Source organism: Massilia psychrophila (assembly GCF_002760665.1).
Classification (GTDB): Bacteria; Pseudomonadota; Gammaproteobacteria; order Burkholderiales; family Burkholderiaceae_D; genus JAFCUW01.
This window is the reverse complement of the sequence record NZ_PDOB01000029.1, coordinates 1-56,376: the sequence shown is the minus strand read 5'-3', so window position 1 is coordinate 56,376 and position 56,376 is coordinate 1. Positions and strand designations below refer to the sequence as shown.

General features: G+C 62.7%; 48 protein-coding genes, 2 tRNA genes and 3 pseudogenes. 31 read left to right on the top strand and 22 right to left on the bottom strand.

Going from position 1 to position 56,376, the window contains the following annotated elements:
* The 4 genes from CR103_RS22810 to CR103_RS16370 all read left to right on the top strand — a co-directional run.
* Positions 1–340: hypothetical protein (locus CR103_RS22810; protein WP_180279430.1), on the top strand; the 340-nt coding region annotated here is incomplete at its 5' end.
* 427 nt (positions 341–767) lie between these two features.
* Positions 768–2,300 (top strand): BCCT family transporter, encoded by a 1,533-nt coding sequence (locus CR103_RS16380; protein ID WP_099917017.1) that lies wholly within the window; start codon positions 768–770, stop codon positions 2,298–2,300.
* A 12-nt stretch (positions 2,301–2,312) separates the two neighbouring features.
* Entirely contained in the window at positions 2,313–3,056 is a 744-nt protein-coding gene (locus CR103_RS16375) for a MarC family protein (protein WP_099917016.1), read from the top strand.
* Complete coding sequence (locus CR103_RS16370; RefSeq protein ID WP_099917015.1) at positions 3,049–4,104, top strand: porin; 1,056 nt, start codon at positions 3,049–3,051, stop codon at positions 4,102–4,104. Before CR103_RS16375 ends, CR103_RS16370 begins: the two co-directional genes overlap by 8 nt.
* Here the strand turns inward: CR103_RS16370 and CR103_RS22805 are convergent.
* On the bottom strand, positions 4,036–4,743 hold the full coding sequence (locus CR103_RS22805; protein WP_218968494.1) for a hypothetical protein: 708 nt from the start codon (positions 4,741–4,743) through the stop codon (positions 4,036–4,038). The genes CR103_RS16370 and CR103_RS22805 overlap by 69 nt on opposite strands.
* Before the next feature lie 107 nt (positions 4,744–4,850).
* Here CR103_RS22805 and CR103_RS16360 point away from each other — a divergent pair.
* Positions 4,851–5,126, top strand: a pseudogene (locus CR103_RS16360) (transposase); the annotation flags it as partial.
* On the opposite strand, the pseudogene CR103_RS16355 reads toward CR103_RS16360, so the two are convergent.
* Positions 5,113–5,643 (bottom strand): annotated as a pseudogene (locus CR103_RS16355) (transposase); the annotation flags it as partial. The pseudogenes CR103_RS16360 and CR103_RS16355 overlap by 14 nt on opposite strands.
* Positions 5,644–5,736: 93 nt before the next feature.
* Between CR103_RS16355 and CR103_RS16350 the strand changes: the two are divergent.
* From CR103_RS16350 to CR103_RS16345, 3 genes are all read left to right on the top strand, one after another.
* On the top strand, positions 5,737–6,573 hold the full coding sequence (locus CR103_RS16350) for a hypothetical protein (protein ID WP_229443254.1): 837 nt from the start codon (positions 5,737–5,739) through the stop codon (positions 6,571–6,573).
* Positions 6,497–6,946 carry a transposase gene (locus tag CR103_RS23535; RefSeq protein WP_229443252.1) on the top strand — a complete coding sequence of 150 codons (450 nt, stop codon included), beginning with the start codon at positions 6,497–6,499 and terminating at the stop codon, positions 6,944–6,946. Before CR103_RS16350 ends, CR103_RS23535 begins: the two co-directional genes overlap by 77 nt.
* A 156-nt stretch (positions 6,947–7,102) precedes the next feature.
* Positions 7,103–9,571 carry a penicillin-binding protein 1A gene (locus CR103_RS16345; RefSeq protein WP_180279428.1) on the top strand — a complete coding sequence of 823 codons (2,469 nt, stop codon included), beginning with the start codon at positions 7,103–7,105 and terminating at the stop codon, positions 9,569–9,571.
* A 20-nt stretch (positions 9,572–9,591) separates the two neighbouring features.
* On the opposite strand, the gene CR103_RS16340 is transcribed toward CR103_RS16345, so the two are convergent.
* Positions 9,592–11,820 (bottom strand): heparinase II/III domain-containing protein, encoded by a 2,229-nt coding sequence (locus tag CR103_RS16340; protein ID WP_099917012.1) that lies wholly within the window; start codon positions 11,818–11,820, stop codon positions 9,592–9,594.
* 392 nt (positions 11,821–12,212) lie between these two features.
* Here CR103_RS16340 and CR103_RS16335 point away from each other — a divergent pair, with 392 nt between their 5' ends.
* The 5 genes from CR103_RS16335 to CR103_RS16315 all read left to right on the top strand — a co-directional run bounded on the left by CR103_RS16335 (position 12,213) and on the right by CR103_RS16315 (position 20,160).
* Positions 12,213–12,587: a hypothetical protein gene (locus tag CR103_RS16335; RefSeq protein ID WP_099917011.1), complete on the top strand. Its 375-nt coding sequence runs from the start codon at positions 12,213–12,215 to the stop codon at positions 12,585–12,587.
* Between the two features lie 400 nt (positions 12,588–12,987).
* Positions 12,988–13,818 carry a hypothetical protein gene (locus tag CR103_RS16330; protein ID WP_143752650.1) on the top strand — a complete coding sequence of 277 codons (831 nt, stop codon included), beginning with the start codon at positions 12,988–12,990 and terminating at the stop codon, positions 13,816–13,818.
* Positions 13,819–13,950: 132 nt separating this feature from the next.
* A complete protein-coding gene (locus CR103_RS16325) occupies positions 13,951–15,372 on the top strand; it encodes a tyrosinase family protein (RefSeq protein WP_180279427.1) in 1,422 nt (473 codons plus the stop codon).
* Positions 15,373–15,510: 138 nt separating this feature from the next.
* On the top strand, positions 15,511–18,192 hold the full coding sequence (locus CR103_RS16320; RefSeq protein WP_099917008.1) for a bifunctional acetate--CoA ligase family protein/GNAT family N-acetyltransferase: 2,682 nt from the start codon (positions 15,511–15,513) through the stop codon (positions 18,190–18,192).
* Positions 18,193–18,309: 117 nt separating this feature from the next.
* Positions 18,310–20,160, top strand: a complete 1,851-nt coding sequence (locus CR103_RS16315; RefSeq protein WP_229443243.1) for a DUF885 domain-containing protein — start codon at positions 18,310–18,312, stop codon at positions 20,158–20,160.
* Positions 20,161–20,216: 56 nt separating this feature from the next.
* Here CR103_RS16315 and CR103_RS16310 read toward each other — a convergent pair whose 3' ends face one another.
* The 7 genes from CR103_RS16310 to CR103_RS16285 form a co-directional block, all read right to left on the bottom strand.
* Entirely contained in the window at positions 20,217–20,909 is a 693-nt protein-coding gene (locus CR103_RS16310; RefSeq protein WP_099917007.1) for an IS6 family transposase, read from the bottom strand.
* A 221-nt stretch (positions 20,910–21,130) separates the two neighbouring features.
* Positions 21,131–22,381 (bottom strand): RNA helicase RhlE1, encoded by a 1,251-nt coding sequence (gene rhlE1, locus CR103_RS16305; RefSeq protein WP_099917006.1) that lies wholly within the window; start codon positions 22,379–22,381, stop codon positions 21,131–21,133.
* 81 nt (positions 22,382–22,462) lie between these two features.
* On the bottom strand, positions 22,463–22,600 hold the full coding sequence (locus CR103_RS22800) for a hypothetical protein (RefSeq protein ID WP_180279426.1): 138 nt from the start codon (positions 22,598–22,600) through the stop codon (positions 22,463–22,465).
* 84 nt (positions 22,601–22,684) lie between these two features.
* Positions 22,685–25,381 carry an MSCRAMM family protein gene (locus CR103_RS16300; RefSeq protein WP_099917005.1) on the bottom strand — a complete coding sequence of 899 codons (2,697 nt, stop codon included), beginning with the start codon at positions 25,379–25,381 and terminating at the stop codon, positions 22,685–22,687.
* Between the two features lie 102 nt (positions 25,382–25,483).
* On the bottom strand, positions 25,484–26,332 hold the full coding sequence (locus CR103_RS16295; protein ID WP_099917004.1) for a fimbrial biogenesis chaperone: 849 nt from the start codon (positions 26,330–26,332) through the stop codon (positions 25,484–25,486).
* Positions 26,333–26,368: 36 nt separating this feature from the next.
* A complete protein-coding gene (locus CR103_RS16290; RefSeq protein ID WP_099917003.1) occupies positions 26,369–26,866 on the bottom strand; it encodes a DUF4402 domain-containing protein in 498 nt (165 codons plus the stop codon).
* 73 nt (positions 26,867–26,939) lie between these two features.
* On the bottom strand, positions 26,940–27,497 hold the full coding sequence (locus CR103_RS16285) for a DUF4402 domain-containing protein (RefSeq protein WP_180279425.1): 558 nt from the start codon (positions 27,495–27,497) through the stop codon (positions 26,940–26,942).
* Positions 27,498–27,939: 442 nt separating this feature from the next.
* Between CR103_RS16285 and CR103_RS16280 the strand changes: the two genes are divergently transcribed.
* Both CR103_RS16280 and CR103_RS16275 read left to right on the top strand, forming a co-directional pair.
* Positions 27,940–28,437, top strand: a complete 498-nt coding sequence (locus CR103_RS16280) for a hypothetical protein (protein WP_099917001.1) — start codon at positions 27,940–27,942, stop codon at positions 28,435–28,437.
* A 271-nt stretch (positions 28,438–28,708) separates the two neighbouring features.
* Positions 28,709–30,007 (top strand): NAD(P)/FAD-dependent oxidoreductase, encoded by a 1,299-nt coding sequence (locus tag CR103_RS16275; RefSeq protein ID WP_099917000.1) that lies wholly within the window; start codon positions 28,709–28,711, stop codon positions 30,005–30,007.
* Here CR103_RS16275 and CR103_RS16270 read toward each other — a convergent pair.
* Together CR103_RS16270 and CR103_RS16265 are read right to left on the bottom strand one after the other, a co-directional pair.
* Complete coding sequence (locus CR103_RS16270; RefSeq protein ID WP_099916999.1) at positions 29,994–30,752, bottom strand: sensor histidine kinase; 759 nt, start codon at positions 30,750–30,752, stop codon at positions 29,994–29,996. The two genes, CR103_RS16275 and CR103_RS16270, sit on opposite strands and share 14 nt — an antisense overlap.
* 27 nt (positions 30,753–30,779) lie before the next feature.
* Entirely contained in the window at positions 30,780–30,971 is a 192-nt protein-coding gene (locus tag CR103_RS16265; protein WP_099916998.1) for a hypothetical protein, read from the bottom strand.
* A gap of 335 nt (positions 30,972–31,306) precedes the next feature.
* Between CR103_RS16265 and CR103_RS16260 the strand changes: the two genes are divergently transcribed.
* A complete protein-coding gene (locus CR103_RS16260; protein ID WP_099916997.1) occupies positions 31,307–31,726 on the top strand; it encodes a hypothetical protein in 420 nt (139 codons plus the stop codon).
* Between the two features lie 70 nt (positions 31,727–31,796).
* On the opposite strand, the gene CR103_RS16255 is transcribed toward CR103_RS16260, so the two are convergent.
* The 3 genes from CR103_RS16255 to CR103_RS16245 all read right to left on the bottom strand — a co-directional run bounded on the left by CR103_RS16255 (position 31,797) and on the right by CR103_RS16245 (position 36,871).
* Positions 31,797–32,774, bottom strand: coding sequence for a GGDEF domain-containing response regulator (locus tag CR103_RS16255; RefSeq protein WP_099916996.1), 978 nt, complete (start codon positions 32,772–32,774; stop codon positions 31,797–31,799).
* Positions 32,775–32,968: 194 nt separating this feature from the next.
* Complete coding sequence (locus CR103_RS16250) at positions 32,969–35,869, bottom strand: ATP-binding protein (RefSeq protein WP_099916995.1); 2,901 nt, start codon at positions 35,867–35,869, stop codon at positions 32,969–32,971.
* Between the two features lie 171 nt (positions 35,870–36,040).
* Positions 36,041–36,871: a response regulator gene (locus tag CR103_RS16245; protein ID WP_099916994.1), complete on the bottom strand. Its 831-nt coding sequence runs from the start codon at positions 36,869–36,871 to the stop codon at positions 36,041–36,043.
* A 200-nt stretch (positions 36,872–37,071) separates the two neighbouring features.
* Here CR103_RS16245 and CR103_RS23530 point away from each other — a divergent pair.
* From CR103_RS23530 to CR103_RS16240, 4 genes and pseudogenes are all read left to right on the top strand, one after another.
* Positions 37,072–37,239: pseudogene (locus tag CR103_RS23530) on the top strand (ISNCY family transposase); the annotation flags it as partial.
* A 152-nt stretch (positions 37,240–37,391) separates the two neighbouring features.
* The gene (locus tag CR103_RS22795; RefSeq protein WP_180279424.1) at positions 37,392–37,556 is read left to right on the top strand and encodes a hypothetical protein; all 165 of its coding nucleotides are present in this window, start codon (positions 37,392–37,394) and stop codon (positions 37,554–37,556) included.
* Positions 37,546–37,842, top strand: a complete 297-nt coding sequence (locus CR103_RS22790; protein ID WP_180279423.1) for a hypothetical protein — start codon at positions 37,546–37,548, stop codon at positions 37,840–37,842. Before CR103_RS22795 ends, CR103_RS22790 begins: the two co-directional genes overlap by 11 nt.
* The gene (locus tag CR103_RS16240; RefSeq protein WP_180279422.1) at positions 37,839–39,737 is read left to right on the top strand and encodes a sensor histidine kinase, YfiR-like protein-associated; all 1,899 of its coding nucleotides are present in this window, start codon (positions 37,839–37,841) and stop codon (positions 39,735–39,737) included. The genes CR103_RS22790 and CR103_RS16240 overlap by 4 nt, the downstream gene beginning before the upstream one ends.
* A gap of 133 nt (positions 39,738–39,870) precedes the next feature.
* Here the strand turns inward: CR103_RS16240 and CR103_RS16235 are convergent, their stop codons facing one another.
* Together CR103_RS16235 and CR103_RS16230 are read right to left on the bottom strand one after the other, a co-directional pair.
* Positions 39,871–40,413, bottom strand: coding sequence for an FxDxF family PEP-CTERM protein (locus CR103_RS16235; RefSeq protein WP_099916992.1), 543 nt, complete (start codon positions 40,411–40,413; stop codon positions 39,871–39,873).
* A 532-nt stretch (positions 40,414–40,945) separates the two neighbouring features.
* Positions 40,946–41,022: transfer RNA gene (locus CR103_RS16230), tRNA-Arg, on the bottom strand.
* Between the two features lie 99 nt (positions 41,023–41,121).
* Here CR103_RS16230 and CR103_RS16225 point away from each other — a divergent pair.
* From CR103_RS16225 to CR103_RS16215, 3 genes are all read left to right on the top strand, one after another.
* Positions 41,122–41,784, top strand: coding sequence for a hypothetical protein (locus CR103_RS16225; RefSeq protein WP_143752648.1), 663 nt, complete (start codon positions 41,122–41,124; stop codon positions 41,782–41,784).
* Positions 41,785–41,908: 124 nt separating this feature from the next.
* Positions 41,909–42,364 (top strand): MerR family transcriptional regulator, encoded by a 456-nt coding sequence (locus tag CR103_RS16220; protein ID WP_099916990.1) that lies wholly within the window; start codon positions 41,909–41,911, stop codon positions 42,362–42,364.
* A 3-nt stretch (positions 42,365–42,367) separates the two neighbouring features.
* Positions 42,368–42,583, top strand: a complete 216-nt coding sequence (locus tag CR103_RS16215; RefSeq protein ID WP_099916989.1) for a hypothetical protein — start codon at positions 42,368–42,370, stop codon at positions 42,581–42,583.
* Here CR103_RS16215 and CR103_RS16210 read toward each other — a convergent pair.
* A tRNA-Arg gene (locus tag CR103_RS16210) sits at positions 42,562–42,638 on the bottom strand. The two genes, CR103_RS16215 and CR103_RS16210, sit on opposite strands and share 22 nt — an antisense overlap.
* 270 nt (positions 42,639–42,908) lie before the next feature.
* On the opposite strand from CR103_RS16210, the gene CR103_RS16205 reads away from it, so the two are divergent.
* On the top strand, positions 42,909–44,054 hold the full coding sequence (locus CR103_RS16205; protein WP_099916988.1) for an alpha-hydroxy acid oxidase: 1,146 nt from the start codon (positions 42,909–42,911) through the stop codon (positions 44,052–44,054).
* A 49-nt stretch (positions 44,055–44,103) separates the two neighbouring features.
* Here CR103_RS16205 and CR103_RS16200 read toward each other — a convergent pair whose 3' ends face one another.
* Together CR103_RS16200 and CR103_RS16195 are read right to left on the bottom strand one after the other, a co-directional pair.
* A complete protein-coding gene (locus CR103_RS16200) occupies positions 44,104–45,063 on the bottom strand; it encodes a D-2-hydroxyacid dehydrogenase (protein ID WP_099916987.1) in 960 nt (319 codons plus the stop codon).
* 1 nt (position 45,064) lies between these two features.
* Complete coding sequence (locus CR103_RS16195; protein ID WP_099916986.1) at positions 45,065–46,009, bottom strand: LysR family transcriptional regulator; 945 nt, start codon at positions 46,007–46,009, stop codon at positions 45,065–45,067.
* A gap of 4 nt (positions 46,010–46,013) precedes the next feature.
* On the opposite strand from CR103_RS16195, the gene CR103_RS22170 reads away from it, so the two are divergent.
* Positions 46,014–46,358, top strand: a complete 345-nt coding sequence (locus CR103_RS22170; RefSeq protein WP_143752647.1) for a hypothetical protein — start codon at positions 46,014–46,016, stop codon at positions 46,356–46,358.
* On the top strand, positions 46,355–47,200 hold the full coding sequence (locus tag CR103_RS16185) for an alpha/beta hydrolase (RefSeq protein WP_099916984.1): 846 nt from the start codon (positions 46,355–46,357) through the stop codon (positions 47,198–47,200). Before CR103_RS22170 ends, CR103_RS16185 begins: the two co-directional genes overlap by 4 nt.
* A gap of 186 nt (positions 47,201–47,386) precedes the next feature.
* On the opposite strand, the gene CR103_RS22785 is transcribed toward CR103_RS16185, so the two are convergent.
* Positions 47,387–47,764 carry a hypothetical protein gene (locus tag CR103_RS22785; protein WP_180279421.1) on the bottom strand — a complete coding sequence of 126 codons (378 nt, stop codon included), beginning with the start codon at positions 47,762–47,764 and terminating at the stop codon, positions 47,387–47,389.
* Positions 47,765–48,064: 300 nt separating this feature from the next.
* Between CR103_RS22785 and ligD the strand changes: the two genes are divergently transcribed.
* The 4 genes from ligD (at position 48,065) to CR103_RS16160 (ending at position 53,391) form a co-directional block, all read left to right on the top strand.
* Positions 48,065–50,608, top strand: coding sequence for a DNA ligase D (ligD, locus tag CR103_RS16175; protein WP_099916982.1), 2,544 nt, complete (start codon positions 48,065–48,067; stop codon positions 50,606–50,608).
* A gap of 127 nt (positions 50,609–50,735) precedes the next feature.
* Positions 50,736–52,406, top strand: coding sequence for an L-lactate permease (locus tag CR103_RS16170; protein WP_180279431.1), 1,671 nt, complete (start codon positions 50,736–50,738; stop codon positions 52,404–52,406).
* A 121-nt stretch (positions 52,407–52,527) separates the two neighbouring features.
* Positions 52,528–52,890, top strand: coding sequence for a contractile injection system protein, VgrG/Pvc8 family (locus tag CR103_RS16165; protein WP_229443240.1), 363 nt, complete (start codon positions 52,528–52,530; stop codon positions 52,888–52,890).
* A 42-nt stretch (positions 52,891–52,932) separates the two neighbouring features.
* Complete coding sequence (locus tag CR103_RS16160) at positions 52,933–53,391, top strand: hypothetical protein (protein ID WP_180279420.1); 459 nt, start codon at positions 52,933–52,935, stop codon at positions 53,389–53,391.
* A gap of 69 nt (positions 53,392–53,460) precedes the next feature.
* Here the strand turns inward: CR103_RS16160 and CR103_RS16155 are convergent, their stop codons facing one another.
* Positions 53,461–54,762, bottom strand: a complete 1,302-nt coding sequence (locus CR103_RS16155) for a dicarboxylate/amino acid:cation symporter (protein ID WP_099916979.1) — start codon at positions 54,760–54,762, stop codon at positions 53,461–53,463.
* A gap of 294 nt (positions 54,763–55,056) precedes the next feature.
* Between CR103_RS16155 and CR103_RS16150 the strand changes: the two genes are divergently transcribed.
* Positions 55,057–56,376 (top strand): serine/threonine-protein kinase (locus CR103_RS16150; protein WP_180279419.1); only part of this gene is annotated, 1,320 nt, incomplete at its 3' end.

Here is a 56,376-nt window from a genome sequence, read left to right as displayed (position 1 = left end):
CCTCGCGACGCAACAGCGCACCGACGGCGCCCGGGTTGCTGCAGGCATCGGCTTCGCGCACGATGCGCCGCTTGTAGCTGGCCGTGAACTTACGGCGGCGCGCGACGGCGACAACCTCGGCACTCTCGCGTTCATCATTTTGTTTTACCGCTGGCGACATCTGGTTTTCCATGTGATAGCAACTTCCTTAATTAGCATGATGAAGTTGTCTCACAGTAGTTTGACACAGGGGGACCTCGAAGCGTTCCATGTAGCGGTGTTCCACACGAGCCACGAAGTGCTCGATGCATTCAACGTAGTCTTCCAGGTCGGACAGGCGCGTTTCCACCGCCAGTCTTGATGATGGCAGCAGCTTCGGCAGCTGGCTGGCCTGAGTACGGGGCCGTTGGCTGACCGCGCCCGGTCCGTTTAGGCCGCCGGGCCCGGCATTCAATAAGGTGCTGGAATCGCTGGCTGCATGAGTCTGAGTGTTTAACGATTGTAAAAGTTGTCGGCTGCGCAAAAGACCGGCTACTTCTTTTTTTCCGCCAATCGGACGGACTCAGCAGTGCGCTCCCTATGCTAAGGCTTCATGTACACTGTGCCTCCGTCAAGGTCTGCATTCACCCAGAAGCAGTGTTATCGTTCACGACGACCCGCATAGTCCACCTCTGTGCATGAACGGACCCGGAGGAAGTGTCTTCCCCAGACCGGACAAAGCAGACTCAGCGGGAGAATGTCCAGCGACGCAGGGCCTGTCTCAACGCCCATTTTCAAGGAGTTTAACAATGCAGCTGATCATCTCTTCGGGCGTCATTCTTGTCGTCGTAGTCTGGGGTATTTTTGCCCCAACCTCGCTTGCGGCAATATTTGACCGCTTGTTAGCATTAATTACGACTAATTTCGGCTGGCTGTATCTGTGGACGGTGCTTGGACTCGTTATCGTCGCAGCAGTGCTTGCCTTCAGCCGGTACGGCAATCTTAAGCTGGGATTGGAAGATGACGAACCGGAATTTTCACTGCTTAGCTGGTTCGCTATGCTGTTTGCTGCCGGCATGGGTATCGGGCTGGTCTTTTGGGGCGTGGCCGAGCCCATCTCGCATTTTGTCACGCCGCCACCCGGCATCGCCGCACGCACATCAGAAGCGGCCAACGCTGCAATGCGCTACAGCTTTTTTCATTGGGGCCTGCATCCTTGGGCAGTATACAGCGTCGTTGCACTGGCAATTGCTTTCTTCTCCTTTCGAAAAGGAAAGCCTGCGCTGATTAGTTCTGCAACCGAGTCACTGCCGTGGAGATGGGCACCCAAACTGTCAGTGCCCGTGAATGTGCTGGCCATTATCGCGACCGCATTTGGTGTAGCTGCCTCGTTGGGAATCGGTGCGCTGCAGATCAACAGCGGCCTGAACGCGGTGTTCGGCTTGCCGGTCAGCGTCTCATCGCAACTTGCCATTATCGGAGTGACAACAGCACTATTCATTGGTTCAGCAGTCAGCGGCGTAACGCGGGGCATTAAGATTCTCTCCAATATAAATCTTGGTTTGGCTTTTCTTTTAATGGTTACGATCTTCATCGTCGGCCCCACCATCACGATCATCGACACCTTCACCACTACTTTAGGCGCTTACGTAAGCGAATTCGTGCGCATGAGCCTGCGCACGACTCCCTTCCGGGAAAGCGACTGGGTGGGTGAGTGGACTGTATTTTACTGGGCATGGTGGATAACTTGGTCTCCCTTTGTGGGCCTGTTCATCGCCCGCGTTTCTCGTGGCCGCACCATCCGGGAATTTATTGCGGGCACTGTGCTCGCACCGACCCTGGCAAGCATGGTCTGGTTTTCCGTTTTTGGCGGCACTGCCCTGCACCTGGAAATCTGGCAATCCGTTCCGCTCGCCGAGGCGGTCAAGGCGGATGTGTCGACGGCATTGTTTACCATGTTCGAAGCATTGCCCCTCGGCTCCATCATGTCGGTTGTAGCGACTTTGTTGGTCCTGGTATTTTTCATCACGTCAGGTGACTCGGCCACTTTGGTGCTAGGCATGATGAGCACTGGCGGCGACCATGATCCGAGTGCGCGTATCAAGGTAATCTGGGGGCTGCTGGTTTCCGGCATCGCTGTCAGTCTGTTGCTAGCGGGCGGCATCAAAGCGGTACAAACAGCAACCATTGTCTTTGGCTTGCCATTTGTATTGGTAATCATCCTGATGGTGATTGCGCTCTGGCGTGCCGTACGTGAAGACTGGCTTGTGGAACAAGAACGTGAACGCGCACTGCGCCGGCGACTACGTGAATTGGCGGAAAAACCCGGTAGCGCACAATAAGCCTATATTGCTATGACAATTGAATTAATGCTGGCAGCGGCCAAAAGCTTTCTGTTTGTGTTCGCGGCGATGTTACCTATTCTCAATCCGGCCGCGACTGCACCGATTTTCCTGAGCATGACCGATGGTGCATCGCTCACAACCCGCGCACTGCTGGCGCGCCGCATCGCGCGCAACATGTTCTGGCTGATGACGGGTTCGATGCTGGTTGGGTCGTATGTGCTCGATTTCTTTGGCATTGCGCTGCCCATCGTCCGCATCGGCGGCGGCCTGATCCTCGCTTCCGTAGCATGGCGTCTGCTTGGAGCAACGCCAGCCACACCGGACAGCCAGGTGGCCTTGGCCGAGGCGTTTACACCAGACCATGCGCACCGGCAGGCTTTTTATCCACTAACCTTTCCGATCAGTTGCGGTCCGGCCTCAATCTCCGTCGCCATTACGGTAGGCGTCGCCCTGCACGATGTGAAATTTCTGATATCGTTGGCACGCATGGGTGGCGCTATGTTGGCGCTAGCAGTTATCGGCGTACTGCTATATCTTGCTTTTCGCTATGGTGAGCACTTTCTGCGTCTGATTGGCGAAGCCGGAACAGCCGTCTTTCTGCGCCTTACCGCCTTCATTTTGCTGTGCCTTGGCGTGCAGATTGTATGGGAAGGCGTCCGTGAATTATTGCTCGAAATTACATCTGTTTCCACGCACCTCGCCGCAGTCCAGGCAATCTTTCTATCCGAGCATTTGGAGAATATTTATGGCTAAGTCACACCTAACTTTGGCCGGCTTCGCGCTCGGAATTTCGAACTGTATTTACTGGACCGACGCTGCTGCCCAGAGTGCCCCAGGTTTCGACTTTTACGGTTCGCTGCGCACTCAGCTCGAGACAGTAAGCCCAGACCACCAAAATCGCCTGAACAGTTATACCTCCTTGCGAGACGCCTACTCCCGAGTGGGGGTCAAGGTCGAATATCCGCTAAACACGGAGCTGACGCTGACCGGTCAAATCGAAATTCCTTTTGATTCCGCAAACTTCAGGATGCGCGACCCCTACGATCAGGGCGATGCCAGCCGTCCCCATGGGCAGCGCCTCAGGATCGCTCAGCTTGGATTGCGGGGCAACTTCGGATCAATTGCATACGGTCAGCAGTGGATGCCTTACTATAATGCGATCGCAGCGCCGGTGGACATGTTCAGCAGCTATTACAGCGGCTTCGCGACCTACACCGTGTTTCGAGTCGCCGAAACCATTGCCTATACCGCCCCGGAATTCAACGGTTTCTCCCTAGCCGCAGCATATGCCGGCAGCGGCGGAAACATGCGCTCGACCTCACGCATCGATGAGCGTCGCTGGCAAGTCGCCACCACCTATGCCTTCGGCAACACCCGCCTTGCCGCAGGCGTGGATGACCGGGGCAATGCGAGCTATGGGCGCGACCGGCTCTATGGGCTGTCCGCCAGCCATCAGACCGACAAGCTATACCTGGCGGTAAAGTACGAAATATTCGACACTGGAAACCGTCAGCGCGGCGGCTTCTCAACCAATGGCAATCATTCCATCAATCTCTTCGGCAGCTATGCCCTGGGCAAAAGCATGCTCAAATTGATGCTCGCGAAAGTGAAGAACTACGGCGATTACATTGCCCATCTTGGCATCGACCATCAGCTCTCGGACGACTACAAGATTTTCGCCGAGTATTATTGGGAAGCCGAAACTGCCGTCCTCACTGCGCGTCGAAGGGGCTTAAGTGATTTCGATGCGAGCATTGGCGGCGGCCGCGCTGTTGCTGTCGGCGTGCGCTATGATTTTTGAATCTCGCCGCGAAGGCTGATCGAGCAGCCGGCCATCGGTCGATACCGGCACGCTGTCTCCAGACAAAAGCTGGCAGCGTACTTGGTCGGTTGCTATATGCGTAACATCATTTCGGTGCTGTACGGCACCATTCCGGTATCGTGACCGCTGATTCCGGTAACGGCCCAAATCGGTCACGATAGACCGGAATGGGGTGGTCACGATGGACCGGAATGACCGGTCACGATAGACCGGCGTCGTTGCCGGTCGTTTCACCATCATGTTGGTGCGAAGCCAGGCGAATGCGGCGATAAACGGTTCGCCAGCGGCGTTCGCGCCAAAATGGATGTGTTTGGCCAGCGCTGGCAAAAAGCGGCGCACGGTTTTGTACTTGGCGTCCAGCTCCTGGTAGTACACATTGTCGGTCGGCCGAATCAGCTTGTTGACGCCGGAGAGGGCCAGCGCGAGCGCGTCAGGAGAAATCCGCGAGAACAACTGTTTACGCAGCTCTGCATCCGGCACAGTGTCATTCAGCAGCATTTGGCAGGCGCTGGCGAGGGTGGCCGCCGCCTCGTCCAAATCTTTGAGCGAGCGGAGGCGCGATTTTTTGTCGGTCTTCACGGCGTCACCGAATAGCTCTCGCAGGATGACTTCGAGCACTTCTAGCCCGGATATTGTATAAAAAAGGGCAAGGATGCCGTAACTGATTGATAGAATGGGAATTATCTAGAAACCTATTCGCTCAACACAAACACACCTTGCCCGAGATGAATTTTAAACCAGAACAACTCCGCTTTGCTCCCATTCCCGGTTTTTTAGTGCGGGCCGACTTCGAAGGCGGGGCGTTGTCGTCCGATGTCGGGCCACTCCTGCTCAATGGGATAGACCGCCAGATCGGCCTGACCAAGCGGCTGTCGGGGGCGCTCACTGACCGACGCCACGCCAGCGACGTCACCCATTCGCAACACGACATCCTGACCCAGCGGGTCTATCAGATCGCCAGCGGCTACGAAGACGGCAACGATTGCACTGCGCTCCATCGGCACGGATGTCCAAGGCCAGATACACGGCCATGTTCTTGACTGTGCCTTCATCCCGGATCTTCAGTCGCAGTGCGTCGAAATACACGATTGGATACATCGATTCCAATGGCCGTTGCTGCCACTGCGCGACCTCGTCGGTGATGGTGGAGCTCAGGCCGGGCGACACGTCAGTGCCGTACAGTTCGAGCCGGTGGCCCTGTATCTCGCGCACGCTCATGCCATGCGCGTACATGCTGATCACGTGGTCATCAAAGCCAGGCATGCGGCGCTGGTGTTTGGCCACGAGCTTGGGCTCAAAGCTGCTTAGGCGGTCCCGCGGTATGTTGAGCCGCATCTTGCCGCCAGGGGGCAGAACCGTCTTCTGGCTGCTGCCGTTGCGATGGTTGCCCGATGCTTCCTCGTTAGCCAAATGATGGTTCAGTTCAGCTGTCAGCATGCGTTCGGCCAGCAGCTTCTTCAATTGCCCCGCGAGGCCGGATTCACCCCAATCCACCCAAGTTAAAGAGATTGTGTGCAGTTAGATAATTTATTTATATTATTAAATAAAATATACTTGACATTGCATTAAAATCGCGGCCGCAAGTGTGAATTTTTTCTTCCACTGCCTGCCATGTCCGTTCTCACCGTGCTATTCCAAGATTTCGCCGCCCGACGATGCTCTTCAGAATTTCTCGACGATGCTCGTCATGCCGACCATCCGACCGCATTTTCGCGCTGTCGCAAACTGCCCCTGGCGACGCTGGTCGCGGTCATGCTGACGGGCATGCGCATGAGCGTCCAAGCCGAGCTGGACACCTTCTTCGCCCATCTTCGCCAACAAGCCCGGTTGGTCCACGCAGTGTCCGAGCAGGCATTCGCCCAAGCGCGCGCCAAGCTGTCGCTGACAGCCATTGCGCGCCTGAACGACTGGCTGATCGCGCGCGCCGTGCAGGACGGGTTCGTGCCGCGCTGGCGCGGCCTGCGACTGGTCGCCGCCGACGCCTCAGCGATGCGTTTCTGCCTGTTCTTGCCGGGGCCTGGCCTGATGCTCGCCGCCTCCCTGCACAACGTCCACGAACGCGGCGAACGCCAGTTCCTGTTCCAACACCTCGACCGGCTTTCCCCGGACGACCTACTACTGCTCGACCGCGGCTATCCCTGCCGCTGGCTGGTCGCCGTGCTGAACCAACGCACCATCAAGTTCTGCATGCGCGTCGATAATTCCAGCGGTTTCGCCTGCGTACGCGCGTTCATGCGCTCCGACGCGCTCGAGCAGGTCGTCGTGCTGCCCGCGCCGAACAAGCGCGACGCGCTCGACTATGAGTCCGCGCAAACCGCAGCGCGTGCGCCTGGTCCGCAACGTATTGCCCAGCGGCGAACAGCGCGTTCTCATGACCAACCTGTTCGACGACAAGCTCTACCCGGCCGCCTGCTTCGCCGGGCGTTACCACAAGCGCTGGGGCATTGAGGAGGCGTTCAAACGGCTCAAGCACAGGCTCAATCTGGAGCACGTCACCGGCTTGACCCAGCAGGCCGTGGCCCGCGACGTCGCCGCCAAAATCGTCTGCGACAACCTGCAAGCCCTCGTCGCCCTCACCGCCCATGCCGACGCCGACCTGCCTGACAGCAAACGCGTCAACCACGCCTACGCCCACACCGCGCTCAAACCCCTGATGCCCATCCTTCTGCTCGGTGGCATCATCGGTAGGAAGGTCAAAAAATTGCTCCGGGGAGTACTCGACCTGATCGCCGGCCGGACCTATCAACACCGCCAGAATCTCCCAAAACCACGAAGCCCAGGCCAAAAGCCGCACAAAGCCATGAGTCAAAAAAACTGCTGAAAAGCCTTAACTTGGGTGGATTGGGACCGGGACGGACACACGCGAATGACAGGGATTTTCGCGGCCGTCAGATATACTTGCCGGCTGGGATCAATGAATAGTGGAATAACCATAGTGAACGACCATCTGAAACGCGCGCGGGAACGGTTTGAACCGATGCTGGACACCACTAAAGCCAGGGCGCGGGCCGGTTACATCCGGGTGCATGCCTACCTGCTGGCGCAGCCGCCGGCAAAGCGGGCGGCATTGATTGTGCTGTGGGGGTTTGGCGCTCTGGTGGCGCTGCTGCTGGCGTATGTGCTGATCCTCATTCCCGTCACCCCCGGCATCAAGGACCTGAAACAGGCGCGCGCCGCGCGGGCGTCGACGCTGGTGTCGGCCGACGGCAAGGAGCTGGCCAGCTTCGACCAGGGCTTGCAGGAGCGGGTCAAGCTGGCGCAGATGTCGCCCCACGTCACCGCCGCCCTGGTGGCCACCGAAGACCACCGCTTCTACCAGCACCACGGGATCGACTTCAAGCGGACCGCAGCCGCCGTTTTTTACAGCCTCAAGGGCGACGCCCAGGGCGGCTCGACCATCACCCAGCAGCTCGCGCGCAATATGTTCCCGGAAGAGATAGGGCGCTCGCGCAACCTGAACCGTAAACTCAAGGAGCTGATCACGGCGTTAAAAATCGAGGCGACCTACAGCAAGACCGAGATCCTGGAAGCCTACCTCAACACGGTGCCGTTCCTGCACAACACCTTCGGCATCGAGATGGCGGCGCGCACCTATTTCGACAAGTCGGCGATTCAACTCGACATCCTCGAAAGCGCGACCCTGGTGGGCATGCTGAAAGGGACCAACTACTACAACCCGGTGAGTAACCCCGGCCGGTCGCTGGAGCGGCGCAACGTGGTGCTGGGGCAGATGCTCAAGCACGGCGTCATTACCCGGCCGCGTTTCGAGGCGTTGAGAAAACGGCCGCTGCGGGTGCATTTCGCGCGTCAGGCCGAGCGCGCCGGCACCGATACCCATTTCACCGCCTACGTGCGCAAGTGGCTGATCGACTGGGCCGACGAAAATGATTACAACCTGCAGCTCGACGGGCTGGTGGTGCACACCACGCTCGACTTCGCGCTGCAGCAGGCCGCCTTGCACGCCGTCGAGCGCCAGGCCAACGCGCTGCAGGCGGTGGCCGACGTCGAGTGGAGCCAGCCGGGCATGAGCCTTTCGAGCTCGACCGGCGCCTACGCTTCGGCGCACAGCGCGGTCAAGCCGTTCCAGTATTTCTGGCAGTCGCACGGCGCGCTGGGCGACGCCTTCGTGCGCGAGACGGCCGACTACCGCAAGGCGGTCGAAGGCGGCGAAGCGGGCTTGGCCGCGCTGAAGCGCCTGAAAGCCGACCGCAACTTCATCGCCGTGCTGCGCGCGGCCAAATCGCGCCTCGAAGCCGGCTTCGTGGCGCTCGATCCGGCGAGCGGGGAAGTTCGGGCCTGGGTCGGCAGCCGCGACTTCCGGCGCGAACAATTCGACCACGTGGCGCAGGCCGAGCGCCAGCCCGGTTCGACCTTCAAGCCGGTGGTGTATGGCGCCGCGCTGGAGAAAGGCATGGCGCCGGACCGGCCCTACCGCGACGCGGTGATGAGCATCAAGGCCGGCGACGGCAAGATGTGGCGGCCGACCGACATGAGCGGCACCACCGGCAACCAGATGACGATGCGCGACGGCCTGGTGTATTCTAAAAATACCATCACCGCCCAAGTGATGCAGGACGTCGGCCTGCCCAACATTATCAGCCTGGCCAAGGCGCTCGGCATTAATCAGAGCAAGCTGCAATCGGTGCCGTCGCTGGCGCTCGGCACCAGCCCGGTGACCCTGCTCGAAATGGTGAACGCCTATTCGACCATCGCTGCCCAGGGCGAGTACCGCAAACCCGTGTTCGTCACCCACATTACCGACCGGGACGGCAAGGAAATCGCCCGTTTCGGCGCGGCCAAACCGCAGCGCGCGATGTCGCAGGCGTCGGCAGTGACCTTGATCGACATGATGCGCGGAGTGATCAACCGCGGTACCGGCACGGCGATTCGCAACCGCTTCGGCATCAATGCCGACGTCGCCGGCAAGACCGGCACGACGCAGAACAACGCCGACGGCTGGTTCATCATGATGCATCCGAACCTGGTGGCGGGAGCCTGGGTGGGTTTTAACGACAACCGCGTCAACATACGCAGCGCGTATTGGGGCCAGGGCGGCCATAACGCGGCGCTGCTGGTGGGCGACTTCTTCAAGGCGGCGCTCGACAGCGGCAAGCTCGACGGCGACGCCCAGTTCCCCGGCGCGCCGCGCAGCGCGCCGCGCCGGGAGGAAGAGCTCGAGGAGGTGATGGAAGAGGGCGGCGAGATACGCCAGGAAGGCATGCCGGCCGAGGAGGCGTTTTCAACGGCGCCGGAGGAAATGCTGGAGGAGCAGGAGGTGCAGGACGGGCTGGCGCAGGATCGGCGCCAGGACCGCCAGGTGCGCGACCGCGATGCCGAGGTGGACCGCCAGATCCAGCAAGACCGCCAGTTTCAAAACGAGCGCCAGTTCCAGAACGAGCGCCGCCAGGAGCGCCAGTTCCAGAACCGCGAGCCGCAGGAGAACTGAGGTGCTTTTGCGCTATCCGGTCAGTACAGCACCACTGTCTGCGCGCCGACCTGCACGGTGCGTGACGCGTTGGCATTGTTGGTGATTTTCACCACCGGATTCTTGCAGCCGACATCCAACAACACCAGGAATTCGGCCGGCTTCTTGCCATCGCCCTTGACGGTAAATGCGCCGTGGCCTTCGGTGGTGCCGGGCTTTGGCGCGTAGCCGCTGCGCGCTTCGTACACGGCGCCGGATCCCAGCGAGCGCAGGCACACCGACTGGCCGTTGATGGCGATGCTGGCACCGGCGGCGCCATTGGGCGTGATCGGGCCCGGTGCATGCACGTTGAATTCGAAGGTGTGGGCACGGACGGCCGACAATTTGTCGCGCACCAGGATCGCGTTCTCGCCGCGCAGGTACCACACCTGGCGTTTGGCTGAGCTGAGCTGGCCGGCATACGCTGGTGTGGCGTCGCCTTCGGCGTAGTCCCACCCCGGCTGGGTCGAAAAGCCAGAAATTCTGCCGTTGCGCTGCAACTGCTCGCGATAGCCGCTGGTGACCTGGCCCTTGCCGCCATCGAAAGTGATGGCGTTCTGCGCCTTGGTCTGGCTGTACCAGCTGTTCCAGTAAGGCGAGGCGAACCAGTCGTACCAGCCAGCCGAAATCAACAGCGGCTGGCCGGCCACGGACAGCAGGAAAGCGTTCTGGTCGCCGTGGCTATGGTTGAACGAACCGTAGGGACTCGACTTGAAGTAGAACGAGGTGCGGGCCCGCGAGTTGATGTCGCTGTGCATCGCGGTCCAGCCGATGCTCGGGTAGTAGGCCGTACTGGCGGGCGCCGACTCGTACGCCGCGCTGGCGACCGGCATCGGATACGGCGCCTCGAGCAAGGTCAGCGTGTCTTCGGCTCCGCCCAGCTGGCGCACATACCAGGCCGCGCGCGGCGTCGACATGCGCGAGGCGAAGGCGTGGAATACGCGTGGGTCGGGGCGGGTGTCGGAGCCGTCGCCGAACAGGTGGGTGCGCGCGCCCGGCGGGGTGAACTGGGTGGCGAAATCGAGGAAGCCGCGCGACCATGGCTTGGCGTAGAAATTCACGCCGGTGGCCTGCACCAGCGGATCCCACAACGCCACCAGGTAGCCGGCGGTGTATTCGGCATACGCGGTGCCGTTGGCATAGCCGCCTTCCGGGCCGCTCCACGGCGACGGATTGTTGGCGTACACGCGGAACGAGAAATCGAACCACTTCTGGGCGTCGGCAATGTCGCCCAGCCCGAGCGTCGAGATCAGCGCCAGGAAAACCAGGCTGGTGTTGGCGTGCGAATCGAACGGAAACTGGTCGAGGCGGCCATTGTCGCCGGCCAGGTTGGCGTAGATAACATTGGTGCGGACAGTGACCGCCGCCAGCCAGCGCGCCTTGCGCTGGTTGTCGAGGCTGTCGGCCAGCATGTCGACCGCCTTGACCAACGCCAGCGCGATCTGGCGCGTCGCCTGGTCCTGGTTCAGGTAGCTGGTCGGCCCGTTCGGGTTGAGCGACGCCAGCTGGTCGCCGCGCTGCTTCGCTTCGTCGAGCAGCCAGGCCTCGCCCTTGAGGCGGTACATCATGGCCGCCGCTTCGAGCTGACGGCTCGCTGCGTTGATACGGTTGCGCACGTCGGTTTGCTGGCCCACCATGTTGGCGGTCAGCGGCGAGGCGATTGCCAACTGCCAGCGCCCGTCCGACAGCGCCGGCAGTGCGCTCGCCTGCGCCTTCACTTCGTTGGCCATGCGGCTGACGTACGGCTCGAACTGTTGCATGCGCGCGAAATTCCACTGGCTCATCGGCACGAACGAGGCCGGCAGCGAACGTGGTCGCGGATTCTGGGTAATGCGGTTGCGCAAAGTGGCGTTGTCCGGCACCTCGAACACGGTGGAAGTGGCGCCGATGGTAAACCGGCGCGCGGCCGACCAGTTGCTCGAACCTGCCGGGCGCACCCGCCACGCATAGCTACCGGCGGCAAGGGCGCGCGTCGGCAGGTACCAGTTGCGCTCGACCGTCGCCTTGGACGGGGTGGCGGCGCCGTCAGCGAGGATGTCCACTTCGTAGCGCGCCGGGCCGCCAGGATGGCGGGCCCAGGTAAAACCGGGCGGATTTTGCGGCTGCAAGTCGCCATTCGAAGGACGCGGCTTGACCACCAGCGGGTCGCTCGATGCGGCCCAGTCGGCTTTGGCGGCAGCGCATGACAACAGCGAAGCCAGGCACAGCAGGCGTAAGGAAAACAATTTCATTAAGTAACACTCCTGAGGATGAGCGTGGCCGCGCCGGTAAATGCGCCCTGATCCGTGATGGGAAGGACCGGCTTCACACTCTGTTCATCATGTTTGCTTGAAAATAATCTGTTTGATCAATTTTCTGTAAGCAATTCAGGGGTGCAACATACTAGGATGGCAATGACAAGCTTTTATTTATTACAGCTTGTTTCACTTTCCGTTCGGCAAATAGGCAGCTTGCCATTTCAGCGCTGGCAGAAAGATGGTAGGCGGAAATTGACGCATAAAGTCTGTCGTTGTTGTTCATTTACTGCGCGCAACAGCAGAATAGGCTAGATAACAATATATTTCTAGGCGGAAATGTAACATGTGGTTATAATTACAATATAATTATATCCGTCAAGAATTCAATGAAGCTGTTGCAACAACTGATTGGACGCAAACGTGGGATCAGCCAGGCGGGGGTGGCCCGGCGCGCGCAAGCGGTGATCCACCATGTCATTTTCGATGTCGGCCGCAGCAGCCTGGCCGGCGGCACGTTCGTGCTCGACAAGGCCTTCAGACTGCGTTTTCTCAGCGTGACCGCGCGTCAACGCCACGGCATGATCGCTTCGGTGCGGCTTGGCGATATCGCAGAGTCGGCGCCGTTTCGCGAACCGGTGATGCACGCTGCCGGCGACAGCGCGGCCATACGAGCGCACTCGGCCAGCCTGGCAACGGCAGTGGTCCGGGAATTGCGCTTGCAATCGGCGGCGTTTCGCGCCTTGCCTCTCAACGAAGGCTGAGCAACTCCAGGCAGGGCCACTCAGGCAGGGCCACTCCAGGCAGGTTCGACCTTGTCGGTGCGCATGCCGCGGCAAAATAGCGTCGGCACATACTCCGCAGGAACCTCCTTTGGCAACGCTGTGAGGAAAATCAAAAAACTTCGCCGTCCTTCCAAGCCGCACTTAACAAGCGGCATGGACCGGCATTGCCAATTAGTTAATATAAGATAACGCCCTCGTTCGCAAGTTTGATAATGCGATGCAATATCACGACCTTGATTTTTCTATCGATGGCACACCTCGCGCGTCGTATTGAAAGCAATAAAGTTTTAATATTCTTTTTGCATCGCGAGCAATATTGGCTATCGGAATGTTGCAGATTTATTTTGGCAGGTCCACATAATATATCAGGGGAGCAACAATGAGTGAATCACATTGTGGGTGGCGGGGTTTTCTGCGCTACTCCGTGCTCGCTGCTGGCGCCGTGGCGGCCCCCACGGACGGCATCGGCGCCTGCCGCAAGATGCCGCTCAAATCGGCCTCGTACTGGAACGGCAGTTATACGGACACCCACACCAGGACTCATCTTGCCTATTATTATCAAAATGAGACCCTGCCGGTGACACTGCCAGCCCTTGCCGCCGGCGCAGATGGGATGGTGTTGCAAGCAGACGGGAATAGCAACATGCCGGCGCCGCCAGCGGTCGGCACTTTCCGGTTGAGCCGCCCGCGCGTCACCGGCGTTTCGACGTTTTCCGCCGCCGGCGCGCTGCAAGTGACGCTGGGCGAGCGCTCGCTCAGTGTCCGGTTGCCGTCCGGACTGGACCATAGCCAGGCAATCGCCCGCATCGCGCGGGGAAGCGCCACCCCCGTTCGCGGCAGTGCGCTCAAGTACAAATCCGTCCACGTGGTGCTCGACGACATCGCCATCACCGCGGAAGGCGCTAATGGCGGCTATTTTTTCAACGTCTACCTGAATGTGCCGGCGTCGCGCGCTACTTCGTCGGCACTCAGAACCAGCCTGATCGGCAACCTCGGCCCGTTCCAGGTCAGGGCGGCCGCCCAGCGGCGCGGCGGCCGCGCGAAACTGCGTTATGTCGTCACGCAGTTGTTGGCCGACGTTCCGATAGTCGACATCGGCATGGCGACCGTTTCCTTCGTCCGCGTAAACGGAGAGCACAGTCCCGCCGGGCCAGTGATTGAAATTGGTGAGGTGCGGCTCGAACTTTCCACCGACGAGGACGAGTCCTGACGCCGGCTTTTTATGCAGTATGGCGGCGATCGACCGGTCGCCGCAGCATTTCCAACGGCGCGCATCTTTGCACAGGCTGCCGCCGCCCGCGCACCAGCAGTCACTTTCACCTTATTTCCATTGGAGGAGTTCATGAGTCATCAACATATCGGGCGCAGGGCGTTCCTTAAGCAATCGGCCTTCCTCTCCGGTGCCGCCGCGGCGCCGATCGGATTTGCCGCCGGCTTGCCGCTGAGCCAGCGCCAGGAATGGCAAACCTTCAAGACCAGCCCGCAATATGCTTCGTTGCTGTTTGCAATTGCGACAATGAAAGCCAATGCCAATCCGGACGATCCGGGAAGCTGGGCGTACTGGTGCAACATTCACGTCAATTATTGCCCGCACTCGATTGCCTATTTTTTTGGCTGGCACCGCGGCTACCTGTACCATTTCGAGCGGCAGCTGCGCCTCGTTGCTGACGACCCCAACCTGATCCTGCCCTACTGGGATTACTATACGGACCCGAACCTGCCGTCGGAATTTACCGACCCCGGCACCGCCAATCCGCTGTACGCCGAGCGCTTCAATACCAACGTATCGGCGGCGCTGTCGATGGAGCCGTTTTCTCCGCTGCTGACCAACTTCATGCGCGGCGCCAAGCGCGCCTTCGAACCGTCGTTCGAGAGCGCGCCGCATAACACGCTGCACAACCTCATCGGCGGCGACATGGCTACCATGGAATCGCCGCTCGACCCGATATTCTGGCTGCATCACGCCAACGTCGACCGGCTCTGGGTGGCCTGGGTAGCGGCCGGCGGCGGCCGCGTCATGCCGGCCATCTCGAATGTCTACTGGAGCGGCAGTTATTCGTACACGCCGACGGTGACGATGCTGCGCACCCATACCTGGGATACCCGTACCAGCCTGGGATATTATTATCAGAACGAGACCTTGCCGGCGGCCCTGCCGGCGCTGGCCAAGAGTGTCACGCAAAGCCAGGCATTCATATCGCCGTCGGCGCCGGCGGTGGGCAGCTTCAAGCTGACCGGTTCGCGCGTTACCAGCGGCACCACGTTCGCCGCCGTCGGCGCGCGCGATGTCAGCCTGGACGAGCGCTCGGTCAGCGTCCAGATGCCGCCGAGCCAGGAAGCCGGCCTGGCGCTTGCCCGGATTTTCCGCGGCAAGGAGGCGATGATTACCGCCAGCGGCATTCGCTACAAATCGGTTCAGGTCGTGTTCGACAACGTAATGCTGACCGGCAACGGAAAGCAAGGCGGCTATTTTTACAATATTTACCTCAATTTGCCGGCCGCGCGCAATTCGCCTTCGGCAACGGTGTCCGCCCTGATCGGCACGCTCGGGCCATTTCAGGTAGCGGGCGCTTCCCACCATCGCGGCGGCCCGGCGCAACTGCGCTATGTCGTCAATCGCTGGGTGGAAAACATGACCGAGGTGCAGATCAGCATGCTGACCATTTCGTTTGTGCGCGTCAACGGTAACAATCGTCCGTCCGGCAGCGTCATCGACATTGGCGAGGTCAGGGTGGAACTGTCGAGCGAGGAAGTTGATTCGTAGACCGGCCAGCGCGGCGCCGCCGGATCCACGCCACGCCATCGATTGCGATGGCGTTTTCGTTTGGGCCGTGACGGCGCCCATCGCAGCAGGCTGCTGGAGTATATTGAACCCCGTGCCCACCACCGAAGGACCGCACCGATGAGCGTTCGCAACCTGCAGTATCTGTTTGCACCAAAGTCGGTTGCGCTGATCGGCGCCTCCGAGCGCCTGGGAAGCGTCGGCGCCACCGTCCTGCGCAACCTGGCAGGCGCCGGCTTCAAGGGAGCGATCTTTCCGGTCAATCCGAAGTACCGGCATCTGGGCGGCTACGCATGTTATACCAGCGTGAACGACCTGCCGCAGGCGCCCGACCTGGCGCTGGTGTGCACGCCGCCGGCCACGGTGCCTGCCATCATCCGCCAGCTTGGCGAACGCGGCTGCCGGGCGGCCATCATCCTCACCGCCGGCCTCGGCGCGCTGTACGACGTCCGGGGCCGCACGCTGCAGCAAGCCGCGCTTGACGCCGCCCATCCGTACATCCTGCGCCTGCTCGGGCCCAATTGCGTCGGCCTGCTGGTGCCCGGACTCGGCCTCAATGCCAGCTTCGCCCACACCAATGCGCTGCCGGGGCGAATCGCCTTCGTGTCGCAATCGGGCGCGCTGGTGACCGGCGTGCTCGATTGGGCCAAGTCACGCGGCATCGGTTTTTCGCGATTCATTTCGCTTGGCGACAGCGCCGACGTCGATTTTGGCGACGTCCTCGACTTTCTCGCCAGCGACGGCGAAACGGGCGCCATCCTGCTCTACATCGAGGACGTGCGGCATGCGCGCAAGTTCATGTCGGCCGCGCGCGCCGCCGCGCGCAGTAAACCGGTGGTGGTGCTGAAAGCCGGCCGCATGCCGGAAGGGGCGCGGGCGGCCGCCTCGCACACCGGTGCGCTGGCCGGTCTTGATGACGTCTACGACGCCGCCATCCGGCGCGCCGGCATGCTGCGCGTGTTGACCACCGAAGACCTGTTCGCCGCGGTCGAAACGCTGGCGCGCGCGCGCCCCCTGTTCGGCGAGCGGCTGGCGATCATGACCAACGGCGGCGGCCCCGGCGTAATGGCCACCGACGCGCTGGTGTACGCCGGTGGCAAACTGGCCGCGTTGTCAAGCGAAACGCTGCGCCGCCTCGGCGAAGTGCTGCCGGCCACCTGGTCGCACGCCAACCCGGTCGACATCATCGGCGACGCCCCGGCCGAGCGCTACCGCCAAACGCTCGAGTTGCTGCTGGCCGACGACCAGTCCGACGCCATCCTGTTCATCCACGCGCCAACCGCCATCGTGCCGAGCGCCGACATTGCGCGCGCCATTGCGCCGCTGGCGCGTGGCGCCTCGCGCAACTTCCTGGCCTGCTGGCTGGGCGGCGACGCCGTGGCCGAGGCCCGAAAAATCTTTTCCGAGGCAGGTATTCCGACCTTCGACACGCCCGAAGACGCGGTCAACGGCTACCTGCAAATTGTCCACTACCGGCAAAACCAGAACCTCCTGATGCAAGTGCCGGCGTCGGCCAGCACCGAGTTCGAGGCCGACCGCGATGGCGCGTGCAAAGTGATAGCAAACGTCCTCGCCGAAGGGCGCAACTGGCTGTCCGAGGTCGAATCGAAGGCGGTGCTGGCAGCCTACGGAATCCCGGTGGTGCAGACCCGCTTCGCAGCCGACGTCGAGGCGGCGGTGGCGGCGGCGCGCGAGATAGGCTTTCCGGTAGCGGTCAAGATCGTCTCGCCGCAGGCGAGCCATAAGTCCGACGTCGGCGGCGTTGCGCTCGACCTCGATACGCTCGACGCTGTGCGGGCGGCGGCGCAGCGCATGCAAAAACGCCTCGCCGAGCTGCTGCCGCAGGCGGTGCTGACCGGTTTCTCGGTGCAGCAGATGGCGCGCCGGCCCGACGCCCACGAGCTGATCGTCGGCGCCGCTACCGACGCCGTGTTCGGGCCGGTGATCCTGTTCGGCCAGGGCGGCATCTCGGTCGAGGTGACCGCCGATCATGCGGTGGCGCTGCCGCCGCTCAACACCGTGCTGGCGCGCGACATGGTCGGCCGCACCCGCGTGGCCAAACTGCTGGCCGGCTACCGCAACCGGCCGGCGGCCGACATGGATGCGATCCTGCGGACGCTGATGCAGATTTCGCAGCTGGTGTCGGACCTGCCGGAAGTGATTGAGCTCGATATCAACCCGTTGCTGGCCGACGCTGGCGGCGTCATCGCGCTCGACGCGCGCATGCGCGTGGCGCTGGCCAACCAGTCGGCCAGCAGCCTTGACCGGCTGGCGATCCGGCCCTATCCGCGCGAACTCGAAGAAACCATCGAGTTCGAAGGCCGGCCGCTGCAGCTGCGTCCGATCCGGCCGGAAGACGGCCCGGCCCACCTGGCCTTTTTCGACGCGCTCACCGCCGACGATGTGCGCTACCGGATGTTCGTGCGCATGCGCGAGCTGTCGCCGTCGCAGTTGGCGCGCTTCACCCAGATCGACTACGACCGCGAGATGGCCTTCATCGCCACCCGCCCCGGGGCCAACGGCGAGGCCGAGACGCTCGGCGTCAGCCGGGTGGTGGCCGACCCGGACAACGTCTCGGCCGAATTTGCGATCACGGTGCGCTCGGACCTGAAAGGGCGTGGCCTGGGCAAGGTGTTGATGCAAAAGCTGATCGACTGCTGCCGCGCGCGCGGCACGCGCGAGATCGTCGGCGAAGCGCTGCCGCAAAACACCCGCGTGATCCGGCTGGTAAAAAGCCTCGGCTTCGAGGTGACCGCGGCGACCGAGGAAGGGACGATGCGGCTGCGGCTGCCGCTGGAGTGACGCTCTGGCCTTGAATCGCGGTACGGGCGGGGACGCAAGATGGTGTTTTCATCTGTTCGGTGATAAATTGGGCGACCTGCGCCGGTCCGAGCGCAGCTTAACTCTGGAGAACACCCGATGCCCATTGCCCACCGCCGCCCGCTGCACGCCGCGATCGCGACCTTGCTGATGTCGTTGGCGCTGGCGGCCAGCGCGCTGCCGCAGCCGGTTCTGGCAGCCGGTACCGGCGCCGGCGCTGCTACGCTGGCGGTCGCTGCCAACCAGGCCAATCCGGCATTCGCCGCCTGGGCCGACCGGTTTGCCGCCGACTCGGTGCGAATCAATCCGCAAATGGCCACCGCCACTCAGTATTTCTCCGGCGCTGAACAGGACGCGCTCGATCGTCATCTGACCCCGCTGACACCGGCGCAACGCGCCAAGGAAGCGGCGCAGCGCGCTGCCGGCCTGGCCCGGCTCAAGGGGTGGACCGCCGGATCGCTCGGCGACACCCAGCGCACATCGGCCGCCGTCATGCAGTGGGCGCTCGAAAACGCCAGCGCCAATGCGCCATTCGAGGCGTACACCTTCGGCTTCAACCAGATGAGCGGGACCCACGTCGCGCTGGTCCAGTTCATGACGCAAACACAGCCATTGCGGCGCGCCGCCGACGTCCCGGCCTACCTGGCGCGGCTCGACCAGGTGGCGCTGCGGATCGACGAGGCAATCGTGCGCGCCCGCGCCGGCGCCGCCAAATCGCTGATTCCGCCGCGTTTCATCGTCGAGCGCGCACAGACCCAGGTCGATACATTCCTGAAACCCGCAGCGGCGCAAAACGTGCTCGTCGCCTCGCTTGCCGAACGCACCGCGGCGCTGTCCGACCTGACGCCCGATGCGCGCGCCGAGGCAATCGCCGCTGCCACGCGCATCGTCGAACAGCGCATCCGGCCGGCCTTTGCGCGCGTGCAGGCATTGCTGGCGCAACTGCATCCGCGAGCGGGCGACGTGGCCGGCATCGCGCGCCTGCCTGGCGGCGCTGCCGCCTATGCCCGCGCGCTGGCAAGCAGCACCGGCACCACGTTGTCGGCCGCGCAGATTCACGCGATCGGGCTGCGCGAAGTGGCGCGCATCGAAGCGGAGATGGACCGTCATTTGCGCACGCTCGGCTTTGCCGACGGCAGCGTCAAGGCGCGCATGGACAGGCTCAATGCAAGCCTGCAGCCGGCCGCCAGCGTTGATCCGCGAGCGCAACTGCTGGCAAACTACAGCGCCATGGTGCTCGATGCCGAAACACGTAGCACCGCGCTGTTCAACGTGCGCCCGCGCGCGCCGTTGGCGGTGAAGCGCGAACCGGCGCTCACCGAAGCGAGCGCTGCCGCACACTACAGCATGCCGGCGCCGGACGGCAGCCGCCCCGGCGTCTTCTGGGTGCCGTTGCCCGGGCCAAGCTTCAAGATCGTCGGGATGCGCACCCTGGCTTACCACGAAGCGGTGCCGGGTCACCATTTTCAATTAGCCATCCAGCAGGAAATGACGGACCTGCCGAAGTTCCGCTCGCAGCGCATCTTTGGCGGCGGCAGCGCGCACAGTGAAGGCTGGGCGCTGTATGCCGAGAAGCTGGCGATGGAAAACGGCTGGTACGACGGCGACGTGCCCGGCCTGCTCGGCGCGCTCGACGCACAACTGTTCCGCGCGCGCCGGCTGGTGGTCGATACCGGCTTGCACGCCAAGGGCTGGACGCGCCAGCAGGGGATCGACTACGGCATTGGCGCGCAAGAGGTCGAGCGCTACGTGGTATGGCCAGGCCAGGCCTGCGCCTATATGATCGGGATGCTGCGCATCGTCGAACTGCGCGAACACGCGCGAACCATGCTCGGGCCGAGGTTCTCGCTACCGGCCTTCAACGACGTTGTGCTCACGACCGGCTCCGTGCCGCTCGACGTGCTTGCGCAAGTGCTCGACCGGTGGATCGCCGCGCAGGCAAATGCCTAGGCTTTGTCGCGTTGTTGATCGAAAAAATGAGATTCCCTCCGAAAGGTACAGCGCCCTCAAACTGGACGGACCTGTCCTGCCAGCGCATAAAATTGATCGGCGAACGACGTCATATCTGCGCCATCGGTCGTGAACTGGCCCTTGCGGATCATGTGCATGAGTTCGATGCCGGCGAGCACGCAGCGAGCAGAGCGAAATGATTTGAAGTTGAGCATCGGCCTGGTCACCCGCTTGATGGCGCGGTGGTCTTGCTCGACAATGTTGTTGAGGTATTTGACCTGGCGCACCACGATCGGCACGTCACGTCCGGCGTTGATCGCATCAATGGCGGCCTTGTTGGCGCCGCTCTTGTCCATCGCCACTTTCTCGGGATCGCCATTCGTTTGCATGGCCTTGTCGAAGAAACGCTTCGCCGCGGCCATGTCGCGCTTTGCAGTCAGCAAAAAATCAACGGTTTTTCCCTGCTTGTCGACAGCGCGGTAGAGGTATTTCCAGACACCTTTGACCTTGATGTAGGTCTCATCCATGCGCCAGCTGGCCCCGACCGGGCGCTTGTGTTTGCGGGCCATCTTCTCGACAAGCGGCAAGAACCGGATCGCCCATCGGTTGATTGATGAGTGGTCTACAGACACGCCGCGTTCTGCCATCATTTCTTCCAGGTGCCGGTAGCTCAGCGGATAAGCCACATACCAGCGGACGCAAACCAGGATGACATCGATCGGAAATCGCATCCCTTTGAAGTGAAGCATGTCGGTCCATTCTGCCGTGGGGCGCCGCAGTCTACCTGATCGGCAAGCCGATGTTTGCTAACGCGACAGAACCCTCATTGTGGTGTGGCTCGGGTTGCGGCGCTGTCGCGGAGCGCCGACAATATGATAGTTCGCTCCAACCCAGCGCGTCCGTTCCTGCAAGCCCGCACCTTTGACATCGGCGCGCGTTGTGTCGCATTGTTTCTATAAGCATTAGCCGATCAGCACCGCGCGAAGCGCACGTCCACCGTCGACACCTGGGCGTCGGCCTTCGGTTTCTTCGGCTTTTTCGGCTTTTTGACCACTTCGCCCCTGGTGTCGGTGAGCGGCACCCGGTGGTCCGGCTCGAAACCGGCCTCGTCGATCCGCACCAGGGTTTGCCCGGTCAGCACTTCGATCGCCGCCAGTTGCACCACTTCATCGGCGCACACCAGCGACACCGCTTCGCCGGAGGCGCCGGCGCGACCGGTGCGGCCGGTGCGGTGGATATAGTCCTCGGCCACGATCGGCAAGTCGAAATTGACCACCAGCGGCAGGTCGTCGATGTCGAGGCCGCGGGCGGCGACGTCGGTTGCGACCAGGATCCTGGCATGGCCTGCCTTGAAGCGCTCGAGCGCGCGCAGGCGGGCCGGCTGCGGTTTGTCGCCGTGGATGGCGTCGGCCGCAACGCCGTGCGCTTCGAGCGTGTCGACCAGCGCATCGACGCCCTTGCGCGTCTTGACGAACACCAGTACCTGGTCCCAGCGTTTTTTCTTGAGCAGGTGCATGAACAGTTCGGGCTTGCGCTTTTTGTCGACCGGCACGATCCACTGGGCGATTGCCTTGACGGTGGTGTTACGCGGACTGACTTCGATCGACACCGGGTCGGCCAGCAGTGTGGCGGCCAGTGCGCGGATCTGGTCCGAGAAGGTGGCCGAGAACAGCAGCGTCTGGCGGCGCGCCGGCAGCGCGGCGAACACGGCGTTCAGCTCGCGTGAGAAGCCGAGGTCGAGCATCCGGTCCGCTTCGTCCAGCACCAGCGTCTGCAGCTGATCGAATTTCACCGCGTTTTGACTATACAGGTCGAGCAGGCGGCCGGGCGTGGCCACCAGCAGGTCGAGTCCCTTGCGCAGCTTCATCATCTGCGGATTGATGCTGACGCCGCCGTAAGCGACGTGGGTGCGCAGCGGCAGGCCGGCGCCGTAAGCGGCGAAACTCCGGTGTACCTGTTCAGCCAGTTCGCGGGTCGGCACCAGCACCAGCGCACGCACCGAATTGGGCGCCACCTGCTGGGCTTGCATCGTCAGGTTTTGCAAAATCGGCAGCGCAAACCCGGCGGTCTTGCCGGTGCCGGTCTGGGCCGCGGCCAGAACATCGCGCCCGGCGAGGACGGCGGGAATGGCTTGCGCCTGCACCGGGGTGGGCGCCTGGTAACCGAGCGTGCCGAGCGTGCGCACGAGCGGATCGATCAGGCCGAGGGAGGCAAACGACATGGGAAGCACCTTGCAATGTAAGAGGACGGGCAACAGTTTACCCTGTCGAGCCCGACAAGTACCAAAATCAGTGACGCGCGTTCAGGAAACGGCGCGTGCGGCCACTACCTGCTGCGCGACAGTCGGCTTGACCGGATCGTTTTTACCCTTGCAGGCTAGTAACAGCAGGCAGGGAAGGGCGAGGGTGAGGGCGGTCCAGCGGTAAGCGCGTGGTTTCATGGGAAGCTCCTCGTGGTTGACGACATCGATCATACGCGCGCCGCGGCGGCGGCGGCGCGCGGCGCTGCCGCGATCGTGCCAGGCCTACTTGGGATTCGCCGCGGCGCTGGCCTCGACGTACAGTTCCTTGCCGTTGATAAATTTGCCGTCGCTTGCCATCGTCAGCATGTGCATGCCCAGGTCGTTCAAGCCGAGCCGCGTCAATTGATCCTCCGACACGCGCAGCATGTAATTGCCGGGCACCACGCTCGAGAGCACGAAGTAGCCATCCGACGCGCTCCTGGCAGTGCCGACGACCTTGCGGTTGGCGTTCACCAGTTCAAGGTCGAGATCGCCGACAGCGCGGCGCTGGCCGCCCACCACCATGTAAGTGGTGCCATCGATTTCGCCGGTGATGCTGACGGCAAAATCGAGCTGGCTGACCTTGCCGGGGCGCGGCACAATGCGGTAGCCTTTCTGTTGCGCCGCCAGCTGCGGGTCTTCGAGGCTGGCCATGTCGAAACCGATATCGACGTTCTGCTTGACCGGCAGGCGGTTCAGGTGGACGATGCCGTCGGCGCCGGTGCGCGCCAGCGTGCCGCCGCCGTTGACGGTAAAGCCGGCGCCCTCGACCGGCTGCTCGCCCGGGTCCAGCACGCCGTTCTGGTTGGTGTCGAGGAACACGCGCACCGAGGCGGCGCCGGTCGGCGCCATCGGCTGGGCGTCGGTCATCCAGTGCCCGCGGCGCGGCTCGAACCCCATGGCGACGAACAGCTGGATACCGACGCCGTACTCGCCGCGGTTGGAATAGTAGCCGTTGACGCCGATGCCGACGCTGCCGAGGCTCTTGTTGAGGGCGGCGGTGAGGCGGTATTCCTGATCTTGGAAGCCGCGTATCACGCCCAGGTTGAGCAGGGTGCCGTCGGCCAGGTTCTTGTCGGCCGAAATGGCGAGCGTCGAGGTGGCGAAACGCGGCTCGATACTGTATTGCAGCTGGCCGCTGATGCCGATACCGGCGACCCGGCGGCTCGCTTGCAGGACGCCGTCGGCTGACTTGATGCCACTGTTCGACTGCCAGCGCACGGCGTTGGTGACGGCGGTGCCGAACCCGTAGGCCGAGACGCGCCCGAGCAGCTCGACATTCTGGGCGTTCGATTCGAGCCGGTCGCGTTTCACCTGCAGCGACACCGGCATGCGCGAGGCGCCGGCGGACGGCAGCGTACCGTCGACCTGCAGTTCGTCGCGCGAACGCACCGGGTCGGCCCTGGGCAAGTACAGTTCGCTGCTGAAATCCTTCACTTCTGCGTGGCTGGCGCCAAGCGACAGGCCCTTGACCTGGGTCTTGAGCGCTACTTGCGCAAGCCGGCCGCCGTTGTCCGACTTGGCGGCATCAAGCGAGAGGATGAACGATTGCAAATAGCCGTGCAGGCCGGCGTTGGCGTAGCGTTGTTCCTTGCCGTCCAGGTTTAAACGCACCAGGCCGCCGTTGACGCTGAGCTGGCGCGTCAGCCCCCAGTCGAACTGGGCAACGCTGCGCCGCTTGCCGTGCTCGTCGCGCTGGCCGGTGAGGCTGTAGTAGGCGTGACCCGGCTTGATGATCGACTGCTCCAGCAGGAAGCTCTGGCGTTCGACCCGCAACTGGCCCAGCGGGCCGTGAAACACCAGCCGAAACTCGTTGAGCCCGTACACCAGCGGCAGGTCGGCAAAAATGTATTGGCCGTCCGCGCGCGACTGCTGGAACGCCACCAGGCCTTCGTTAAAATACAGTTCGACGTCCCAGCCCGGCGGCAGGTCGCCTTGCAGAGTGTGGCGGTCGAAGCGGGTCGGCTGGTTGAGCGGGCGGTTGCCGACCGTGATACCGCCGCTGCCCGTGCTGCTCAGGGCGATATTGGCGACGCCCGGCGCGGGCACGCTGCCGACCATCACGGTGCGCGCGTGCAGCGAGCCGAGCAGGTTGGCGTCGGGGTCGTGGCGCCCGAGCGACCAGCGCAGGTCGGTTGCCTTGTCGCGCAAGTTGCGGTTAGCATACAGCTCGGCTTCCACCCCCATCAGGTCGCCGGTCAGGTAGGCGGTATAGGCGGCGCTGGTCTGGCCGCCGGCGCCGGCACGCCGCGCGTCGAGCCCGAGCGTCTGGTCGATGAACGGCTTGTCGAGCTTGCGGTAAGGCGTGGCCACACGCGGAAACTCGGGGTCGACGTACTCGCCACGCGGCCCGGTGCGCTTGCCGCGGTCCTGCCGCTCCAGGCCCGCCTGCAGCGGCAGCTTTTCGCGCGGGATCACCTTGAGCGTCAGGCTCGACATGTCGACCTCGAGCGCGACCGGCAGCCAGCGCGACAGCAGGCGGCTGGCGACGTAGATGTCATCGGCCTGCAGCTTGACGAGCGAGCGGTCGAGTACCTCGCGCTTGTCGTTGACCGTCACTGCGAGTCCGATGACGTCAAGGCTGAAGCCGCGCTGCTCGTCGAGCACGTAACCGCTGGCGCGGCCCTCGACCGGCTGAGTGCGGATGGCGATGGTGAGCAGCTTGGACAGTTCGCCCAGCGGCAGGAACACGTCGTTGCCGAACTGGTAGGCGGTGAGCGACTCGGATAGCAGGTGCTGGTCGAGCCGCACCTCCAGCAATACCAGGTTGGGAGCGTCCTTCGGCTGCGCGCGGAAACTTTGGGCGCACGCTGGCGGCGTTGCCAGCAGTGCCGACCCCAGCGGCAATGTCAGCGCCAACGCGATTGCCCACAGCGGCGCCGGCGCCAGCGCCAGCCGCGTAACGATCGGTTTCGACGCTAAGGGAAGTTTGATATTCACGGTATTGATTATTAGTCATACCGTGGTCACGCCATCGCCGGAAAAGACGGCCGTTTCACCCGCAGTTCAAGAACAATTCGGCGCAGGCGCTCCTGCTGTAGATCAGGGCAGCGCCAGTGTGCCTTCCGCCAGCAGCGCGCCGCCTGCTTCGGGACGCTCGCGGTAGGTCACGCGCAAGGCCCCGCGCGCCAGCACGACGCCGGGCGCAGGTTGCAAACTCATTTTGGCGCGGCGCAACAGGTTGGGGTTATACACGGCGATGCCGGCGGCGCGCCCGATTACCTGCTCGGCGCCCCCTTGCGGCGTGAACGCTACGGCCAGGTCGCCATACACCGAGCTGTTGCCGGTGCGCTCGAATTGCAGCGTCAGCAACGGCGCCTTGCCGTCTTTCAGCAGTTCCAGATGCGACAGGCTGACGCTGGCGGGCGCCACCTCGTGGCGCACGATCACCGGAATCGAGGCGCCGATCAGGGCGGTGAGGACGATGCCGATCTGCTTGTCCTTGCCCGCTTCGACGCTGTTTGCGCCGCGCGGCTCGGGCATTTTCTCGAAATGCAGGTGGGAGCGGTACTCGCCGGCGGCGAGGTCGGCTGGTTTGCGCACCATCACGCGCACGGTCTGGCTGGTGCCCGGCTGCAAAGTCACCTGGCGTGGCGAAAACTGCACCAAGTCGTTGGCGAACAGCTCGCCCGGCAGCGGCGCCGTATTGACTTCGAGGAACTGACCGTCCTCACCCATGCGCTGGTTGACCAGGCTGATGCGGTAAACGGCGGGCTCGCTGCCGTTATTGATCAGGTCGACCTGGGTAGCGCGCTGGTTTTTTTCGAACACCACGCGGGTTGGGTACAACATCAGGTCGGCCAGCGCCAGTTGCGGCAATAGCGCCATGGCGGCGAGCATGGTCAGCAGCACGCGCCGGGTAATCGATCGGGCGGAGACGAAATAGCTCATGGGGAACTCCTTAACTTTTTGCAAGTATACCCGGCATTATTGGTAATTAACAGTCACCACGAAGGTGCCCGAATAGTTCCCGGGCGCCTGGTTCGACGCGACGGTCAACCTGGCGCCCACCAGCACGACAGTCTTGCCGGTACCGAGCACGGAGCCGGCAGGATCGCTGACGAAGTTGTCAACGGTCATCGAGTTGGTGCCGCTGATCATCTGCACGCTGTTCGGCAGGATGATCGTGGAGAAAACCCCCGATTTGCCGGTCCCGGTTTGGCCCAGATTGAAAGAGGCCGAGGTGATGGTGCCGCCTGACATCAGCACGACGCCGCCGGTCTTGCTGCGTACACCGGCCGCGGAGAGAATGATGGTGCCGCCGGTGTTGGCGGCGAACCTGCCGTAGCTCAGGTTGCGCGTGGTGGTGACGTTGGCGGTCTTGCCGGCCGCATGCAGCGGCGCCGCCGGCAGCCAAAGCAGCAGCGGAAGCAATAGCGACAGCAGCAGCGGGACTGGCCCGCGCCGAATTTCAAGTAGGGGCATCGTGGGTCATTCTCCGAGCGCGGCTGGCCGCTCGAGCGACGCGCCCGCCGTGGCGGGCGCGTCAGCCGACTGCTTAGTTGTAGACAACCGTAGCGGTGATGTTGCCGGTGTAAGCACCAGAGACCTGGTTGATGCCGACGGCCAGGCTGCCGCCGATATAGATCGACTGGGTGCCGCCGGCGCTGAGGGCGCCGGCCGCGGCCAGGGTCGTTGCGCCGCCGGCACCGGTCAGGTCGCTGATCTGGGTCAGCGCCATCGGCGCGCCCGGGCCGGTCAGCGTCACGCCGGCGGCGTAGGCAATGGTGTAGGTGGAGCTGGCCTGGCCGGTGACGTCGAACTTGGCGGCTGCCGGGGCGGCGGCGCCGGAAGCGGTGACCGGTCCGCCGGTAAAGGTGCGGGCGCCGTTGGTGTTGATGTCGACGGTGCCGGTGGTGGCGCCTGGATAGAAGCTGCCGAAAACCAGGTCGGCGGATTTGGTGATGGCGATCGGCGTGACGACAGTTGCGGTAGCCGTCGCGCTGGCATTGTTGGCCGCGCTTGCGCCGCCGCTCAAAGTGGTCGCGCCGAGGGCGAGGACGGAAACGAGGGCGATTTTCAGGCTGTTTTGCTTGGCTGCGGTGATCTTGTTCATTTTATAGCTCCTTATTGTTTTCGTTAAAGAACGGGATTTTTGGGAACAGTCGACTGAGAAACATTTAACAACTTGTCGCGCCGTCCTGCGATGCATGTAACCAACTCTCTGGCTGTGCGACTACATTCAATTTACCACTAAGTTTTGCTGAAAAGAAATCAAGTAGTACATAAAATTGCTCTAAATCACTATCTTAATGGTAACTAATTTTCTTTAGTGTTGTTTTTCAATCATTGCCTAAAAGAATTTACTATGCATAAAATGAAATTTATTTTTTTTAACGGAAACCAGTACTAATAGTTAGTAAAGATTTTAAAAAAGCACTAAATGAGTTGGTAGAACTGTAAGATTGGTGGGGAACCGCACAGACTTGAGTGTTGCGTCTGGTAAACTGAGTTTCTTGTTCAGGCAGGTCTGCCTGCAAAACGACTAGAGGTCCTCCATGAAAACCCTGATTATCGCCGCCGCCATTTTTGCTGCCGCCTTCCCCGCAATGGCGCAGACCAGCGTCAGCATCAACGTCGGCCAACCCGGCTTTTACGGCCGTATCGAATTGGGTAACTACGCGCCGCCGCCGGTGTATTACACGCAGCCGGTGATCGTCGAGCGCGAGGTGCGCTACGTCGCCCGGCCGGTCTACCTGCGCGTGCCGGAAGGCCACCGCAAGCACTGGAGCAAACATTGCAGCAAATACGCTGCCTGCGGCCAGCAAGTGTTCTTCGTGCAGGACGGCTGGTACAACAATACTTACGCGCCGCGCTATCGCGAACAGCACCGTCCTGTCGTCGTGCGCGAGAGCGGCTACCGCGACGACGATCGTGGCGATTACCGCGGCGAGAATGACGACCATGGCCATGGCAAGGACAAGAACAAGGACAAAGACAAGGACAAAGACAAGGACAAGGGCCATGGCAAAGGTCACGACAAGCGCGGCGATTAAGCTGGCAAGCGCCTGATTGGTAAAAAGAGGGGAAAAATTAAAATAGCGTGTCCCGCCTGCGCAACACGCTATTTTTTCGCCAATTTTTGGTCCAATCCCTTATCTCCCGGTGACGCTTCGAGCACCATGAGGCGTTGCGCGGCATCTCGCTACGCTGGCCGTCAGAGAGCCGTTCAGGGCCCTGTTATGGAACATCCAAGGCGCGTTCATAGTAAACTGCCGGCGGGTCCGACAATTGTCGGGCGCGTCATTTGTCTCAAGGGAGAACGGTTTGCGCAGCGAAATCGTAATTGTGGGTGGGGGTGCGGGCGGGCTCGAATTGGCCTGCAAACTGGGCCGCAAATTAGGGGCGTCGAAAGTCATGCTGGTTGACAGCCGCCTGTACCATATCTGGAAGCCGTCCCTGCACGAAGTGGCGGCCGGCACGCTCGACATCCATCAGGAAGGGCTGTCCTACCAGATGCTGGCGCACGATAACGGTTTCACTTTCGTCTACGGCGCGCTGGTCGGGCTCGATCAGGCGCAAAAGCGGCTGACCGTCGGTCCCATCACCACCCTGGCGCAAGAAGAAGTGCTGCCCGAGCGCCGCATCGGCTACGCCAAGCTGGTGCTGGCGGTGGGCAGCACGTCCAACTATTTCGGCGTGCCCGGCGCGGCCGAACACACGATTTCGCTCAACGCCACTGAAGACGCCGAGCGCTTCCGCCTGCGTCTGCTGCGGCTGCTGTCGGCGGCGGACCAGGACAAGAGCGAGGGCAGGGAAGGGGCGGTCGACATCGTCATCATCGGCGGCGGCGCTACCGGGGTCGAACTGGCGGCCGAGCTGCGCGAGGCCAGCAGGGTGTACGCCAGCTACGGTTTCGAACACCTTGATGCGCTGCGCGACGTGCGCATCACCTTGCTCGAAGGAGCGCCGCGCATCCTCGCGCCGCTGCCGGAGCGGGTGGCCGGCGCCGCGCTGTCGCTGCTGCAGGAACGCCATATCAGCGTCGTCACCGGCTGCAAGGTCACAAGCATCGAGCCGGGTCGGGTGCTGGACGCCGACGGCCACGCCTATCCGGCCGACCTGTGCGTATGGGCGGCCGGCATCCGGGCGCCGGAATTGCTGTCGACCCTCGGGCTGCCGACCGGCCGCGGCGGACAGCTCGAGGTCGACGGCTGGCTGCGCGTGAAGGGGGCCGAGCACATCTATGCGCTGGGTGACTGCGCCGCCTGCATCGACCGCAACGGACAAGCCGTGCCGCCACGCGCCCAGGCCGCGCACCAGCAAGCCGATTTCCTGCGCCGCACCTTCCTGCTGGCCGCAAAGGGCAAGCCGCCGCCGGCAAAAGCCTACGCCTACACCGATTACGGCTCGCTGGTGTCGGTCGGCAGCACCACCACCGTCGGCAGCCTGATGGGGGCGTTACGGGGCTTCAGCTGGTTTGTCGAGGGATTCTTTGCCCGCCTGATGTACCAAAGCCTGCACCTGATGCATCACCGCGCGGTGCTTGGCACGCTGCGGACAAGCCTGCTGGCGATCGCGCGCTTCCTGATCCGCCGCACCACGCCGCTGGTCAAGCTGCACTGACGGCGTCGCCGCGCTGCGTCGGCTCGGTGCGCGGCAGGATCAGGGTGAGTACCGTGCCGTGCCCTTCGTGCGCCGGCCGCGCGCTGAACCGCCCGCCCAGGAAGGCGGCCCGTTCGCGCAGCGTGCGCAAACCATGATGATGAGGGTAAAAATACGGCTCCGGGCCGATTCCGACGCCGTTGTCGCGCACCGTCAGCATCACCTGGTCGCCGTCATCGTCGAGGATCACCTCGACCTCGGTGGCCCTCGCATGAGCAGCCACGTTGCGCAGGCCTTCTTCCACGCAGCGCAGCAGCGCCACCGCTTGCACGCGCGGATAGCCGGCGTCCTCCTCGGGCAGGCTGGCGCGGGCGGTAATGTTGTGGGTAGCGCCGAACTCGGCCACCAGCTCGCCGATCGCTGCCTTTACGCCGAGAAACTCGAGCTTGTCGTTCCATAGCGCCAGCTGCATCTTGCGGTTGCTGTCGATGATGGTCAGGAGCAGCTGCTTCATCTGCGCGCTACGCTCCTGCAGCGCCTTTTCCTGCGGCAGCTGCTGGGTCAGCAGCGCCAGGTGCATCGTCAGCGCCGTCATCGACGAACCGAGGCTGTCGTGCAACTGGCGCGCCAGCAGGCGGCGCTGGTCGTCCCAACTGGTGGTGACGTGGCCGAGCAGCTCGGCCACGTCGGCGCTGCGGGCGAGCGCCGGCCGATCCGAGGGGGCGTCGGCAAGTAGGGGAGACGGTGGCCAGGCCGATGCAGTCATGGGGCGCTTTGTAAAAACTTTCCCGAATCATACAGCAGCTTGTTGCCGCCTGTCGCGCACCGTCAGCACCACCTGGTCGCCCTCTGCGCCGAGGGCCGGGGGCGTGTCGACGCTGATCTGGAAGCTGCCGGTGCGCCCGGTGGCCTTGAAGGTGTCGATGCAGGCGCACACCAGCGCCGACAGGTCGAGCAGGATCACCGCGAAGTCGTGCAGCAGCACCTGGCGACCAGGGTCTTTTGTTTTTCGGTGTTAAGCACGTCATTCCTGCGCTACGTTTCTGGCTAGTTGAGCAGCATGCTGCTCGCGGCAGAGAATAGCAGAGACGCTATTTCTCGCGCGCACGTTTTGCTGGCGAATCATGTGGGGGTATTGGCGGACCCGGCAACAGTAACAATGCCGTTCGGCGCCGTCACAACGAATGTGGAGTTGTGTGTATCTGAGTAGTTTGTACGCTGGCGCACATCCCCAGCCGGGACACTGTGACATAGTAGAAACGTGTCCAGTTCAACCGCGCAACATAAGGAACCGGCTTCCCAATCCTGAAAGGACAAACCATGAATATCGAAACCATCGTAGATCCCAGCTTCACGAGCAAATCCTTCCGCGAACTGACAGAATCGCCGATCAGTGCGCTGCGCGGCGTGAGCGCAGCGGACGCGCGCGCGCTGAGCCAGGCGTTTGGCGTGAACACCATCGGCGAACTGGCCGGCCTGCGCTTCGTCAAGTGGGCTAACGCGATCAAGACGCTGGCCGACGAAGAAACCGACACCATGGCGCAGCTTGCCAAGGAAATCCTGCTGGACGAAGCGGTTGAGATGACCTTCCCGGCGAGCGACCCAATTTCAGTCGATGCCGGCATCACCCGCATCGAGGTGCCGCCGGAGATGGTCAACGCCTGCACCGACCACCAGGCCGCGGCCAAGGTGGCGGCCAACATCGATGCCGGCGTCGCCAAGGGCGCCAAGGGCAAGTAGGACGCAAGCAGGCGACAATCCGGAGTAATCAAAAAAGCCAGCTGAAAGAGCTGGCTTTTTCGAGCAATTTTTAGCGCCGCCGCGCCAGTTCGGGTGAGGCCGGCGCCTTCGCCGCCGGCTGCGTCGACGTCGCGCAGAAGCGGTTCTTGCCGCCGCGCTTGGCTTCGTAAAGTGCGTAATCGGCAATGCTGATGAGTGCGTCGACCGTCTCTGCATCGTCCGGGTAAATGCTGATGCCGATGCTGGTCGACAGCTGCAGCGTCAGGTCGTTGACGAAGATCGGCTGCGCTACCGCCTCGACCAGCTTGGCCGCGGGGCCATGGGCGTCGGACAGGCCGCCCACTTCGCTCAGCACCACCATGAACTCATCGCCGCCGAGGCGGGCGACCGTATCTTCCCTGCGCGAGTTGGCCAGCAGCCGTTGCGCCACCGTCTTGAGCACTTCGTCGCCATAGACGTGGTCATAAGTGTCGTTGATCGTTTTGAAGCCATCAAGGTCGAGGTACATGATGGCCGCCTTGTGGTGATTACGGCTGGCATGTTGCAAGGTGGTGGCAATGCGGTCCTCGAGCAGGCGGCGGTTGGGCAGGCCGGTCAGCGGATCGTGCAGCGCCAGTTCCTGCTGCGCCTTGCTGTACTGCGCCAGTTCGCGGTACAGCAGGCGAACTTCGAGCATGTTGTGGATACGCTTGTGTACTTCGAGCAGGTCGAACGGTTTGCTGATGAAGTCGCGCGCGCCTGCTTCGAGGGCGGCGATCTTGAAGCTCGGCTGGGCGGTAAGGGCAAGCACCGGCAGGTAGCCCCCCTGTTCGATTTCCTTGAGGCCCTTCATGACCTGGAAGCCGTTCAGCCCCGGCATTTGCAGGTCGAGGAGAATCAAATCGTAATTGTGTTGGCGGTGCAGCGGGCACACCTGCTCCGGCAGCATTGTCGAGCTGACGCAGGTATAGCCTTCTTCGCGCAATATCTCTTCCATCAGCTCGATATTGTCGGCCGAATCGTCTACCACCAAAATTTTTGCGTTAAGGATGTGTTCTCGGCTGGGCATGCGTGGTCTCGGTCATTGCGCAATCTCTGGACCCGGGCGGCGCCTGGGTGGGTGTGTGCTGCTGGGGCACAATTTTGCAAACTTTTAGCAAAATCCGGCGTCACTCCTATTTGTCAAGCGATAGTGTAGCAAACTTCCGCATGTTTCTTGTAGGACAGTGACGCGTGCGCCGGTAGGAACACCCAACACGCCTGTCAAGCCGGGGGCGCGGCGACCATATTGGCCACCGTGGCGATTAGCTGGCTCGGCTCGACAGGCTTGGAAATATGCGCCGCAAAGCCGGCCTCGAGCGCGCGCAGGCGGTCTTCGGAACGGGCAAAGGCGGTCAGGGCGACGGCCGGCACGTCACCGCCGGCGGCACTGCCGAGCTTGCGCACTTCCGCCAGCAGGCCGAAACCATCCATGTCGGGCATGCCGAGGTCGCTCAGCAGCACATCCGGCGGCGCCGCGCGGAAAGCGTCGAGGGCGGCGCGCGCGCTGTCGGCGGTGGTGACGATGGCATTGCAATCGGACAGGATGCGCTTGATCAGGTCGCGCGCGTCCGGTTCGTCGTCGACCACCAGCACCTTCACCCGCGACAGGTCGCGCAGCACGATGTCCGGGGTCAGCGGCGACGGCGGGCTGTAGCGCGCGCGTCCGGCGCGCGCCATCAGCTGCTGGTTGGCGGCCGGCAGCTCGACCGTAAAACAGGCGCCGCGCCCCTCGCCTTCGCTGTCGACCCGCACCGTGCCGCCATGCTGTTCGATGAGGTGCTTGACGATCGACAGCCCGAGGCCGAGGCCGCCGTGCTGGCGCGTGGTCGAGGCGTCGCCCTGGCGGAAGCGTTCGAACACGTGGGTGATGAATGCCGGCGCGATGCCGACGCCGCTGTCGCGCACGGCGATTTCGACGTTGCCGTCGGCAGGCCGCAGCCCGACTTGCACCAGGCCGCCCTGCAAGGTGAACTTGATGGCGTTCGACAGCAGGTTCCAGATCACCTGTTGCAGCCGGGCCGGGTCGCCGGAAATCATGCCGGTGCCGGCATCGTAGTGTTTTTCAAGGCGGATGCTCTTCGCCTCGGCGGCCGGGCGCAGCGTTTCGATGGCGGCGTCGATGAACACCGTCGGCGACAAGACCTGGACGTCGAGCAGCACCTTGCCGGAAGTGATGCGGCTCATGTCGAGCAGGTCTTCGATCAATTGGGCCTGGGCGCGGGCGTTGCGTTCGATCGTCTGCAGGCCGCGCTGCAGGTCGGCGGCATCGCGCATGCCGCGCCGCAGCACCTGGGCCCAGCCGAGGATGGCCGACAGCGGGGTGCGCAGTTCGTGCGACAGCGTGGCGAGGAACTCGTCCTTCATCTGGCTGGTGCGCTCGGCCTCGGCGCGCGCCTCCCTTTCGCTCTCGAGCAATTCCTTGCGCTCCTCGGCGGCGCGCTGGGCCGCCTCGTACAGCCGGGTGTTGTCGATCGCCACCGCCGCCTGCGCGGCGATGCCACCGACAACGCGTTCGGTGCGCTCGGTAAAAATAGCGGGCTCGGGATGGCCGAACATCAGCCGGCCAAGCACCTCGCCGGAACGCGCCACCACCGGGACCGCCAGGTAGCTGCGCAGCGCCGGATGGCCTTTGGGCAAGCCGAAGTTCGGCGCCTCCTGGCCGAAGCGCGCTTCGCCCGCAACGTCGTCAAGGCGCAGCGTGGTCAGCGCATTCGGACCGGGCAGGGGGAGGTTGGCACACTCCGCGCGGCCGACGCCGGACACGGTGTGCAACGTGAACGGCATACCGGCGCCGTCGGTGCCGTAATAAAAGAAGGCGCCGACGCGCGCGCCGCTGATGCCGGTGGCGGCGTCGGTGACGGTCTGCAGCAGGGAGCGCAGGTCGCGCTGGCCCGCCAGTGCGCTGCCAGTGCTGTTGAGCAGTTCGAGCACGTTCGACTCGTCGCGCAGTGCCTGCTGCACGCGCTTGACCTGGTCGACGTCGGTATTGGTGCCGACCCAGCGCACCACGTGGCCGCGCCGGTCGCGCACCGCGTTGACCCGGGTCAGAAACCAGCGGAACTGGCCGTCGGCGCCGCGGATGGGGAACTCCATGTCGAACGGATTGCCGGTGCGGATCGACTCGTTCCAGCGCTGCAGCACCATCGGCAGCACCTCTGGATCGTGCACCGATTGCCAGCCCCAGCCGGCCATCTGCGCCAGGCTGGTGCCGGTGTATTCGTACCAGCGCTCGTTACACCAGACAATGCTGCCGTCGGCCTGCGCCATCCAGGCCAGCTGCGGAATCGAGTTGGCCAGCGCGCGCAATACTTCCTCGCTCTGCCGCAAGGTGTCTTCGGCAACCTTGCGGGTGCTGATGTCCTGCACCACGCCGGTCATGCCGAGCAAGCCGCGCTGGCGGTCGAAATCGGCGAAGTCGGCGCGCCCGACCACCGCGATCCAGCGCGGCGCCTGGCCGGGCAGATCGATCCGGCATTCGATGTTGAGGTCCTGGTGCTCGGCGAAGGCGTGGAGAAATTCGTCGCGCACCATGTCGCGGTCGGGGCCGTACAGGCGCTCGCGCAACTGTTCCCAGCCGAGCGGTGTTTCTTGCGCCAGCGAGAACATGGCCGCTGCGCGCGCGCCCAGGGTGACGCGGTCGGTCAGCGCATCCCAGCGCCAGTCGCCGAGCCGGCCGGCGGCCAGCGCTACCTCCAACCGGTTCGTGCCACCTTGCGCGGCCTGCTCGCCGGCCTTACGCGCCGTGACGTCTTCGAAGTGGCAGCGCATGCCGCCGTCCTGAGGCTGGCCGCGCAGGCAGAACCAGGATGCCAGGGCGGCGTGGAAAAACTCGTGGCTGGCCCCTTGCCCCGTTTGCAGCGCGGCGCGAAAGCGCACCTCGCAGTCGCCATCCCGCAGCACCGGCAAGGCGTCCCACAGCATGGCGCCGGCCAGGTCGGAGCGGCGGCCACCTGGCGGCGCCAGCAAGGCCACCGCGCGTAAGTTGAGGTAAGTAATGCGCCAGCCGCAATCGACCGCGCAGACGCCGTCGGCCAGGCTGTCGAGCATGGTTTCCATGCGCGCGTTGGCTTGGCGCAGCGCGTCGAAGCTGGCCTGGGGATGGCCTTGGCCGTCAGCGATCATCGGCGTGGTTCCCGCAATTGGCCGATGAGCGGCAGGTAACGCCCATTGGCCGGCTCGAAATCATCATGAAAAACTTTGCGATTGTAAGGTGAATCCAGTTGGCGCCTTGCGCCTGTCGACTGACTGGAGAATTCTAGCGCAGTCGAGCCACTTGTATCCACACAATTGCCGTCAGGCGCTGGCGTACAATTGCCGGCCGATGTCGGCCAGCGCCTGCTGCAGTTGTTCGATTTCGTACGGTTTTTGCAGCGAAAGATAGGGGAACTCGACCTGGCGCAGCAAGCTGTCGCCGTAACCGGAGGCGAAAATCACTTTCAACTGCGGATCGGCCAGCAGGGCCAGGCGGGCCAGCTCGAGGCCGGACATGCCGGGCAGGCTGACGTCGGAAAACAGCACGTTGTAGCGCCCGCTGGCGAGCTTCTCGAGCGCGGCTTCGGCGTGCGCGACGCCGTCGTTGTCGTGGCCGAACGCGCTGAGCATTTCACAGATCAAAAATTGCGAGTCGAGGTTGTCCTCGACCACCAGGATGCGCAGGCCGTCCGCGGCGGGCGGCGCGTGCGGCCGGGTCCCGGCAGCGAGCGCGCACAGCACGCCGCGCACGTCGTTGCCTTCGTCGCGGATCGGCGTGAAGTAAAGGTCGCAATCGCGCTGTTCCGGGCCGTGCGCGCCGATAAAGGTGAGCAGCTCGTGCTGCCGGCTTGCCGGGGCGCCGCCGAACGCCTGGTCGAACGCGGCGCGCGCCGCCGCCAGCGGCGCCGGCAGCATGGCCGCCACGTCGCCTCCCGGCGCCGACGGGTGCGACGGCCCGGCCAGGACGGCGTAGGCCTCGTTGAACACCACCACCTGTTCAGCCCCCCAGCACAGCAGCATCGGCAGCGGTGAATTGAACACGATGTCGAGCGTCAGCCGCAGCGACAGGGGCCAGGCGGCGGCGTCGCCCAGCGCGCTGCGCGACCAGTCGACGTCGCCGACGAGATTGGAAAACTTGCCAGATTCGAGCATATGACCCTGTCGATCCAATGATGAAATTGTAATGGTGTAACTGAAAGCGGCTCAATCGTACACCAAAGCGGCGACGTTGGAGCAGGAAGCGGCCGGCGAAAAAACCAGGCAGGCAATACTCGCTCATCGCCATTTTTCTGCCTATGGTGTGTTAGAGAGGTGTGTGCCATCAGTCGAAACGCGGTGCAAAACTGTTGCAGCAAAAGCGGGCAATCCTCGCCATTGATGGGCTGCAACCGGATGTCGGTCACGACGTGTTGTGGGTGGTACGGGAAATGCTGTCGGGACAGGCGCTGTGCGCACGCAGCCTGCTATCGTCGGCCAGGGCCGAGCTGGCGTCGTTGCTGAGCGATGTGGTGTCGGCATTGCAAAATTTCTTTGCAAATTTATCTTTGTTATCACAGTTGTCGCGATGGGGAATAGTTGCAGTTTCGTCAGTTTGTCGTCATCATGAAAGTAACGTTTCCATGCGTGGCTGTGGCGTGGGATTCTCAACCCGTGTTTTTCAGGTTCCCGATACATGGCAACAGTCATTTCGCACAGGAAGGTCGACATCGTCGTACTCGACGCCGGGGAGGCGATTGCCAGCTGTTGCAAGCCGGGCGACATCGCCGTCTACGGCTACGACCGTCCCTACACCAGCGACAACGAGGCCTTGTGGGCGGCCAAATACGGTGTCGGCTAGCTTCTTTATTTCATTCAATAAAACAGCGACATTCAAAACGGCAATTCAGAATGCCGTGCGCGAGCGTTGGCAGCCCTGGCAACGTTTTGCAAGCGTTTTGCTGCAGTTCGGCGTGTGCGCCGTTCCATACCGTTCAAAATGTTCTACTATAGCAAGTATGCTAAAACCATCACTCCGGGCTTCTGCGATCGCACTCGCCGCCTGCCACGCGTTCGAGCGCAGCGTCAAAGCAGGCTCTATTTACAAGTTCCTCGGCTATACCCACGTCAGCAAAGGAGCGCCATGATGCCGACCCACGATACCGGTTCAGTTCGCAGTAAGCTCATCATCATGGCGGTCTCGACCACTTTCGTCGCGCTGTTCCTGGCCTCGATCGCGATGTTGCTATACGACCTGCGCACGTTTCAGCAATACTGGGTCGACGACCTTACTACCCAGGCCGGCATCATGGCCAGCGCGACCGCGCCGGCGCTGGCGTTCAACGACGCCAGGACGGCCCGGCAGAACCTGGCGGTGCTGCGCGTGCGCCCGCACATCCTGGCGGGCGCGATCTACTCGGCAGCGGGGACGCGCTTCGCCTCGTACTCCCAGCAGTCGTCATCGAGCGCTGGCTTGCCGGACAAGCCCGGTAAACCGGGTTTCCGTATCGACCGCGCTGAACTGGTGGTGGTGCATAACATCATCGAGAACGGCGAGCTGCTCGGCACCGTCTATCTGCGTTCGCGCTACGGGCTGGTCGAGCGCCTGATCAGCTACGGAACCATCCTCGGCGCTGTCATGCTGGGCGCGCTGTTGATCGCCGCCATGGTCGCGTCACGCCTGCAGGAAAGCATCACGCGTCCGCTGCAGGCGGTAACCAACGTCGCGCGCGAAGTGATGCAACGGCGCGATTTTACGTTGCGGGTGCCGGGCAACAACAGCGGCGAGATCGGCGTGCTGGTGGCCGCCTTCAATGACATGCTGGCCGAGATCGGCCGGCGCTCGCATGCCTTGCAGGAAGCTAACCTGACCCTGGAGCACGAGATGCAGGTGCGCCACCGCGCCGAGCAGGCGCTGCTGGTAGCCGACCGCCGCAAGGACGAGTTCCTGGCAACCCTGGCGCACGAGCTGCGCAATCCGCTGGCGCCGATCCGCACCGGCCTCGACATCCTGCGCCTGCGCAGCGGCGATGCCCAGGCCACCCGGCGCGCCACCGACATCATGGAACGCCAGTTGCGCCAGATGGTGCGGCTGGTCGACGACCTGCTCGATGTATCGCGCATCAACACCGGCAAGTTCGCCATCAAGATGGGCCGGGTCGAACTGAAGGCGGTGGTCAACGACGCGTTAGAGGTGGTGCGCTCGACCATCGAGCTGCATGGCCACGACCTGGTGATCGACCTGCCGGACCGCCCGGTGTTTCTCAACGGCGACGCCAACCGGCTGGCGCAGATCCTGTCGAACCTGCTCAACAATGCCGCCAAGTACACCAACCGCGGCGGCCGCGTCACCCTCACCGCGCACGTCGACGACAAGAACCTGGTCGTCTGCGTGTCCGACGACGGCATCGGCATCGCGCCCGACATGCTGGCCAGCGTGTTCGACATGTTCGTGCAAGTCGAGTCGACACTCGAGCGCACCAATGCGGGACTGGGCGTCGGCCTGTCATTGGCGCGCCGGCTGGTCGAACTGCACCACGGCACCATCGAGGTGCACAGCGGCGGCGTCGGTCGCGGCAGCGACTTCACCGTGCGCCTGCCAATCGTCGTCGAGCCGGAACTGCCCACCAAAACGATGCCGGCCGCCTTTATCAGTTCCGATTCCTATCGCATCCTGCTGGCCGACGACAACGTCGACTTCGTCAACAGCATCGGCGCGCTGCTGTCGGCAATGGGACACAGCGTGGTGATCACCCACAACGGCACCGACGCCTTGAACGCGGCGGCGCGTTTTGTTCCCGATTTCGCCTTCCTCGACATCGTCCTGCCGCAGATGGCCGGCTACGACCTGGCGCGCGCCATCCGGCGCCTGCCGTGCGGACCGGTCACTTTGCTCATCGCCGTGACCGGCTGGGGCCAGGAAAAAGACCGCCAGCTGGCCTTCGAAGCCGGGTTCGACCACCACATGGTCAAGCCGGTGCGTTTCGAGCAAATCGAGGAAATCCTCAGCAACCGCAACGTCGTCAAGAAGCTGCGCAGTTGATACGGTACGGCCGCTCCCGCACCGAATCGCCGCCTGAGGCAGCGGATTGAAAAACGGAAGCGTGTTCAGCTTCCGTTTCCGCTTGCAGGCAAGTGAGCGTTTTCAGCACCTGTTTCAGTGCTTGCTGCCGCCCTTACTTCTGTTTGCGCCGACGCAGGCCGATGTAGCCGACCACGCCCAGACCGGCCAGCATCATGCCGTAAGCGCCAGGCTCCGGCACGGGTGCCAGCATCATCGCACCGCCAAAGGCACCGGAAGTGTTCGACACCAGGTTGCCGCTCACTTGCAGGTAATAGCTGCCCAGCGCCAGGTTATCGCTCGTCACGGTCCAGATGTCGATCGCGCCGGTACTTTGCGACGAGCCCAGCGCTACTTGCCTGCCCGTACTGGAAAACAGCCCCAGCCCGGTGATGTCGAGGCCGGTGGCCGCAGTGCGGCTGATCGACGAGACGATCGCATCGAGGTTGGCCGGTATGCCGGTAACCGAGAACGTGAAATTTTCGGAGAACGTGTTGCCCCGAAGGTTGACGTCAAAGGCGTCGCCGAAGAAGGCACTGGTTCCCACCAGGTCCAGTGCCTGGTCCGGCGTGACGATCACTTGCGCCTTGGCCACGCCTGCGCCGAGCGACGCAGTCGCCAGCACAATTGCAGCAATCAAGGATTTTGAGCTTTTCATATTGTTACCTCGCAAAAAACAGCCGCAACAAGCAGCAGGGTTATCAAAAATCGGGGGGTACTTCATGCTAGCGCAGCTGCCTGCGAAAGCGGTTGCAGGTTTGGCTCGTGCGCGAAATGGGCGAAACAGTCCTCCCGTCAATTGATTTCCTGTCGTGCATACGAATAATGGACGCTTCATAGGAGAAGCGAAGTTTTTTCATATTCTCGAGGTAAAGATTGTGACACTTGCTTAAAAAACGTAAGCCTGGTCTTACATGAATACGGGGAGCAGTCCTGTGTGGAGTTCACCTTCCCCCGCGTCAGAGCAGGTTTTTGCCATTGCTGGAAGTGACAGAAATAACGCCAAACATCACTCGATGAGTTACGTTTTTTAACTATAAGGCTACCGGGCCAGCGCAACGCCTGCTCGGATTTTTAATTGTGGCAGCGCAAACGCAAGGGCGAGGCGCAAACAAAAAAGACCCAGGAAGCGTGAGCTACCTGAGTCTGTTTCTGCTTGTATTTCTTGCGATCTACAATCTGACGAATTTTGGTGCGGCTGGCAGGAATTGAACCCACGACCCCTTGGTTCGTAGCCAAGTACTCTATCCAACTGAGCTACAGCCGCGAAAGACAAGATTATAGCAGGGGTTTGGCGGATCGCCAAGACGAAATAATTCGCGGCAGGGCACCGAGAACGTCCTGATTGTCGTCGCCGACATTTCTCTTGACCATGACACTGGTGTCACGCTTTAGCCTGCGTTACGAGTCGGGCAAATTCTGCCTGAACGAACACAAGGTCAATCCGATGAAATTAGTCAAAATCCACGCCGGCGCCATGCTCGCCTCGCTGCTCTTGCTGACCGTCTTGCCGGCATCGTCACGGGCCGGGGAAGCAGCCCGGGCCGAACAGCCGGCCTGCGGCACGCAGCGGGCCGATCCCGCTGCGGCCAATCCGGGAAGCCTGGTCAGGGCCCTCTACGAGATCGTGTCGGGACCTGCCGACAGCGCGCATGACTGGGCGCGCCTGGAACGCCTGCATGCACCAGGCGCCCTGATTACGCCGACCCAGCACGGCAGTGCCATGGTATTCGCCGCGGCGCCGCAAGCGCTCACCGAGTTCATCGAGCTGAACAAGCGCCTGTTCGCCCATCGCGGCTTCTATGAACGCGAGATGTTCCAGCGCGTCCAACGCTTCGGCCATATTGCCCATGTCTGGAGCGCCTATGAAACACGCGAGCATCCGGACGGTCCTGTCCAGGGCCGCGGGATCAACAGTTTCCAGCTGTTGAACGATGGGAAGCGTTGGTGTGTCTTGTCGGCGACGTGGGACAGCGAAACCCCGGACCATCCGATAACGAAGGGGGATGCCGCAAAAGGCTTCAAATAGCTGGTGAGGATTGCGCTACACTACGGTGATCCAGGCCTGTCTGTTCAGTGCGGACGGGCCCACGTGCCCACATGTAGTTGGCGCTTGTCTTGAGCGGTCTCGCGTACCCAATGGAGCAATCGTGATGTTAATTGGTGAGTTGGCAAAGAAAACCCTGTGCAGCGTGCGCGTGATTCGTCACTACGAACGATGTGGCCTGTTGATGTCCATCCGCCGTGGGAATGGCTATCGCCAGTTCGACGAGGCGGCAGTCGAACACGTCATGCGCATCCGGGTACTGCTTCGCAACGGCTTCAATCTCGATGAAATTCGCCCGGTGGCCTCGATGCTCGATGAGCGTTCCAGGAAGCGCATTTGCGCCGATGTGATCCGTCTTTACCAAGCCAAGGTAGACGAGCTCGAACAACGTATTGCCGAACTCACCGAGATCCGCGACCGGGCAAGGCAGCGTTTGGATGTCGTTGTCGAGCAGCGCAATCAGGGTGGGCCGATTGGACCGGAGGGGCCACCGGCGACGATGAAGAACCGCGGCGTCAAGGCGTCGAACAGGGCTGGGCATGACATTTCGCCTGAAGGATGAGACATGGTTGCCCCGCTGGTCTGGCGCGCCGCCCGTTTTGCCACCGCCTGCGCAATCGGTCCGATTAATTTGGTCTGCCGCTGCGCCGTAACTGCCGGCAGTGCACACCGCGCGCGCAAAGAAAAAAGACCCAGGAGCGTGAGCGACCTGAGTCTGTTTCTGCTTGTATTTCTTGCGATTTACAATCTGACGAATTTTGGTGCGGCTGGCAGGAATTGAACCCACGACCCCTTGGTTCGTAGCCAAGTACTCTATCCAACTGAGCTACAGCCGCGAAAGCAAACATTTTAGCAGTTTCATCCTGCTTCGGAAAGAGCTAACTGGCCCATTTCTAAAGCAACATTTCTTTGCCTGGTGTTCCGTTTGCGCCGCCATTGACGGGCGATGCAATCGTGTCCGGAGCGCTTGCTCCTCCGAAGAAGCAGCATTGTAAAGTGACGTGGCGGGTTTGTCCAGAGCGGCATAGCGGCGCAGCGGAAAGATCATTTTCCGGCCTCCACTTCTGGTAGATTATGGGCTTGAAAAATTTGCGAGGATCGCCCCCATGACCACTATCACCACAATCGAAGACTTGCGCGTGCTCGCAAAGAAACGGGTGCCGCGCATGTTTTACGATTATGCAGATGCCGGCTCGTGGACCGAATCGACCTACCGCGCCAACGAGGAGGACTTCGGCAAGATCAAGTTCCGCCAGCGCGTCGCCGTCAACCTCGAGAACCGCAGCCTGCGCACCACCATGATCGGCCAGGAAGTGGCGATGCCGGTGGCGCTGGCGCCGACCGGGCTGACCGGCATGCAGCATCCGGACGGCGAGATCCTCGCCGCGCGCGCCGCCGAAAAATTCGGCGTGCCGTTCACGCTCTCGACCATGAGCATCTGTTCGATCGAGGACGTCGCCGCCAACACCAGCAAACCTTTCTGGTTCCAGCTGTACGTGATGAAGGACCGGCCGTTCATCGAGCGCCTGATCGAACGCGCGCGCGCCGCGAAGTGCTCGGCGCTGGTGCTCACGCTCGACCTTCAAGTGCTGGGCCAACGCCACAAGGACATCCGCAACGGCATGACGGCGCCGCCGAAAATGACGCTGGCGAACATCGTCAACCTGATGACCAAGCCGGCCTGGTGCATGGGCATGCTGGGGACCAAGCGCCGCGGCTTCGGCAACATCATCGGCCATGCCAGCGCGGTGTCGGACATGTCGTCGCTGTCGTCGTGGACCTCGCAGCAGTTCGATCCGGCCATGTCGTGGGACGACGTGGCGTGGGTCAAGCAACGCTGGGGCGGCAAGCTGATCATCAAGGGCATCATGGACGTGCTTGATGCGAAACTAGCCGCCGCCAGCGGCGCCGATGCCCTGATCGTGTCGAACCACGGCGGCCGCCAGCTCGATGGCGCGCAATCGTCCATCGGCGCGCTGCCGGCGATCGTCGACGCGGTAGGCGGCCAGATCGAAGTGCACATGGATGGCGGCATCCGCTCGGGCCAGGACGTCATCCGCGCGCTGGCGCTGGGCGCGAAGGGCGTCTATATCGGCCGGCCTTTCCTGTATGGCTTGGGTGCCGGCGGCGAAAAGGGCGTCACCAAATGCCTCGAGATCATTCGCAACGAACTTGATTTGACGATGGCGTTTTGCGGGCTGAGGGACGTCAATCGGGTGGACAAGAATATTTTGTTGCCGGGGACGTTTTAAAAACCGGCAATGGGGTCTCCGCGCTCGCGAGGACCCCATTTTTCATAAATTACCCCACCGCATTAAGCGGCGTCCCCGCCACAAACGCCTCGACATTATCGACCAGCATGTCGGCCAGCGTCTGCATCGCCCCGGCGCTCGCCCATGCCACGTGCGGCGTCAACATGAAATTCGGCTGGCGCACGCCAAGCAGCGGATTGTCGGGCGCCGGCGGCTCGCGGCTCAATACGTCGAAGCCGGCGCCGCCGATTGTCCCCTGGCGCAGCGCCTGGGCCAGCGCCGCCTCGTCGACCAGCCCGCCGCGCGCGGTATTGATCAAGAGCGCCGTCGGCTTCATTAGCGCAAGCTCCGGCGCGCCGATCATGTTGCGGGTCTGGTCGTTAAGCGGCAGGTGCAGGCTCACCACGTCGCAGGTGCGCAATAGTTCGTCGAGCGCCATGTTGGTGACGTCGGGCTCGGCTACGGGCGAACGCGACGCCACGCACACGTGCATGCCGAAGGCGCGCCCCAGCTGCGCCACCTTGTGCCCGAGCGCGCCGTAGCCGACGATCCCCAGCCGGCTGCCGGCCAGGTCGCCGATCGGATGATCGAACAGGCAGAACTGCTTTGATTGCTGCCACAGGCCGGCGTCGACGTCGGCGCAGTAGGCACGCAGGTTGCGGCGCAGCGCCAGGATCATCGCAAAACAGTGTTCCGGCACCGACACGAGCGAATAATTGCGGATGTTCGACACCACGATGCCGCGCTCGCGGCAGGCCGCCAGGTCGACGTTGTCGGTGCCGGTGGCGGCCACCGCGATCATCTTCAGGTCCGGCAGGCGCGCGATGTCGGCGGCGCGCACCGGCACCTTGTTGGTGATGGCGATGGTGGCCCCGAGCAGCCGTTCGGCCACCTCTGCTGCCTGGGTGGCGGCGTAATCGCGCCACTGGTGGGCGAACTTTGGTGGGCGCACGCTGGCCGGCAGGCTGTCGCGGTCGAGGAAAACGATGTTCTGAATTTGTGGGGGCATGTCAGGCCTTTACTAAAATGGGGCGCCGCACTGGCGCCTTGGTTTGAAAACCCGGGTGGGTCATGAACAGGTCGGCCACCCACTCGACGAATACGCGCACCTTGGCCGACAGGTGGCGATTGTGAGGGTATACCACGTGCACCGGCAGCGGCGCGCTGACCCAGTCCTCGAGCAGCAGTTCGAGCCTGCCCGAGGCCAGGTGCGCGTCCATCGAGAAGCCGGCCATCTGCATGATGCCGATGCCTGCCAGGCCTGCGCTGACGTAGGCCGTGGTGTCGTTCAGCGCCAGACTGGCCGGCACCGCGATGGTGACCTTTTCGCCGCCGCGGGTAAAATCCCAGTCGTGGATCTTACCCGTTTTTGACGAAAAATAGTTGACGCAGCGGTGAGACGCCAGCTCGCTCGGATGGCCTGGCCGGCCGTGCAGGTCGAGGTAGGCGGGGGTCGCGCAGGTGACGAAATGCACCACCCCGATACGCCGCGCGATCAGGCTTGACTCGGGCAGTGCGCCGCCGCGAATGGCGCAGTCGACACCTTCCTCGATCAGGTCGACCGGGCGGTCGCCGCAGCCCAGTTCGAGCGCGATGCCGGGATAGCGCGCGAAAAAATCGGGCAGGGCGGGGATGATGATGTCGTTGGCGATTGCCGTCGCCACGTCGACCCGCAGCCGTCCGCCGGGGTTGGCGCGGTTGCGCGACAACGATTCTTCCGCTTCGCGCACGTCGGCCAGAATGCGCAAGCAGCGTTCGTAATAGGCGGCGCCGTCGGTGGTCACGCTGACCTGGCGCGTGGTGCGGTGCAGCAGCTTGACCTCGAGCGTCTTCTCCAGCATCTGGACCATGGTCGACACAGTCGCCTTGGGCATCTGCAAATGGTCGGCGGCGCGCGTAAAGCCGCCGGCATCGACTACCTGGACAAATATTTCCATCGCCAGCAACTTATTCATATTTTTGCGTCATATTTCCCGTATTGTTCAGGAATATGAACAATCAATTCGTCGTTGGCGTCTTTATCAGATTGTAGAGCAAGTTTACACTGCTTGTACTGGATCATTCGATGCAGCAAATAAGGCAAGCGGCAAGGGGACGGCCATGCGATACAAAGATGTCATTATGATAGAGATTGCGCTGGTATTGAGCTTGTCGACCCTGACCGGCATGGCCTACACCGACCATTTCCAACAAGCCGCGGTGACCGAAAGCGCCGGTTTTGATGCACTCGCACATGACCTGTTCGACGGCGTAAAACTGGCCTGCGCCGATGGTGAGCCAGCCGGCGCGGCGAGCGTGCGATGAACGGCGGCGTAGATTGCCCGCAGCTGACAATCCGCGAACTCGACGTCGCTGGCGCCAGGGGGCCGTTGGCCGCCCGCCTGTACAGCGGCGTCGCGGCGCGCATCAAAAAAGACGTGCTGGTGGTGTACTTCCACGGCGGCGGCTTTATCAAAGGCGACCTCGACGAGGCTGACGTCTTCCTGCGCCACCTGGCCGGCGGCGCGTTGAACCAGCTGGTGCTGGCGTCGAGCTACACGCTTGCCACCGAACAACCATTTCCGGCCGCGGTCGAAGACGCCCACGCGGTGCTGGTGTGGGCCAAGAAGAACAAGGTCAAACTGGGCTGGACCGGCAAGCAGCTGGTGGTGGCCGGCATCGAGGCCGGCGCCAACCTGGCGGCGGTGTGCACGCTGATGTCGCGCGACCGCGGCGGCCCGCCACTGGCCGGCCAGATCCTGATCATGCCGATGCTCGACCCGGGCCTGTCCACCTGTTCGATGCGCGAAGTGAAGCTGGACGAACGCACGGCCGGCGTCGCCGACACCTGTGCCGCCAGCTACCGTGGCTACCTGCCGAACGGCTTCGATCGCACCCACCCGTATGCGTCGCCGCTGCAATCGAGCCGCCTGAAAAACCTGCCGGCGGCGCTGATCCTGTCAGGCGAAGACGATCCATTGCGCGATGAGGCTGAACAATATGCGGCCAAACTGGCTGCCGCCGGCGTGGCGACGACGCTCAAGCGGCTGGCGCCGGCGCCGTTGCAGGACGCGGGCGCGCGCAACGACTGCGCCTGCAAGGCGGCCGCGGTCGACCAAATCGGCCGCTTCCTGGCCGCGCTGGAGACTACCGTAAAGCCGAGCTGACCCCACCGCTGATCCGCTCGCTCGGTGGCGGCTGAAGAAATGGGTATTGCCAGGGCAGGCCATATTGCCATCGATCTTTACCGGCATCCGCAAAAAAACGGCGTCACGGCAACCGCGGCCGTGACGCCCGAACTACCTCATGCTTTTGCTTCAGTTATCACTCAATTTGTTGCCATATCGTTTTCCTTACCTGGCGGCGTCGACTTTTGCATCGCTCGTCGCTGCAGCCTTGTCGGCCTTGGCGTCGGCTTTTGCCTTGGCCGATTTGCGTTGCGCTTTCGCCTTGGCTTTCTGGTTGTCGGCGTTGGCGATTGCCTTGTCGGCAGTGGCGTCGGCAGCCACTTTTTCTACCTTGGCATCGGCCTCGGCGGTTTTCTTGACGGCCTTGGCGTCCGCTTTTGCGGCGTCGACCGCGGTGTCGGTGGCCCGGGTGGCCGGGGTCGTCGTGGTGGCAGGCATTGTAGTCGTGGTAGTCGTTGCCGGCGAAGTTTGGGTGGTAGCGGTCTGGGCGAAGGCAGCAGTTGCAAACAGGCCGGCGACGAGGGTGGCGATGAGTTTGTTCATGATGGGTTTCCTTAATCTTGATCGACTGGTTGAAAATAGGGGGTGGGACAATCTCGTGGTCCTGTGTCGAAAACGCCGGCCGCGGGCATCGGGTTGACGTGCTTACAATCGCTTACAATCGCTTACAATCGCTTACAATCGCTTACAATAGCTTACAATCGCTTACAATCGCTTACAATCGCTTACAATCGCTTACAATCGCGTACAAAGCGAAACTCGCCGGCAAAGTGAACTGGCGAACAGTCGCGCAACGCCCCTGCCAATACACTCGTCGATAGTCGATTCCGCCGGGTTGCATGGATGACAGACGCCCTCAAACCATATCAATCGAAGCGCGATTTTTCGATCACTTCCGAGCCGGCCGAAGGCGGCGAAGAGGGCAAGGACGCGCTCACCTTTGTCATTCAGAAACACTGGGCCAGCCGCCTGCATTACGACTTGCGCCTCGAGTGGGACGGCACCATGAAGAGCTGGGCGGTGCCGAAGGGGCCGAGCTACGACAGCCATGACAAGCGCATGGCGGTGCATGTCGAAGACCATCCGATCGCGTACTCAGGTTTCGAGGGAACAATCCCTGAAAAACAATACGGCGCCGGCAAGGTCATCATTTGGGACAGGGGCAGCTGGCAGCCGCTGGGCGACCCACGCGCCGGTTACGAGGCGGGCAACCTCAAGTTCGAGCTGCACGGCCACAAGATGCATGGCAGGTGGGTGCTGATGCGCATGAAAGGCAGGGGCGAGAAGCAGGCGCCATGGCTGCTGATCAAGGAAGAAGATGCGTTCGCGCGGCCAGCCGGCAAGTTTTCCGTGATCGACGAGTTTCCCGACAGCGTCAAGGAGTTGCCGCCGCTGAACAAGAGCAACAGTACGCCGGCGCTGATGGCGCCAAACGCGTCCCCCGAGCCGAAACCAAACCCGGACTTAGCGGCCAGCGGCGGCGAGGCGCCGCCTGGCGCGGTAACGGCCGAGCTCCCCGCGATGCTGGCGCCGGAACTGGCGACCCTGGTCGATCAGCTGCCTTCTCACCCGCGCGATTGGATATTCGAAATCAAGTTCGATGGCTACCGCATGCTGGCGCGCGTCGAGAGCAAGAGCGTCAAGCTGATCACGCGCAACGGCAATGACTGGACCGGCAAGCTTGGCGGCCTGCACAAGGCTTTGCTGAACATGACGCTGCCCGACGGCTGGTACGACGGCGAAATTGTCGTCCACGACGAGCACGGACGCCCCAACTTCGGCAAATTACAACGCGCGTTCGACGGCTCCGACAGCATGGAGATCGTGTATTTCCTGTTCGACGCGCCCTACCTGGACGGCTACGACATGCGCGCGGTGCCGTTGGAGGCGCGCCGCGCCGCCTTGCAAGCGGTGCTTGAAAAAAAAGCCACCGATACGGTGCGCTTTAGCGACGAGTTCGGCCTTGACCCGCAGGAGTTGGTAGCGGCGGCCTGCAAGCTGGGTCTGGAAGGGGTGATCGGCAAACGGCGCGGCTCGCCGTACGTGCTGCGCCGCTCGCCCGACTGGATCAAGCTCAAGTGCGGCAAGCGCCAGGAGTTCGTGATCGGCGGTTACACCGACCCGCAACGCACGCGCAGCGGCATCGGCGCGTTGTTGCTGGGTACCCACGACAAGGACGGCGTGCTGCAATACGCCGGCAACGTCGGCACGGGCTTTAACGAAGCTGTCTTGCGCGATTTGAAAGAAAAGCTTGCCGAGCTCGACACCAGCGTCAGCCCGTTCCCGCCCAAGGCGGTCGCCGGCCGCAAGCATCACTGGGTGGCGCCGACCCTGGTCGCCGAGGTGAGTTTTTCCGATTGGACCGCTGGCGGCGCCGTGCGGCACGCCGTGTTCCAGGCGCTGCGCGACGACAAGCCGGCCAACGTCATCACGCGCGAGCAGGTCGAACACATGCAAGAGAGCGTGAAAAAAAACCTCGATACGCGCGCCGAAAACTTGCCGGCTGGCCTTAACATCACCAACGGCGAGCGGGTGATCGACCAGCAGAGCGGCGCTACCAAGCTCGACCTGGTGCGCTATTACGCGCAGGTCGGCTCCTTGATGATGCAACACGTCAAGGGCAGGCCACTGTCGCTGGTGCGGGCCCCAAGCGGCGTCGGCGGCGAATTGTTTTTCCAGAAGCACGCCGACATCGGCAAACTGCCCGGCTTCAGGCAGATGGACCAGGCGCTCGACCCCGACCATCCGTCGATGCTGGAGGTAAGCAGCGTTACCGGCATGCTGTCGGCGGCGCAGTGGAACGTGGTCGAGTTCCATAGCCAGAATGCGGTCGGCAAAGCGTACGAAACGCCGAACCGGATGGTGTTCGACCTCGATCCGGGCGACGGCGTCGAGTGGAAAGCGGTGCAGGAGGCAGCCCAGCTGATGCATGCCTTCCTCGACGAACTGGGGCTGCCGGCGTTTTTGAAAACCAGCGGCGGCAAGGGGTTGCACGTCGTGGTGCCGATCAAGCCGGGCTACGACTGGGACACGGTAAAAGATTTTTCGCAGGCCATCGTGCGGCGCATGGCCGACACCTTGCCCGAGCGTTTCGCCTTCAAGAGCGGCGCGCGCAACCGGGTCGGCAAGGTGTTCATCGACTACCTGCGCAACGGGCGCGGCGCCACCACGGCAGTGGCGTGGTCGGCGCGCGTGCGGCCGGGCCTGGGCATTTCGGTGCCGCTCGCGTGGGATGAGCTGATGTCGGTCAACGCCGGCGACCAGTGGAACGTGCGCAACGCCCACACCCGCGTGGCTCAGGGCAACGCGCCGTGGGCCGGCTATGCCAAGGCGGCGCGAAGCTTGTCGGCGGCGATGAAACGCCTTGATTTCACGCCACCCGGGTAGACGGTTGACGCGCTGCTTCGCCGGCGGTTTTACGAAAGGTATGGAGCGCGGCTGGTCCGCATCCCGGATGTACACTTGACGACAGAGGTGGATAGCTACTCGTGTTAATACATTGGAGGCAATCATGATCTGGCAACAGGTGTACGATCCCCTGCAAAACTTTGCGCTGTCGACCCTCGTGGCAGGCATTCCGGTCGGGGTGCTGCTGGCAGCGCTGGCCTTCTTTCACATGCGGGCCCATCTCGCGGCCGGCCTCGCGCTGCTGATCGGCATCGGCATCGCGGTGATCGTGTTTGGCATGCCGGCCGGAATGGCCGGGCGCGCGGCGGGGCTGGGCATCGCATCGGGACTGTTTCCGATCGGCTGGATCGTCCTCAACATCATTTTCCTGCACCGGCTGACGACACTGAACGGCTACTTCAAGGTGCTACAGAGCAGCATCAGCGGCATTACCGAAGACCGGCGGCTGCAGCTGTTGCTGGTGGCGTTCTGCTTCGGCGCGTTCTTCGAAGGCGCAGCCGGATTCGGCACGCCGGTGGCGGTGACCGGCGCCATCCTGATCGGGCTGGGGTTTTCGCCGCTGGCCGCGTCGGGACTGGCGCTGATCGCCAACACCGCGCCGGTGGCGTTTGGCGCGCTGGGGGCGCCGGTCATCGCGCTGTCGGCGGTCACCGGCCTCGACCTTCATCAACTGTCTTCCATGATCGGCCGCCAGCTGCCGTTCTTTTCCGTGCTGGTGCCGTTCTGGCTGATCTGGGCATTCGCCGGCAGGAAGGGCATGACGGAAATCTGGCCGGCGATCCTGGTGGCCGGCGTATCGTTCGCGGTGCCGCAGTTCTTGGTCTCGAACTACCACGGGCCGTGGCTGGTCGACGTGGTGGCGTCGATCGTGTCGATGGGCTCGCTGGTGTTGTTCATGAAGATCTGGCAGCCGAAAAAAATCTGGTGCACGGCCGCCTTCGCCAACTATCACGACGATTCGATGAAAGACGTCGTCCATGACGTCGTGCCGACGGTCGACGCCTCGGGCGCGAACATCAGCGTGGTCAAGGCCTGGATGCCCTGGGCGCTGCTGTCGGTGCTGGTGTTCATCTGGGGCACCCCGTTGTTCAAGCGATTCCTCGACAGCATCTGGAGTTGGAAATACACTATTACCGGGCTCGACAAGCTGGTCATCAAAATGCCGCCGGTGGTCAAGGCGCCGTTGGCCGAAGCGGCCGTGTTCAATTTCAACGTTTTGTCGATGGCCGGCACCGGGATCTTCGTCGCGGCGATTCTCGCTGGTTTACTGATGGGCTATTCGTTCCGCCAGCTCCTCAAGCAATACTGGGAAACCATCAAGCTGGTGCGCTACTCGCTGATGACAATTTGCGCCATGTTCGCCGTTGGCTACCTGACCAGGTACTCCGGGCTCGATGCGACGCTCGGCCTGGCGTTCGCCTTGACCGGTGCGTTCTACACGCTGTTTGGCACCATGCTCGGCTGGCTCGGGGTGGCGCTGACCGGTTCCGACACCGCGGCAAACGTACTGTTCGGCAGCCTGCAAAAGACCACCGCCGAGCAACTGGGCTTGTCGCCCATCCTGATGGCGTCGGCCAACAGCTCGGGCGGCGTGATGGGCAAGATGATCGACGCCCAGTCCATCGTGGTGGCGGCAACGGCGACCAAATGGGTCGGCCACGAAGGCGACATCCTGCGCTTCGTGTTCTTCCATTCGGTGGCGCTGGCCTTGCTGGTCGGTTTGCTGGTGTCGCTGCAAGCGTACGTACCGCCGTTTACCAGCATGGTGGTGCGGTAAGACAGCATAAATCGAGTCACTGCCGACTTTATAAAAAATTAATTTGGAACAAGCAGCGCGCCTTGATCGAGCTTAATATTTTCCGATAGACAATTTTTTTCGACATCGGAAAGGCGGCGCCTTGACGACTTCCTCGCTCACTGGCCAGGTGCTGACTGCGCTGTCCGACTACGCCAGCCATACCCGTCTTTACGCACTGAAGTTTGACGATGAGCGGGCAAGCCGCGCCCTGTCCGCGCGCGACGTCATCGCGCTATCTACTCGCGCGGCGATTCCCCATGCGGCATTGCTGGGACAGCAGGCGAGCCTCGAGATCAGCCTGGCGGACGGCACGCGGGTGCACTTTGGCGGTTACCTCTCCGAGGTGGCGACCTTGGCCAGCGCCGGCGGCCTGACGCGTTACCGGCTGCGCCTGTCGACGGCCGAATTTAACGCTTCTCCGGACGATGCGGCTCAAGAGATGTGGGATCACTCCTTACAATAGAAGTGGTTGGCAAACAGGGGCAAGGCGTCACCGCCGCCGGCCGTGGTGTTCACTTTCTTTGATGAGCATGTGCACGACTCCCGCGCATGGTTCAAACTTATTCCGGGCAATCCGGAAACTGAGGATGACGCACATGCCACGCTTGTAAAAAGAGTCAAGCAACTCAACACTGAGCGCGAGCGCAACGCGTCGCTTGAAAAAGAGTTCCTGGCGAGTCGACGGACGTCGTTCAGCCTGACTGGACGCAAGCCGCCGGCGAGTGCGCCGAAATATCAGCCGCCACACAGTCGCTTTACCGATGAGGAACAAAGGACTATTGACGAATACGCCCGCACCAACAAGATTTTCCGGATGCTGACCGAAGGACGCGAAGCGTTCGAACTGGGGCCGATCGCAGGCAGGGCAGGCTACCTCCGCTTCCGCAAGATATATGGCGGAAGCGACAGTGCACTTATCTCGGCGGCGGGCAGGGTTGAGGAGGGGCGGTCGCGAACTGCATGACCAGGCAAGGAATACTTACAAAAACGCCGGGATGAACCCGGCGTTTTTACGTCCACAACAACGGCAGCCTTACGCCGCCTCGCGCACCGGGAACATTTCCTTGTCTTCTTCCAGGTGGGTTGGATGCGCCAATTGCGCCGCCAGGCGGTCGTGGTCGAGCTCGCCTTCCCACTTCGACACGACAATGGTCGCCACGCCGTTGCCGATGAAGTTGGTCAGCGCGCGGCACTCGCTCATGAAGCGGTCGATGCCCAGGATCAGCGCCATGCCGGCCACCGGGATGGTCGGCACCACCGCCAAGGTCGCCGCCAGGGTGATGAAGCCGGCGCCGGTGATGCCTGAGGCGCCCTTCGAGGTCAGCATCGCCACGCCGAGGATGGTCAGCTGTTGCCCCATTGTTAGATCGGTGTTGGTGGCCTGGGCCACGAACAAGGCGGCCATCGTCATGTAGATGTTGGTGCCGTCGAGGTTGAACGAGTAGCCGGTCGGCACTACCAGGCCGACCACCGATTTCGAGCAGCCGAGCTTTTCGAGTTTGCGCATCAGGGCAGGCAGGGCGCTTTCCGACGAGCTGGTGCCGAGCACGATCAGCAGCTCTTCCTTGACGTAGGAAATGAAGCGCCAGATCGAGAAACCGGTCAGCTTGGCAATCGCGCCCAGCACGATGAACACGAACAGGAAGCAGGTCAGGTAGAACGAACCCATCAGCTTGGCCAGCGGCAGCAGCGAGGCGATGCCGAATTTGCCGATGGTGAAGGCCATCGCGCCGAACGCGCCGATCGGGGCAACCTTCATGATGATGCCGACGACGCCGAAGATGGCATGCGACAGGTCGTCGATGATTTTGGTGACCGGTTTGCCGCGCTCGCCGAGCATCGACAGCGACACGCCGAACAGGATCGCGATCAGCAGCACCTGCAGGATATCGCCCTTGGCGAAGGCGTCGACGAAGGTGTTCGGAATGATGTTCATCACGAAGTCGACCGTGCTCTGCGACTTGGCCTTGTCGGTGAATTGGGCGATCGATTTGGTGTCGAGCGTGGCAGGGTCGGCGTTGAAGCCGTCACCCGGACGCACCATGTTGGCGACAATCAGGCCGATCGCCAGCGCGAAGGTCGACACCACCTCGAAGTACAACAGCGCCTTGCCGCCGACGCGGCCGACCTTCTTCATATCCTGCATGCCAGCGATGCCGGCGACGACGGTACAGAAAATGACGGGCGCGATGATCATCTTGATCAGCTTGATGAAGCCGTCGCCAAGCGGTTTCATGTCCACCGCCAGCGCGGGATAGAAAATTCCGAGCAGCACGCCGCACACAATGGCGAACAGCACTTGGACGTACAGGATTTTGTAGAAAGGTTTTTTCATGAATGTCTCACGTGAATTTTGTAATAGTGGCGCGATGGTGGCGCAATTTGCCATCGCGATCAATTGTGGTTTTCCACAAGGACGGAAACTTTATTGGCAGCGCCGGGTCCGCCGGCCGTGGCTCGCGGCGCAACAATGCTGCCGGCAGAACGAAATGAGTTGTCTGGATTGAATCGTCAAAATATACTCATTGCTAATTTTATGAGCGATTTGCATCTTCGCTCCTTCGCGAGAGGGACCAAAGATGCGTACGCTTGAACCTGCGAACTGGCGACCCGACCCATGACCCGACCCATGACCCGACACCTGCACGAACCGGCAAACGCGCTGCTTTACCGGGCGCTCGACCTGGCGCCCGAGGAACGCCAGCGCTTCATCGCCGGCGCCTGCGAGGGCGAACCCGAACTGCTGGAACTGGTGCGCAGCTTGCTCGCGCGTATTGACGTGCTCGACGAATTCATCGAGGCCCCGCTGGAAGCTTTATTACCAGTGCCGGCCCAGCCGGGGCCCGCAACCGTCATCGCCGCGCGCCTTGACGAGATGGTGGGCGACTGGCGGGTGCTGCGCGACCTGGGGGGCGACGGCATCGACGCGATGTTGCTGGCCGAGCGCGGCGACGGCGCTGCCCACCAGGCCGGAACGCTCAAAATCGCCCTGGCCGGCGGGCAGTACGGCGACACGCTGGCGCGTTTTCAGCGCGCACGGCAGCGCCTGTCGAACCTCGACCATCCGGCCATCGCGCGCCCCATCGACGCCGGCATTAGCACCGACGGCCGCCCGTTTTTCGTCATGGAACGCAACGCCGGCGTGCCGATCGGCCAGCACTGTGCCAAGGCGGCGCAGGGCCTGGACGGGAGGATTGCGCTGTTCGCCCAGGTCTGCCGCGCGGTGCATTACGCGCACCAGCACCTGGTGATCCACTGTGATCTGGCGCCGGCCAACATCGTCATTGAATCCGACGGTGCGCTGAAACTGCTCGGTTTCGGGCTGGTCGGCGACCACGGCGGCGGGTCGAACGGCCCTGGCGAGGCTGGCGCCTGGCAGCCGGCGCCGCTGTTCGCCAGCCCGGAACAGCTCGCCGGCCAGAGCCTTTCCACCAGCGCCGACATCTATGCCCTCGGCGCCGTCCTGTACGCCTTGGTGAGCGGACGCTCGCCGAACGCGGTCGAGGCAACCGGCATCATCAGCACGCGGGCACGGCCGGCGCCGATAAAACCATCCGAGGCGGTGTCCCAGGCGTTCGAGCGGCATTACCCGGCATTGCCGGAACTGGCTGCCGACGACCTGCTGCGTCCGTCCCTTGACCTAGCGCGCCAGCTGCGCGGCGGCCTCGACGACATCATCTTGAAGGCCGTCGACCTCGACCCTGCCCGGCGTTACGCGTCGGCCGACGCGCTTGCCGGCGACCTCGAGCGCTTCCTGGCGCGCGCGCCGCTTGCGGCTGCCGCGCCGGGCGTCGACCGCGTTGGCCCGCTGCCGCGACGCTGTTTCGTGGCCACTGCCATGGCCGCGCTGGCGGCCGGTTCGTTGGTGGCCGTCACGGTCGCCGCGCTGTGGCATGCGCGCGAGGCCGACCAGGCGCGAGCTGCGGCCGAACAGCGCGCCGCCCCGGCC

Excerpts from the sequence above, each read along its gene's own strand:
- CR103_RS16380 (WP_099917017.1), top strand. The coding sequence starts at position 768 with ATGCAGCTGATCATCTCTTCGGGCGTCATTCTTGTCGTCGTAGTCTGG.
- CR103_RS16375 (WP_099917016.1), top strand. The coding sequence starts at position 2,313 with ATGACAATTGAATTAATGCTGGCAGCGGCCAAAAGCTTTCTGTTTGTG.
- CR103_RS16370 (WP_099917015.1), top strand. The coding sequence starts at position 3,049 with ATGGCTAAGTCACACCTAACTTTGGCCGGCTTCGCGCTCGGAATTTCG.
- CR103_RS16350 (WP_229443254.1), top strand. The coding sequence starts at position 5,737 with ATGTCCGTTCTCACCGTGCTATTCCAAGATTTCGCCGCCCGACGATGC.
- CR103_RS23535 (WP_229443252.1), top strand. The coding sequence starts at position 6,497 with ATGACCAACCTGTTCGACGACAAGCTCTACCCGGCCGCCTGCTTCGCC.
- CR103_RS16345 (WP_180279428.1), top strand. The coding sequence starts at position 7,103 with ATGCTGGACACCACTAAAGCCAGGGCGCGGGCCGGTTACATCCGGGTG.
- CR103_RS16340 (WP_099917012.1), bottom strand. The coding sequence starts at position 11,820 with ATGAAATTGTTTTCCTTACGCCTGCTGTGCCTGGCTTCGCTGTTGTCA.
- CR103_RS16335 (WP_099917011.1), top strand. The coding sequence starts at position 12,213 with ATGAAGCTGTTGCAACAACTGATTGGACGCAAACGTGGGATCAGCCAG.
- CR103_RS16330 (WP_143752650.1), top strand. The coding sequence starts at position 12,988 with ATGAGTGAATCACATTGTGGGTGGCGGGGTTTTCTGCGCTACTCCGTG.
- CR103_RS16325 (WP_180279427.1), top strand. The coding sequence starts at position 13,951 with ATGAGTCATCAACATATCGGGCGCAGGGCGTTCCTTAAGCAATCGGCC.
- CR103_RS16320 (WP_099917008.1), top strand. The coding sequence starts at position 15,511 with ATGAGCGTTCGCAACCTGCAGTATCTGTTTGCACCAAAGTCGGTTGCG.
- CR103_RS16315 (WP_229443243.1), top strand. The coding sequence starts at position 18,310 with ATGCCCATTGCCCACCGCCGCCCGCTGCACGCCGCGATCGCGACCTTG.
- CR103_RS16310 (WP_099917007.1), bottom strand. The coding sequence starts at position 20,909 with ATGCTTCACTTCAAAGGGATGCGATTTCCGATCGATGTCATCCTGGTT.
- rhlE1 (WP_099917006.1), bottom strand. The coding sequence starts at position 22,381 with ATGTCGTTTGCCTCCCTCGGCCTGATCGATCCGCTCGTGCGCACGCTC.
- CR103_RS22800 (WP_180279426.1), bottom strand. The coding sequence starts at position 22,600 with ATGAAACCACGCGCTTACCGCTGGACCGCCCTCACCCTCGCCCTTCCC.
- CR103_RS16295 (WP_099917004.1), bottom strand. The coding sequence starts at position 26,332 with ATGAGCTATTTCGTCTCCGCCCGATCGATTACCCGGCGCGTGCTGCTG.
- CR103_RS16290 (WP_099917003.1), bottom strand. The coding sequence starts at position 26,866 with ATGCCCCTACTTGAAATTCGGCGCGGGCCAGTCCCGCTGCTGCTGTCG.
- CR103_RS16285 (WP_180279425.1), bottom strand. The coding sequence starts at position 27,497 with ATGAACAAGATCACCGCAGCCAAGCAAAACAGCCTGAAAATCGCCCTC.
- CR103_RS16280 (WP_099917001.1), top strand. The coding sequence starts at position 27,940 with ATGAAAACCCTGATTATCGCCGCCGCCATTTTTGCTGCCGCCTTCCCC.
- CR103_RS16270 (WP_099916999.1), bottom strand. The coding sequence starts at position 30,752 with ATGACTGCATCGGCCTGGCCACCGTCTCCCCTACTTGCCGACGCCCCC.
- CR103_RS16260 (WP_099916997.1), top strand. The coding sequence starts at position 31,307 with ATGAATATCGAAACCATCGTAGATCCCAGCTTCACGAGCAAATCCTTC.
- CR103_RS16255 (WP_099916996.1), bottom strand. The coding sequence starts at position 32,774 with ATGCCCAGCCGAGAACACATCCTTAACGCAAAAATTTTGGTGGTAGAC.
- CR103_RS16250 (WP_099916995.1), bottom strand. The coding sequence starts at position 35,869 with ATGATCGCTGACGGCCAAGGCCATCCCCAGGCCAGCTTCGACGCGCTG.
- CR103_RS16245 (WP_099916994.1), bottom strand. The coding sequence starts at position 36,871 with ATGCTCGAATCTGGCAAGTTTTCCAATCTCGTCGGCGACGTCGACTGG.
- CR103_RS22795 (WP_180279424.1), top strand. The coding sequence starts at position 37,392 with ATGGCAACAGTCATTTCGCACAGGAAGGTCGACATCGTCGTACTCGAC.
- CR103_RS16240 (WP_180279422.1), top strand. The coding sequence starts at position 37,839 with ATGATGCCGACCCACGATACCGGTTCAGTTCGCAGTAAGCTCATCATC.
- CR103_RS16235 (WP_099916992.1), bottom strand. The coding sequence starts at position 40,413 with ATGAAAAGCTCAAAATCCTTGATTGCTGCAATTGTGCTGGCGACTGCG.
- CR103_RS16220 (WP_099916990.1), top strand. The coding sequence starts at position 41,909 with ATGTTAATTGGTGAGTTGGCAAAGAAAACCCTGTGCAGCGTGCGCGTG.
- CR103_RS16215 (WP_099916989.1), top strand. The coding sequence starts at position 42,368 with ATGGTTGCCCCGCTGGTCTGGCGCGCCGCCCGTTTTGCCACCGCCTGC.
- CR103_RS16205 (WP_099916988.1), top strand. The coding sequence starts at position 42,909 with ATGACCACTATCACCACAATCGAAGACTTGCGCGTGCTCGCAAAGAAA.
- CR103_RS16200 (WP_099916987.1), bottom strand. The coding sequence starts at position 45,063 with ATGCCCCCACAAATTCAGAACATCGTTTTCCTCGACCGCGACAGCCTG.
- CR103_RS16195 (WP_099916986.1), bottom strand. The coding sequence starts at position 46,009 with ATGAATAAGTTGCTGGCGATGGAAATATTTGTCCAGGTAGTCGATGCC.
- CR103_RS16185 (WP_099916984.1), top strand. The coding sequence starts at position 46,355 with ATGAACGGCGGCGTAGATTGCCCGCAGCTGACAATCCGCGAACTCGAC.
- CR103_RS22785 (WP_180279421.1), bottom strand. The coding sequence starts at position 47,764 with ATGAACAAACTCATCGCCACCCTCGTCGCCGGCCTGTTTGCAACTGCT.
- ligD (WP_099916982.1), top strand. The coding sequence starts at position 48,065 with ATGACAGACGCCCTCAAACCATATCAATCGAAGCGCGATTTTTCGATC.
- CR103_RS16155 (WP_099916979.1), bottom strand. The coding sequence starts at position 54,762 with ATGAAAAAACCTTTCTACAAAATCCTGTACGTCCAAGTGCTGTTCGCC.